General features: G+C 72.1%; 51 protein-coding genes (1 of these 51 only partly in view). 22 read left to right on the forward strand and 29 right to left on the reverse strand.

Annotation, left to right across the window (positions count from 1 at the left end; genetic code table 11):
• Positions 1-44 precede the first annotated feature (44 nt).
• Positions 45-542: a nitroreductase family deazaflavin-dependent oxidoreductase gene (locus AB0F15_RS22070; RefSeq protein WP_360273176.1), complete on the forward strand. Its 498-nt coding sequence runs from the start codon at positions 45-47 to the stop codon at positions 540-542.
• Here the strand turns inward: AB0F15_RS22070 and AB0F15_RS22075 are convergent.
• Positions 526-1,911: a wax ester/triacylglycerol synthase family O-acyltransferase gene (locus AB0F15_RS22075; protein WP_360273179.1), complete on the reverse strand. Its 1,386-nt coding sequence runs from the start codon at positions 1,909-1,911 to the stop codon at positions 526-528. The two genes, AB0F15_RS22070 and AB0F15_RS22075, sit on opposite strands and share 17 nt — an antisense overlap.
• Before the next feature lie 64 nt (positions 1,912-1,975).
• Between AB0F15_RS22075 and AB0F15_RS22080 the strand changes: the two genes are divergently transcribed.
• Positions 1,976-3,211: an alpha/beta hydrolase gene (locus AB0F15_RS22080; RefSeq protein WP_360273182.1), complete on the forward strand. Its 1,236-nt coding sequence runs from the start codon at positions 1,976-1,978 to the stop codon at positions 3,209-3,211.
• A gap of 33 nt (positions 3,212-3,244) precedes the next feature.
• Here AB0F15_RS22080 and AB0F15_RS22085 read toward each other — a convergent pair whose 3' ends face one another.
• From AB0F15_RS22085 to AB0F15_RS22095, 3 genes are all read right to left on the reverse strand, one after another.
• Positions 3,245-4,408 carry an SWIM zinc finger family protein gene (locus AB0F15_RS22085; protein WP_360273185.1) on the reverse strand — a complete coding sequence of 388 codons (1,164 nt, stop codon included), beginning with the start codon at positions 4,406-4,408 and terminating at the stop codon, positions 3,245-3,247.
• On the reverse strand, positions 4,408-7,524 hold the full coding sequence (locus AB0F15_RS22090) for an SNF2-related protein (protein WP_360273188.1): 3,117 nt from the start codon (positions 7,522-7,524) through the stop codon (positions 4,408-4,410). Before AB0F15_RS22090 ends, AB0F15_RS22085 begins: the two co-directional genes overlap by 1 nt.
• Before the next feature lie 113 nt (positions 7,525-7,637).
• Positions 7,638-9,695 (reverse strand): acyl-CoA dehydrogenase family protein, encoded by a 2,058-nt coding sequence (locus AB0F15_RS22095; protein ID WP_360273191.1) that lies wholly within the window; start codon positions 9,693-9,695, stop codon positions 7,638-7,640.
• A 225-nt stretch (positions 9,696-9,920) separates the two neighbouring features.
• On the opposite strand from AB0F15_RS22095, the gene kstR reads away from it, so the two are divergent.
• A complete protein-coding gene (kstR, locus tag AB0F15_RS22100) occupies positions 9,921-10,547 on the forward strand; it encodes a cholesterol catabolism transcriptional regulator KstR (RefSeq protein WP_360273194.1) in 627 nt (208 codons plus the stop codon).
• Between the two features lie 7 nt (positions 10,548-10,554).
• Here the strand turns inward: kstR and AB0F15_RS22105 are convergent, their stop codons facing one another.
• On the reverse strand, positions 10,555-11,385 hold the full coding sequence (locus AB0F15_RS22105; RefSeq protein WP_360273196.1) for an LLM class F420-dependent oxidoreductase: 831 nt from the start codon (positions 11,383-11,385) through the stop codon (positions 10,555-10,557).
• A gap of 76 nt (positions 11,386-11,461) precedes the next feature.
• Here AB0F15_RS22105 and AB0F15_RS22110 point away from each other — a divergent pair, with 76 nt between their 5' ends.
• Positions 11,462-12,157, forward strand: coding sequence for a class I SAM-dependent methyltransferase (locus AB0F15_RS22110; protein ID WP_360273198.1), 696 nt, complete (start codon positions 11,462-11,464; stop codon positions 12,155-12,157).
• Here AB0F15_RS22110 and icmF read toward each other — a convergent pair.
• Positions 12,154-15,387, reverse strand: a complete 3,234-nt coding sequence (gene icmF, locus AB0F15_RS22115) for a fused isobutyryl-CoA mutase/GTPase IcmF (RefSeq protein WP_360273201.1) — start codon at positions 15,385-15,387, stop codon at positions 12,154-12,156. The two genes, AB0F15_RS22110 and icmF, sit on opposite strands and share 4 nt — an antisense overlap.
• Before the next feature lie 138 nt (positions 15,388-15,525).
• On the opposite strand from icmF, the gene AB0F15_RS22120 reads away from it, so the two are divergent.
• The 4 genes from AB0F15_RS22120 to AB0F15_RS22135 all read left to right on the forward strand — a co-directional run bounded on the left by AB0F15_RS22120 (position 15,526) and on the right by AB0F15_RS22135 (position 17,584).
• The gene (locus AB0F15_RS22120) at positions 15,526-15,861 is read left to right on the forward strand and encodes a metalloregulator ArsR/SmtB family transcription factor (protein WP_360273203.1); all 336 of its coding nucleotides are present in this window, start codon (positions 15,526-15,528) and stop codon (positions 15,859-15,861) included.
• Entirely contained in the window at positions 15,854-16,294 is a 441-nt protein-coding gene (locus AB0F15_RS22125) for an SRPBCC domain-containing protein (protein WP_360273206.1), read from the forward strand. Before AB0F15_RS22120 ends, AB0F15_RS22125 begins: the two co-directional genes overlap by 8 nt.
• The gene (locus AB0F15_RS22130; RefSeq protein WP_360273209.1) at positions 16,291-16,941 is read left to right on the forward strand and encodes a DUF899 domain-containing protein; all 651 of its coding nucleotides are present in this window, start codon (positions 16,291-16,293) and stop codon (positions 16,939-16,941) included. The genes AB0F15_RS22125 and AB0F15_RS22130 overlap by 4 nt, the downstream gene beginning before the upstream one ends.
• An 82-nt stretch (positions 16,942-17,023) precedes the next feature.
• Positions 17,024-17,584 carry a dihydrofolate reductase family protein gene (locus AB0F15_RS22135; RefSeq protein WP_360273211.1) on the forward strand — a complete coding sequence of 187 codons (561 nt, stop codon included), beginning with the start codon at positions 17,024-17,026 and terminating at the stop codon, positions 17,582-17,584.
• 38 nt (positions 17,585-17,622) lie between these two features.
• Here AB0F15_RS22135 and AB0F15_RS22140 read toward each other — a convergent pair whose 3' ends face one another.
• From AB0F15_RS22140 to AB0F15_RS22155, 4 genes are read right to left on the reverse strand one after another with little or no spacing between them, the layout of a single operon-like run.
• A complete protein-coding gene (locus AB0F15_RS22140; RefSeq protein WP_013224365.1) occupies positions 17,623-18,186 on the reverse strand; it encodes an ATP/GTP-binding protein in 564 nt (187 codons plus the stop codon).
• A gap of 28 nt (positions 18,187-18,214) precedes the next feature.
• Positions 18,215-18,931: a DUF742 domain-containing protein gene (locus AB0F15_RS22145; protein ID WP_360273214.1), complete on the reverse strand. Its 717-nt coding sequence runs from the start codon at positions 18,929-18,931 to the stop codon at positions 18,215-18,217.
• Positions 18,932-18,938: 7 nt separating this feature from the next.
• Positions 18,939-19,391 carry a roadblock/LC7 domain-containing protein gene (locus AB0F15_RS22150; protein ID WP_360273216.1) on the reverse strand — a complete coding sequence of 151 codons (453 nt, stop codon included), beginning with the start codon at positions 19,389-19,391 and terminating at the stop codon, positions 18,939-18,941.
• Positions 19,388-23,371 (reverse strand): nitrate- and nitrite sensing domain-containing protein, encoded by a 3,984-nt coding sequence (locus AB0F15_RS22155; protein ID WP_360273312.1) that lies wholly within the window; start codon positions 23,369-23,371, stop codon positions 19,388-19,390. The genes AB0F15_RS22150 and AB0F15_RS22155 overlap by 4 nt, the downstream gene beginning before the upstream one ends.
• 1,031 nt (positions 23,372-24,402) lie before the next feature.
• Here AB0F15_RS22155 and AB0F15_RS22160 point away from each other — a divergent pair.
• Positions 24,403-24,843 (forward strand): DUF485 domain-containing protein, encoded by a 441-nt coding sequence (locus tag AB0F15_RS22160; protein WP_360273219.1) that lies wholly within the window; start codon positions 24,403-24,405, stop codon positions 24,841-24,843.
• Positions 24,840-26,432 (forward strand): cation acetate symporter, encoded by a 1,593-nt coding sequence (locus tag AB0F15_RS22165; RefSeq protein ID WP_360273222.1) that lies wholly within the window; start codon positions 24,840-24,842, stop codon positions 26,430-26,432. The genes AB0F15_RS22160 and AB0F15_RS22165 overlap by 4 nt, the downstream gene beginning before the upstream one ends.
• 7 nt (positions 26,433-26,439) lie before the next feature.
• On the opposite strand, the gene AB0F15_RS22170 is transcribed toward AB0F15_RS22165, so the two are convergent.
• Positions 26,440-27,000, reverse strand: coding sequence for a TetR/AcrR family transcriptional regulator (locus tag AB0F15_RS22170; RefSeq protein WP_360273224.1), 561 nt, complete (start codon positions 26,998-27,000; stop codon positions 26,440-26,442).
• 133 nt (positions 27,001-27,133) lie between these two features.
• Between AB0F15_RS22170 and AB0F15_RS22175 the strand changes: the two genes are divergently transcribed.
• Positions 27,134-28,576, forward strand: a complete 1,443-nt coding sequence (locus AB0F15_RS22175) for an MFS transporter (RefSeq protein ID WP_360273227.1) — start codon at positions 27,134-27,136, stop codon at positions 28,574-28,576.
• Here AB0F15_RS22175 and AB0F15_RS22180 read toward each other — a convergent pair.
• The 5 genes from AB0F15_RS22180 to AB0F15_RS22200 form a co-directional block, all read right to left on the reverse strand.
• A complete protein-coding gene (locus AB0F15_RS22180) occupies positions 28,554-28,898 on the reverse strand; it encodes a DUF3817 domain-containing protein (protein WP_360273229.1) in 345 nt (114 codons plus the stop codon). The genes AB0F15_RS22175 and AB0F15_RS22180 overlap by 23 nt on opposite strands.
• Positions 28,899-28,911: 13 nt before the next feature.
• Positions 28,912-29,268 carry a hypothetical protein gene (locus AB0F15_RS22185; RefSeq protein WP_360273315.1) on the reverse strand — a complete coding sequence of 119 codons (357 nt, stop codon included), beginning with the start codon at positions 29,266-29,268 and terminating at the stop codon, positions 28,912-28,914.
• Between the two features lie 248 nt (positions 29,269-29,516).
• Positions 29,517-30,431 (reverse strand): lytic murein transglycosylase, encoded by a 915-nt coding sequence (locus AB0F15_RS22190; RefSeq protein ID WP_360273232.1) that lies wholly within the window; start codon positions 30,429-30,431, stop codon positions 29,517-29,519.
• Positions 30,432-30,552: 121 nt separating this feature from the next.
• Positions 30,553-31,038: a helix-turn-helix transcriptional regulator gene (locus AB0F15_RS22195; RefSeq protein WP_360273234.1), complete on the reverse strand. Its 486-nt coding sequence runs from the start codon at positions 31,036-31,038 to the stop codon at positions 30,553-30,555.
• Positions 31,039-31,400: 362 nt separating this feature from the next.
• Entirely contained in the window at positions 31,401-31,556 is a 156-nt protein-coding gene (locus AB0F15_RS22200; protein WP_360273321.1) for a hypothetical protein, read from the reverse strand.
• Positions 31,557-31,670: 114 nt separating this feature from the next.
• Between AB0F15_RS22200 and AB0F15_RS22205 the strand changes: the two genes are divergently transcribed.
• Both AB0F15_RS22205 and AB0F15_RS22210 read left to right on the forward strand, forming a co-directional pair.
• Positions 31,671-32,444 carry a crotonase/enoyl-CoA hydratase family protein gene (locus tag AB0F15_RS22205; protein WP_360273237.1) on the forward strand — a complete coding sequence of 258 codons (774 nt, stop codon included), beginning with the start codon at positions 31,671-31,673 and terminating at the stop codon, positions 32,442-32,444.
• Between the two features lie 113 nt (positions 32,445-32,557).
• Entirely contained in the window at positions 32,558-33,088 is a 531-nt protein-coding gene (locus tag AB0F15_RS22210) for a GNAT family protein (RefSeq protein WP_360273239.1), read from the forward strand.
• On the opposite strand, the gene AB0F15_RS22215 is transcribed toward AB0F15_RS22210, so the two are convergent.
• Both AB0F15_RS22215 and AB0F15_RS22220 read right to left on the reverse strand, forming a co-directional pair.
• Positions 33,085-34,221, reverse strand: a complete 1,137-nt coding sequence (locus tag AB0F15_RS22215; RefSeq protein ID WP_360273242.1) for a CaiB/BaiF CoA-transferase family protein — start codon at positions 34,219-34,221, stop codon at positions 33,085-33,087. The two genes, AB0F15_RS22210 and AB0F15_RS22215, sit on opposite strands and share 4 nt — an antisense overlap.
• Before the next feature lie 11 nt (positions 34,222-34,232).
• Complete coding sequence (locus tag AB0F15_RS22220; protein WP_360273245.1) at positions 34,233-35,384, reverse strand: acyl-CoA dehydrogenase family protein; 1,152 nt, start codon at positions 35,382-35,384, stop codon at positions 34,233-34,235.
• A 95-nt stretch (positions 35,385-35,479) separates the two neighbouring features.
• On the opposite strand from AB0F15_RS22220, the gene AB0F15_RS22225 reads away from it, so the two are divergent.
• The 3 genes from AB0F15_RS22225 to AB0F15_RS22235 all read left to right on the forward strand — a co-directional run bounded on the left by AB0F15_RS22225 (position 35,480) and on the right by AB0F15_RS22235 (position 38,818).
• Positions 35,480-36,097, forward strand: a complete 618-nt coding sequence (locus AB0F15_RS22225) for a TetR/AcrR family transcriptional regulator (RefSeq protein ID WP_360273247.1) — start codon at positions 35,480-35,482, stop codon at positions 36,095-36,097.
• Between the two features lie 83 nt (positions 36,098-36,180).
• Complete coding sequence (locus AB0F15_RS22230; RefSeq protein ID WP_360273249.1) at positions 36,181-37,098, forward strand: hypothetical protein; 918 nt, start codon at positions 36,181-36,183, stop codon at positions 37,096-37,098.
• Between the two features lie 109 nt (positions 37,099-37,207).
• Positions 37,208-38,818, forward strand: coding sequence for a succinic semialdehyde dehydrogenase (locus AB0F15_RS22235; RefSeq protein ID WP_360273252.1), 1,611 nt, complete (start codon positions 37,208-37,210; stop codon positions 38,816-38,818).
• Between the two features lie 100 nt (positions 38,819-38,918).
• Here the strand turns inward: AB0F15_RS22235 and AB0F15_RS22240 are convergent, their stop codons facing one another.
• The 7 genes from AB0F15_RS22240 to AB0F15_RS22270 all read right to left on the reverse strand — a co-directional run bounded on the left by AB0F15_RS22240 (position 38,919) and on the right by AB0F15_RS22270 (position 47,134).
• A complete protein-coding gene (locus tag AB0F15_RS22240) occupies positions 38,919-41,942 on the reverse strand; it encodes an AAA family ATPase (protein ID WP_360273254.1) in 3,024 nt (1,007 codons plus the stop codon).
• A 186-nt stretch (positions 41,943-42,128) separates the two neighbouring features.
• Positions 42,129-42,338, reverse strand: a complete 210-nt coding sequence (locus AB0F15_RS22245) for a hypothetical protein (RefSeq protein ID WP_360273257.1) — start codon at positions 42,336-42,338, stop codon at positions 42,129-42,131.
• Positions 42,339-42,496: 158 nt separating this feature from the next.
• Positions 42,497-42,700: a DUF397 domain-containing protein gene (locus tag AB0F15_RS22250; RefSeq protein WP_285989744.1), complete on the reverse strand. Its 204-nt coding sequence runs from the start codon at positions 42,698-42,700 to the stop codon at positions 42,497-42,499.
• A gap of 12 nt (positions 42,701-42,712) precedes the next feature.
• Positions 42,713-43,612, reverse strand: coding sequence for a helix-turn-helix transcriptional regulator (locus AB0F15_RS22255; protein WP_360273261.1), 900 nt, complete (start codon positions 43,610-43,612; stop codon positions 42,713-42,715).
• Between the two features lie 348 nt (positions 43,613-43,960).
• A complete protein-coding gene (tesB, locus tag AB0F15_RS22260) occupies positions 43,961-44,857 on the reverse strand; it encodes an acyl-CoA thioesterase II (RefSeq protein ID WP_360273264.1) in 897 nt (298 codons plus the stop codon).
• A gap of 36 nt (positions 44,858-44,893) precedes the next feature.
• Complete coding sequence (gene pyk, locus AB0F15_RS22265; protein ID WP_360273267.1) at positions 44,894-46,318, reverse strand: pyruvate kinase; 1,425 nt, start codon at positions 46,316-46,318, stop codon at positions 44,894-44,896.
• Positions 46,319-46,468: 150 nt separating this feature from the next.
• Positions 46,469-47,134, reverse strand: a complete 666-nt coding sequence (locus AB0F15_RS22270; RefSeq protein ID WP_360273269.1) for a DUF2461 domain-containing protein — start codon at positions 47,132-47,134, stop codon at positions 46,469-46,471.
• 92 nt (positions 47,135-47,226) lie between these two features.
• Here AB0F15_RS22270 and AB0F15_RS22275 point away from each other — a divergent pair, with 92 nt between their 5' ends.
• Entirely contained in the window at positions 47,227-47,535 is a 309-nt protein-coding gene (locus tag AB0F15_RS22275; protein ID WP_360273318.1) for a metalloregulator ArsR/SmtB family transcription factor, read from the forward strand.
• Between the two features lie 9 nt (positions 47,536-47,544).
• Here the strand turns inward: AB0F15_RS22275 and AB0F15_RS22280 are convergent, their stop codons facing one another.
• Complete coding sequence (locus AB0F15_RS22280) at positions 47,545-47,877, reverse strand: helix-turn-helix domain-containing protein (RefSeq protein WP_360273271.1); 333 nt, start codon at positions 47,875-47,877, stop codon at positions 47,545-47,547.
• A 68-nt stretch (positions 47,878-47,945) separates the two neighbouring features.
• On the opposite strand from AB0F15_RS22280, the gene AB0F15_RS22285 reads away from it, so the two are divergent.
• The 4 genes from AB0F15_RS22285 (at position 47,946) to AB0F15_RS22300 (ending at position 51,592) form a co-directional block, all read left to right on the forward strand.
• Entirely contained in the window at positions 47,946-48,590 is a 645-nt protein-coding gene (locus AB0F15_RS22285) for a group II truncated hemoglobin (RefSeq protein ID WP_360273274.1), read from the forward strand.
• Between the two features lie 34 nt (positions 48,591-48,624).
• Positions 48,625-50,061: an aromatic amino acid ammonia-lyase gene (locus AB0F15_RS22290; RefSeq protein WP_360273277.1), complete on the forward strand. Its 1,437-nt coding sequence runs from the start codon at positions 48,625-48,627 to the stop codon at positions 50,059-50,061.
• 66 nt (positions 50,062-50,127) lie between these two features.
• Positions 50,128-50,712: an RNA polymerase sigma factor gene (locus AB0F15_RS22295; RefSeq protein ID WP_360273280.1), complete on the forward strand. Its 585-nt coding sequence runs from the start codon at positions 50,128-50,130 to the stop codon at positions 50,710-50,712.
• Positions 50,705-51,592, forward strand: a complete 888-nt coding sequence (locus AB0F15_RS22300) for a CU044_5270 family protein (protein WP_360273283.1) — start codon at positions 50,705-50,707, stop codon at positions 51,590-51,592. The genes AB0F15_RS22295 and AB0F15_RS22300 overlap by 8 nt, the downstream gene beginning before the upstream one ends.
• A 53-nt stretch (positions 51,593-51,645) precedes the next feature.
• Here AB0F15_RS22300 and AB0F15_RS22305 read toward each other — a convergent pair whose 3' ends face one another.
• Entirely contained in the window at positions 51,646-52,671 is a 1,026-nt protein-coding gene (locus AB0F15_RS22305; RefSeq protein ID WP_360273285.1) for a 6-phosphofructokinase, read from the reverse strand.
• Between the two features lie 281 nt (positions 52,672-52,952).
• Between AB0F15_RS22305 and AB0F15_RS22310 the strand changes: the two genes are divergently transcribed.
• The gene (locus AB0F15_RS22310) at positions 52,953-54,035 is read left to right on the forward strand and encodes a 3-deoxy-7-phosphoheptulonate synthase (RefSeq protein ID WP_360273288.1); all 1,083 of its coding nucleotides are present in this window, start codon (positions 52,953-52,955) and stop codon (positions 54,033-54,035) included.
• A gap of 137 nt (positions 54,036-54,172) precedes the next feature.
• Here the strand turns inward: AB0F15_RS22310 and AB0F15_RS22315 are convergent, their stop codons facing one another.
• A complete protein-coding gene (locus AB0F15_RS22315) occupies positions 54,173-54,331 on the reverse strand; it encodes a hypothetical protein (RefSeq protein WP_360273291.1) in 159 nt (52 codons plus the stop codon).
• Positions 54,332-54,737: 406 nt separating this feature from the next.
• Positions 54,738-54,884 carry the 3' end of a polyadenylate-specific 3'-exoribonuclease AS gene (locus AB0F15_RS22320; protein ID WP_360273293.1) on the reverse strand. It continues 342 nt past the right edge of the window, so the window shows 147 of its 489 coding nt (coding positions 343-489); its start codon lies beyond the right edge, outside the window; the stop codon is at positions 54,738-54,740.

The following is a 54,884-nucleotide window of genomic DNA, read 5'->3' on the forward strand; positions in this document are numbered from 1 at the left end:
GCCCTGCTCGCCGCCGTCCACTCCCTCAGCGGAAGGAACTCATGATGGGACGCTTCAGCCTGCCGGAGCAGAAACCGGGCGGCCTGGACTCGCCGGTGACGGCGAAGGTCATGAAGTACGCGGCGAAGGCGCAGGTGGCGGTCTTCCGGCTGACCGGCGGCCGCGTCGGCAGCACCTGGCGGGTCGGGGCCGGGTTCCGCAAGCCGGTGCCGACGCTGCTGCTGGAACACCGCGGCCGCAAGTCCGGGCGGCTGTTCACCACGCCGCTGCTGTACCTGCGCTCCGGCGAGGACGTCGTCATCGTCGGTTCCCAGGGCGGCCTGCCCCGGCACCCGCAGTGGTACCGCAACCTGCTGGCGCACCCGGAAACCCGCATCCACCTCAAGGGCCGCCGCGATGTCGCGGTGACGGCGCGAGTGGCCGGACCGGAGGAACGCGCCGAGCTCTGGCCGCGGCTGGTCGAGCTGTACGCGGACTTCGCGAAGTACCAGGCGTGGACCGAGCGGGAGATTCCCGTGGTGGTGCTCAGCCCGCGGCCTTGAGCAGGTCGGCGAGCGCGTCCGGGAGCGCGTCGGCGAGCGGCCACAGGTCCTTGACCAGTTCCCGCGCGCCGAGCAGTCCCACGTGCACCTTGCCCGCGTTGGACAGCACGGTGACGTTCAGCCCGGCGCCGTGGAAGACCGGGCCGAGCGGGTAGAAGCCGGTGATCCGCGCGCCGAGCAGGTACAGCGGCATCGGCGGGCCGGCCACGTTGGAGACGACCAGGTTGTGCACCACCGGGTGCTTCTCGGCCAGGCGCAGCGCCGAGTACGCGCGCACGGCGAGCCCGAACGCCGTCGCGGCCGAGAACTGCGCCCAGTCCTGCAGCATGTCGGCGTCGATGGCGTGGTGGTGGTCCTTCGACCGCCGGTTCGCCTCGGCGAGGAAGAACACCCGCGCGGCCGGGTCGGCCAGGTGCGTCGGCAGGGAGGCGAAGAACGCCGAGACCTTGTTGCTGCCGTGCTCGCGTTCGGTCCGGTCGTGCACCGAGACCGGGACGGTCGCCACCAGCGGCTCCTCCGGCAGCTCGCCGCGCGCGGCGAGGAACTCCCGCAGCGCACCGGCGACGAGCGCGAGCACGACGTCGTTCACCGTGACCCCGAAGGCGTTCTTCGCGTCCTTGATTTCGGCGAGGTCCAGCTGGGTGAAGGCGACGCTGCGGTGCCCGGTGATCGTGCCGTTCAGCGACGTCCTCGGTGCGGTGAACGGGACCGGCATCCCCTGGCCGCGCAACGCCCGGCCGAGCCACCGCGGCACCAGCCCGAGCAGGTCCGGCAGCAGCCGAGCGACCTCGGCGGGGCGCCGCACGACGTTGTCGACCCCGGAGCGGAGCAAGTCCAGCGGCGACGGCGTCCCGGCGTTGCGGTGCTCCTCGATCTCCGGCATCGGCCCGTCCGGCTCGAGCCCGGCCAGGTAGGTGATCAGGCTGGCGCCGCTCACGCCGTCGACGCTCGCGTGGTGCATCTTGAGCAGTACGGCGAGCTGCCCGTCGGCCAGGCCTTCGATGACGTACAGCTGCCACAGCGGGTGCGCGCGGTCGAGCTGCTGCCCGGCGATGTGCGCGCACAGCTCGGCCAGCTCGGCGCGGTCACCGGGGGCCGGCACGCCGATGCGGTGCACGTGGTGGTCGAGGTCGAAGTCCTCGTCCTCGATCCACACGGGATGGCCGAGGTTCCAGAGCGGGTTGTGCAGTTTGCGGCGGAACGCCGGGATCATCCGGACGCGCTCGTCGAGCTTTTCCTTCAGCTTCGCGAAGGTGCAACCGCCGGGGACGGTCGAGCCGTCGAGGACGAGCAACCCGCAGACGTGCAGGACCTGGGACGACGTCTCGAGGTAGAGGAAGCTCGCGTCGAGGCCGCTCAATCTCTGCATGGCGCCAGGGTAAGCCACTTCCGGAGAGCGGCGCGTCACCCTACTCACCGGTACCATCACGCTGGTGCAGCCGAATTTCCTGATCCGTCGCGCGGTCCAGCTCGGGCTCACCGCCAACGCGCTCCGCCCGCTGCGGGCGCGGTCCACGACGATCCCGGTGTTCTTCGCCGGCTGGCTGACCGGCGAGCTGGCGCCGCAGTTCCTGGCGCTGACGGCGGCGGACACGGCTTGGCACGTGGCCCGCCACGGCGCCGGCGACCGGTCGACGAAGGCGGGGCTGGCGATGGCGGCCGCGTCCGCCGCCGGGCTGGCCGCCCTGATCCGGACGGGCCACGGCGCCCGCGAGGAGATCGAGAAGGCCCTGACGTCGGCTTTGGGCGAGAACTACGCGGAAGAGCTGGGCCGGTCCGATCTGGGCCTGCCGTGGGGCGAGCTGGCGCTGCCGTTCCGGATGGGCGCACCGGACGTGCGGGTCGACCGCAACATCGCGTACGCCCCCGGCGGCAAGCGGTTCCTGCTGGACGTCTACCGCCCTTCTTCGCCGGTCTCCGGCGCACCGGTGTTGCTGCAGGTCCACGGGGGCGCGTGGGTGATCGGCAACAAGGAGGAGCAGGGCCGGCCGCTGATGCGCTACCTGGCTCGCCGCGGCTGGGTGTGCGTCGCGATCAACTACCCGCTGTCGCCGACGCACCGCTGGCCGGCGCACATCATCGCGGCGAAGCAGGCGCTGGCGTGGATCCGCTCTTCGATCGCTTCGTACGGCGGCGACCCGCGGTTCGTGGCGGTGACGGGCGGTTCGGCGGGCGGCCACCTGTCGGCGCTGCTGGCGTTGTCGCAGAACGACCCGGCGTTGCAGCCGTCGTTCGAAGACGCGGACACGAGCATCCAGGCCTGCGCCCCCCACTACGGGGTGTACGACTTCGCGGCGACGTCCGGCGCGCCGGCGAGCAAGTACCGGCTGGAGAGCCTGATCGCCCGCCGGGTCTTCGCCCCCGACCGGGACCCGGTGCAGCACTTGGACGACTACGTCGCGGCTTCACCCCTGGACCGGATCACTTCGGACGCGCCACCGTTCTTCGTCATCCACGGCCGCGACGACTCGCTGGTCCCGGTGCGTGAAGCGCGCGAGTTCGTCTCGCGGCTGCGGGAGAAGTCCCGGCAGCCGGTGGCGTACGCGGAACTGGCGGGAGCGCAGCACGCGTTCGACGTGTTCACGTCGGTGCGGAGCGCGCACGTGGTGCGCGGGGTGGCGCGGTTCCTCGACCACACGTACAACGCCTGGAAAGCCGAGAACCGGTAGGCCGATGCGCCCCCAGACCCGTGGATCCGATCGTCAATAAACCAGCTCCAGCGGACTCGCCGAGGGTGGGCCGTCGAGGCGCCACTCCGCTCCGGCGCGGACGAAGCGGTACCAGCGGCTGTCGCGGCCGTAGCGCAGTTGGAGGTCGCCCTGGGTCAGGCGGTTGCGCCAGGTCTGGGGCGTCCCCGGCAGGCCCGCGTCCGCCAGGACCGCTGCGGCCGCCGCCAGGGGGCCCGGTCCCGGCTGCCAGCTCTCCCGCAGTGCGGCCAAGCCGCCGCGGCCTGCTTCGCGCCACGCCTGCGCCCAGCGGGCCAGGTCTCGCGGGGCCACTCCCGCCGCCGTGGCCAGGGCGGCGGCCTCCGTGCCGGAGCGTCCGGCCGCGCGGCGGGCGAGGTCTTCCTCGAACGTCAGCTCCGCCGCCGTCACCCCGCCGACCAGCAGGTCCCGGGCCAGGGAGGCTGCGTCCGCCGCTAGGGCGGACAGCGCTGCCGCCGTCCAGCCCGTGGACGGGGGCGGGTCGAGGTCCAGGACCGCCGGAGGACCGGGAACCCGCGGTGGGGCCGGCAAAGCCGGGATCGCACCCGGCCGGCGCGCGTAGGCGGCGCGCGGCGTCAGTCCTTCGTCCGCGGGCTTCGGCAGCAGCTTCGGTTTCTCCCCGCGCGCCGGCGACCGGCGGGCCCGGAGCTCGGCCAGCACGTCCGCCCGCGGACGCCCGCGCAGCAGGAACAGCGTGAACGGGTCGCGGTCGACCTCGTCGGCGACCAGGTAGTACACCGCGGCGACGTGTTTGCACGGGTTCGCCGAGTCCGGGCACGAGCACCGCGGCCGCAGGTCGCCCGGCCCCGGCAGCAGGTCGACGCCCGCCTCGCGAGCCTGTTCGGTGAGCGCGCCGGGCAGCTCGCCGTCGAGCAGCGCCGCCGCGTGGCCGAGCTGCGTGCCGACCACGCCCAGCAACGTGTCCCACTCACCGTCGGTGAAGGCCCGCATGGTGATCGTCACCCGGTACGGCTGCGGCCGGCTGCCCCGCACCAGGGCGCGCACGGCCCCCGCACCGACGTCCAGCTCGCTGACCGTGCCCTTCCGCGCGTACGTCCGCCCGCGCGGCAACCGGTTCGGGTCCAGCTTCGCGCGCTGCTCCAGCGCCTCGACCCAGGCCCGGCCCCACCACGTCCGGCCGAAGTTCCGCCTCGGGGGCATCACCCGCTCCCGAGCCGGACGAGGTCGGCGAGGGCGTCGTCGGACAGTTCGGTGATCCAGTCCTCCCCCGCCCCGACGATCGACTCGGCCAGCCCGCGCTTCTTCTCGAGCACCTGCGCGATCCGCTCCTCGAGGGTGCCCTCGGCGATCAGCCGGTGCACCTGGACCGGCCGGTCCTGCCCGATCCGGTACGCGCGGTCGGTGGCCTGGTCCTCCACCGCCGGGTTCCACCAGCGGTCGTAGTGGATGACGTGGGTGGCCCGGGTGAGGTTGAGCCCGACCCCGCCCGCCTTGAGCGAGAGCAGGAACACCGGGATCTCGCCGGCCTGGAACCGGTCGACCATGTCCTGCCGCTTCGCCGGCGAGCTCTCGCCCGAGAGCAGTTCGGTGGGCAGGCCGCGGTCTTCGAGGCGTCGCTCCAGCAATCGGCAGAGCTGGACGTACTGGCTGAAGACGAGCACGCTCTCGCCCTCGTCGAGGATCACGTCCAGGAGTTCTTCGAACGCCGCGAGCTTGCCGGATCGGCCGGTGAGCGCGCCGTGCGGCTCCTTGAGGAACTGCGCGGGGTGGTTGCAGATCTGCTTGAGCTCGGTGAGCAACCGCAGCACCTGCCCGCGCCGCTCGATGCCTTGCTTCTCCCGGATCTCGGCCAGATTTTCCCGCACGACAGCTTCGTAGAGCGTGGTCTGCTCGGCGGTGAGCGGGACGAACCGGTCGGTTTCGGTCTTGCGCGGCAGCTCCGGGGCGATGTCCGGATCGCTCTTGCGCCGCCGCAGCAGGAACGGCCGGACGGTGGCGGCCAGCCGCTCGGTGACCGCCTTGTCGCGGTCGCGCTCGATCGGCCGCGCCACCGTGCGGCGGAATCGGTCGAGCGGACCGAGGAGGCCGGGGGTCGTCCAGTCCACAATGGACCAAAGCTCGGTCAGCCGGTTCTCGACCGGGGTGCCGGTGAGGGCGACCTTGGCCCGGGCGGGGATCTTGCGCAGCTCCTTGGCCGTCGCCGACAACGGGTTCTTGACGTGCTGCGCCTCGTCCGCCGCGATCAGCCCCCAGTCCACTTCGGACAGCGTTTCGCGGTCGCGGCGGAGCACGCCGTAGGTGGCCAGGACGACCTCGTCGGGCGCCAGGTCGTCGAGGTGGCGACGGCCGCCGTGGAACCGGCGGACGGGGATGTCCGGAGCGAAGCGGGCGAACTCGCGCTCCCAGTTGCCGAGGAGGGAGGTGGGGCAGAGGACGAGGGTGGGGCCGCCGGTGCCCGGCTGGCCTGGGAAGGCCGGGTCGCCGGTTGCCTCGCCGAGCGAAGCCGGCACAGAGCCGGGCGCCGCCTGGCCCCGGGAGGCCGGCTTCGAACCGGCCGCCGCCGGACCCGCGGAAACCAGCGCCGGGTCGGCCACCGCCTCGCCCGGGAAGGCCTGCGCGGAGTCTTCGGCTGTCTCGCCCGGAGAGGCCTGCACCGAGCCGGCCACCGCCGAACCCACTGAGGCCGACACCGAACCGGCGGTGGCCGCTTCCACCGGCAACCCGGCCGGCGCCGGGAACCCTGCACCCCGCGGATCCGGTGCAGCCTCGGCCGGAGATCCGCCCGAAGGCGAGCCGTCCCGGGGATGGCCGGCCGCCGGACCGTGGGCCGCCAGTTCGCGCCGGTGCAGGTGGAGGGCGATCAGCTGGATGGTCTTGCCGAGGCCCATGTCGTCGGCCAGGCAGGCGCCCAGCCCCAGCCCGGTCATCGTGGCCAGCCAGGCGAGGCCCGCCTGCTGGTACGGCCGCAGGGTCGCCCGCAGCCCCGGCGGCGGGGCCACCGTGGCCCCCGCCCGGTCCCGGATCCGCTCGGCCAGGCCGCCCAGCACCGGCGGTGCCGCGAACTCGACGCGTTCACCGTCCAGTTCGAGCTCGCCCGTCAGCGCCGCCGCCAGCGCCTCGCCCGCGTCGAGCTTGCGGGTGCGGCCGCGGACCCTGGCGAGCAGCTGCGGGTCGACGCGCACCCATTGGCCGCGCAGGCGGACCAGCGGCCGCTTGGCCTCGGCGAGGGCCGTCACCTCGGCCTCGGTGAGCTGCTCGCCGCCCAGGCTGAGCTGCCAGCGGAACTCCAGCAGGCTCCGCAGCGCGAACTCCGGTCCGGTGACGCTCGCCGGCGCCTGCGTCGCGCTCGCCTTCGCCTTCACTTCGCCGGCGAACAGCCCCTTCGACCAGAGCACCTCGATCCCGGCGCCGCCCAGCTCGCGCGCGCCGTCGGTGAGCAGGTCGACGACCTCGTCGTCGGACAGCGGCAGTTCCGCGGGCGCGGGCTGGGCCAGCACCCGGCCCAGCGGCGCCCAGGCCCGCGCGCCGCGGCGCAGGCCGAGCAGCAGCTGCGTCTCGACCTGGTCGCCGAGCCGGTTCAGCACCGCGTCCGGGGCATCCCACAGCGTCGCCGCCTCGACCAGCAGGCTCGGCTCCGCCATGCTGCGCACCGCCAGCACGCCGGCGAACGACTCTTCGCCCCGGCCCTCGACGCGCAGGAGCACCTGCACCCCGCGCGGTTCCCGGGCCGCCAGCTCCTCGAGCCACGCGGCGCCGTCCGGACCGAGCAGCGCCGGTTCGCGCGCCGCGAACGCGGGATCACCGGCGCCGACGGGGGCCGCCGGGCTCCGCGCCAGCAGGTCGGCGGTCGCGTCCCAGAGCGCGCGGACCAGGGAGTCCGGCGAATGGAGGCGGATCCGTTTCAGCCCGGTCAACGGCAGCGCGTACGCCTCCGGTGGCAGGGCACCGGCCAGCCCCCGCAGCAGTTCCTCGTCGGCGGCGTCGAGCGGGCCGATCCGCCAGGCCGCCGCTCCGGCCGGGGAGACGGCGGGCCGTAGCCGCCCCCGCGCGACGAGGTTGACCCCGGCGTTGACGGCGGCCGACCACGCCGCGACGGCCGGGCTGGCCTCCTCCCCCACCGCGAGCAGCCGGGGCAGCGCCCGCTCGAGCGGGATCAGCTCGGCCTCGACCTTCGTCCGCGCGAACTTGGCGCCCCTGGGCAGCACGAGCTCGATCGTGGTCCCGCCGGCCACGTCCTCGCCCCACAGGGCCAGCACCCCGTCCCGCGGGGGATCCGCGGGGAGGTAGGTGGCCTGGGTGTCTGCGCTGAACTCCACGACCGCAACGCTAGAACACGCCCCCGACAGTTTCGCCCTCGGCGGCGCGAACGGGCCGTTCGCGCCGTTGCCCGACGCAACCCACTCGGGCGCCGAGAGACTGCCGAGAGACTTCAGCCGCGGGGCAGGCCCAGCAAGCGTTCGGCGGTGAGGGAGCGCAGGACCTGGGTCGTGCCGCCCGCGATCGACAGGCAGCGGGTCAGCAGGAATTCGTGCTGGGCCCGGCCGTCCGCCACCAGGGCGCCCGAGCCGGCGAGCTCCAGCGCGAACTCCGCCACGTCCTGCCGGTGCTGCACGCCGAGCAGCTTCCGGACGCTCGACTCCGCGCCCGGGTCCTGCCCGCCGAGCCGCCGCAGCGCGGCCCGCAGGTCCAGCACGGAGCCCGCGACCCCGTCGGCCACCAGCGCGCCCAGCCGGTCCAGCGCGACGTCGTCCAGCCCCGAAGCGTCCACTGTGGACACCAAGGACTGCACGCTCTCGCCGACCGCCGAACCGCTGCCGATGGCCACCCGCTCGTTGGCCAGGGTCGTCCGGGCCAGCCGCCACCCGCCACCGGGCTCGCCGACGACGTCGGCGTCGGGCACGAAGACGTCGTCGAGGAACACCTCGTTGAACACCGCCTCGCCGGTGATTTCGCGCAGCGGCCGCGTCGTGATGCCCTCGGCGCGCAGGTCGACCAGGAAGTACGTGATGCCCTTGTGCTTGGGCACGTCCGGGTCGGTGCGGGCCAGGCAGATGCCCCAGTCGGCTTCGCGGGCGAGCGACGTCCACACCTTCTGCCCGGATAGCCGCCAGCCGCCGTCGACGCGCCGGGCCGCCGTCCGCAGCGCCGCCAGGTCGGACCCGGCACCGGGCTCGCTGAACAGCTGGCACCACGTGATCTCGCCGCGCAGGGTGGGCCGGGCGAACCGGGCACGCTGCTCGTCGCTGCCGTGCTCGAGGATCGTCGGCACCGCCCACGCGCCGATCACCAGGTCCGGGCGGCGGACCCCCGCAGCGTTCAACGCGGCGTCGATCCGCAGCTGCTCCGCGGCGTCGGCACCGCGGCCGAACGGCGCCGGCCAGTGCGGGGTCAGCAGACCCGCGTCCGCCAACGCCACCCGCTGGTCGTCCGAGGGCAGCGCGGCGATCCGCGCGACCTCGTCCCGCAGCGAAGGATCGTCACCGACGTCGACGCTCATCGTGCGTTCGCTCCCGGAGAGCGCCAGGGAAGCCGCCCGCCGCCGCCACGCCCCGCCGAGCCACTGCCGCAGGGCCACGGCCCGGCGCAGGTACAGGTGCGCGTCGTGCTCCCAGGTGAACCCGATCCCGCCGAGGACCTGGATGCAGTCCTTGGCGTTGGCGACGGCCGCGTCGAGGGCGACGACGGCCGCGCTCGCCACCGAAAGCGGGTGCCGGCCGTTCGCCGCGTCCCAGGCCAGTGCTTCGGCGGCTTCGGCGCGGCAGAGCATTTCGGCGCACAGGTGCTTGACCGCCTGGAACGCCCCGATCGGTTTGCCGAACTGCTCGCGGACCTTGGCGTACTCGACGGCGACGGTCAGGCACCTCCGCGCCACCCCGGCGGCTTCGGCGGCGGCCAAGGTCGCAGCGAGGTCGGCGACCGGCGGGAGGGTGAGGACGTCGCCGGGACGGACGCCGGAGAACCGGATGCGCGCCAGCGGGCGCGAAAAGTCGAACGCTTCCAGGGGCTCGACGGTCACCCCTTGCGTGCCGGGCGCGAGCAGGACGTGGCCGCCGTCGACCGGTACCAGCAGCCAGGTCCCGGCATCCGCGCCGGGCACCGGCCCGGTGACGCCGTCGGCGAGCGAGGGCGCGTCCAGCAGGACCGCGACCGTGGCGTCGCCCTCGGCGAGGGCCGGCAGCAGCTCCTTCGCGCCGGGGACTTCGGCGAGCAGGAGCCCGGCGAGCGCGGTGCCGAGCACCGGGCCCGGGACGAGTTCCTCCGCCGCGGCGGCGAGCCCGGCGGCGAGATCGGCGACACCGCCGTCGGCACCGCCGGCCGCCGCGGGCAGCGCGACGCCGAACAGGCCGAGCGCGGCGAAGCCGGCGGGGATTCCCGCACCGGCCCCGGTTTCCGCCGTGCGCACCGCTTCTCGGGGGTGGTGCGCCGCGGACCAGGCGTGGATCGCCTCGGCCAGTGCGGCCTGTTCCTCGGTGAGCGCGACCGGCATGGGGCCTCCTCGCGGGACGGGACTGCGTCGGCTGTTGCCCACCGGCAGGCACGGCGGGAGCGGGTCGGCTTCGGCCCGTTTCCGCCGGCTCACGGCCGGATGCGCAACACTACTCGCGAGTGTAGAACGTGTTACAGTTTTTCGGCCAGTGGGCCGATTGTTGAACGTTTCGCCAGGACAGGTACTCTACGTCATGAACTGGAACAAGTTCCGAAGGACGGGGGAATGCCGATGCCAGGCAAGACCAAGGCCCGCGGCAACGGCCTGAGCGCGATCGGCGCGGACGAACTCGGCTCGGCCGCCCAGCGCGACCGCCGCCGCCGGATCATCGACGCCACCCTCGCGCTCGCCTCGAAGGGCGGCTACGACGCCGTGCAGATGCGCGCCGTCGCCGAAAAGGCCGATGTCGCCCTCGGCACGCTGTACCGGTACTTCCCCTCGAAGATCCACCTGCTCGTCTCCGGGCTGGCCCGCGAGTTCGAGCGGGCGCAGGAGAAGCTGGAGCGCCAGGCCATCCCCGGCGAGACACCCGCCGAGCGGCTGATGTTCGTGCTCGGCCGCAACACGCGCCTGATGCAGCGCGACCCGCACCTGACCGAGGCCATGGTGCGCGCGTTCATGTTCGCCGACACCTCCGCCGCCGCCGAGGTCGAGCAGGTCGGCCTGCTGATGGAGGCCATGTTCGCCAAGGCGATGGGCATCGCCGAGCCGACCGAAGCCGACCGCGACATCTTCCACGTGATCGCGGACGTCTGGATGGCGAACCTGGTGGCGTGGGTGACCCGCCGGGCCTCGGCGGCCGACGTCGCGAACCGCCTCGAACTTTCGGTGCACCTGCTGCTTGACAAGTAGCCGCCGGTCAGCGGTGCGCGGCGGCCACCTCCGCCAGCTCGTCGAGCGCCTTGAGCGTCTCCGCTTCCGGCAGCGTGTCCAGCAGGAACGTGTACCGCTCGACGCCGGCTTCGCGGAAGCCGTCGATCACCTTCGGCGAAGTCGGTCCGCCGAAGACCGCGAACTGCACGTCTTCGCGCCCCTGCTCGGCCAGCCACCGGCGTACGCGCTGAGCCTCCTGGTACTTCGTGTAGCCCCGGAGCAGCCAGCCGTCGCCGTACTTGGCGAGCCGGTTGAGGGCCGCTTCGCTCTCGCCGCCGATGTAGATCGGCACGTGCGGCTTCTGCACCGGCTTCGGCCAGCTGAAGATCGGGTCGAGGTCGATGTGCTCCCCGTGGAACTCCGCCTGCTCCGAAGTCCAGATCTCCTTGAGCGCGGCCAGTTGCTCGTCCATCAGCGCGCCCCGCGTCTTCGGGTCGGTGCCGTGGTTGCGCATTTCCTCCCGGTTCCAGCCGACGCCGACGCCGAACAGCGCGCGGCCGTCGGAGATCAGGTCCAGCGACGCGACCTCCTTGGCCGTGTGGATCAGGTCGCGCTGGATCAGCAGCGCGATCCCGGTGCCGAGCAGCAGTTCCGACGTCGCGGTGGCCGCGGCGGTGAGCGCCACGAACGGGTCGAGCGTGCGGTAGTACACGCGGGGCAGGTCACCGCCGCCCGGGTACGGCGTCTCCCGGCTCACCGGGATGTGCGAGTGCTCGGCGAGGAACAGCGAGTCGAACCCGCGTTCCTCCAGTGCCGCGCCCAGCACGTCCGGCCGGATGCCTTCGTCGGTCACGAACGTCGAGATCCCGAATTTCATATCCAAGAACTACCACCGGGTTGACAGGGGGTGCAGGATGAAGGCATCTCATCACACGTTGAATAAGGGGGCAGTCATGGACGTACAGGACATCGACTTCGAAGAGCTGTACCAGGGCGCCACCCCGATCGGCCGCAAGATGCCGTGGGACCTCGGCGCCCCGCAGCCCGCGGTCGTCGCGCTGGCCGACGCCGGGGAGTTCACCGGCGAGGTGCTCGACATCGGCTGCGGCCTCGGCGACAACTCGGCGTTCCTCGCCTCCCGCGGCGTGCGGGTCACCGGGCTGGACGGGGCGCCGTCGGCGGTCGAAGAGGCCCGCTCACGCGCCGCGGAGAAGGGGCTGGACGTCGAGTTCGCCGTCGCGGACGCGACGAAGCTCGAAGGCTACGAAGGCCGCTTCGACACGGTCCTCGACAGCGCGCTCTACCACTGCCTGACGGAGGAGGAGCGCCGCGCGTACCTCGCGGCGCTGACCCGCGCGACCCGGCCCGGCGCGGCGTTGCACCTGTTCTGCTTCTCGGAGGACATCCCGGACGGCTTCCCGGCGCCCTACCTGATCAGCGCGGCGAACCTGCGGGAGACCGTCGGGAAGGACTGGACGATCGAGAAGCTCGAGCCGGCCGTCTACACGACGTCGATGACGGCCGAAGAGCTGCGGCAGAGCGTCCGGGTGGTGCTCGGCGAGGAGCCGGGCGGCCTGACCGGGATGGACACCGACGCCGACGGCCGGGTCCTCGTCCCGGTTTGGCAGCTGAAGGCGGTCCGGCGCTAGACGTTGCGCCGGTACTGCCCGCCGACCTCGAAGAAGGCTTCCGTGATCTGACCCAGCGAGCACACCCGCGCGGCTTCCATCAGCACCCCGAACAGGTTGCCGCCGCGGGTGGCCGCTTCGCGCAGGGTCTTCAGGGCCTGCTGGGCCTCCTCGTGGTGGCGGCGCTGGAAGTCCGCGAGGCGATCCAGCTGCGACTGCTTCTCGGCCTCCGTCGCCCGGGCCAGCTCGACCTCGACGTCGGACTCGCCCTCGTGCGGGTTGCGGAACGTGTTGACGCCGATGATCGGCAGCGAGCCGTCGTGCTTCTTGCGCTCGTACAGGATCGATTCGTCCTGGATCTTGCCGCGCTGGTAGCCCGTCTCCATCGCGCCGAGCACACCGCCGCGCTCGGAGATGCGGTCGAACTCGGCCAGCACGGCCTCCTCGACCAGGTCGGTCAGCTCGTCGATGACGAACGAGCCCTGCAGCGGGTTCTCGTTCTTCGACAGGCCCCACTCCTTGTTGATGACCATCTGGATGGCCATCGCGCGGCGCACCGAAGACTCCGACGGCGTCGTGATCGCCTCGTCGAAAGCGTTGGTGTGCAAGGAGTTCGCGTTGTCGTACAGCGCACAGAGCGCCTGCAGCGTGGTGCGGATGTCGTTGAAGCTCATCTCCTGCGCGTGCAGCGATCGCCCGGACGTCTGCACGTGGTACTTGAGCTTCTGCGACCGCTCGTTCGCGCCGTAGCGCTCGCGCATGGCCACGGCCCAGATCCGCCGCGCCACCCGGCCGAGCACCGAGTACTCGGCGTCCATGCCGTTGGAGAAGAAGAACGACAGGTTCGGCGCGAAGTCGTCGATGTCCATGCCGCGGGCCAGGTACGACTCGACGTAGGTGAAGCCGTTGGACAGCGTGAACGCCAGCTGCGAGATCGGGTTCGCCCCGGCCTCGGCGATGTGGTAGCCGGAGATCGACACCGAGTAGAAGTTCCGCACCTGGTGCTCGATGAACCACTCCTGGATGTCGGCCATCATCCGGAGGCTGAACTCGGTGGAGAAGATGCAGGTGTTCTGGCCCTGGTCCTCCTTGAGGATGTCGGCCTGGACGGTGCCGCGCACGTTCTTCAGCACCCACTCGCGCAGCTCCGCGGCTTCGGCTTCGGACGGCTCGCGGCCGTGCTCGTCGCGGAACTCCGTGAGCTTCTGGTCGATCGCCGTGTTGAGGAAGAAGGCCAGGATCGTCGGCGCCGGCCCGTTGATGGTCATCGACACCGACGTGTTCGGCGCGGTCAGGTCGAAGCCGTCGTAGAGGGCCTTCATGTCGTCGAGCGTCGCGATGGACACCCCCGACGTGCCGACCTTGCCGTAGATGTCGGGGCGCGTGTCGGGGTCGTGGCCGTAGAGCGTCACCGAGTCGAACGCCGTGGAGAGCCGCTTGGCCTCCGAGTCGGCCGACAGCAGCTTGAACCGCCGGTTGGTGCGGAACGCGTCGCCCTCGCCGGCGAACATCCGCGCCGGGTCCTCCCCCTCGCGCTTGAACGGGAAGACACCCGCGGTGTACGGGAAGTAGCCCGGCAGGTTCTCCCGGCGCAGGAACGACAGCAGCTCGCCGGACTCGGCGTACCGCGGCAGGGCGACGCGCGGGATCCGGTTGCCGGACAACGTGTCCCGCCACAGCTGCGTCCGCAGCTCCTTGTCGCGGATCTTCACGACCAGCTCGTCCTTGCGGTACTCCTCCGCCAGCGCCCGGAACCGCTCGAGGAGCTGGGTCGACTCGCCGTCCACCTCGGACCCGGCGGCGGCGAGCAGCCCGTCGAGCGCGTCGGTCGAGGCGTCCACCCCGGCCAGCTCACCGCGGGCGAGGGCCAGCGCGTCGCGCTTGCGGATCGCGGCGACCTGCTGCTCGGTCTTCGCGTGGTAGCCGCGCACGGTGTCCGAGATTTCGGCCAGGTACCGGGACCGGTTGCCGGGGATGATCGTCGAAGCGTCCGTCGAGACCTTGCCCTCGACCTGCGGCAACGTCCCCGCGGAGACGCCGAGGCCCCGCTCGGCGAGCATGCCCCGCAGGTGCTGGTACAGCGCGGTGACGCCGTCGTCGTTGAACTTCGCGGCGCTCGTGCCGTAGACCGGCATGTCCTCCGGGCCCTGCGAGAAGGCCTCGCGGTTGCGCACGAGCTGGCGGGCGACGTCCCGGCGGGCGTCCTCGGCGCCGCGGCGCTCGAACTTGTTGATCGCGACGACGTCAGCGAAGTCGAGCATGTCGATCTTCTCCAGCTGCGAGGCGGCGCCGAACTCCGGCGTCATCACGTACAGCGACTCGTCCACGAAGTCGACGATCCCGGCGTCGCCCTGGCCGATACCCGGCGTCTCGACGATCACCAGGTCGTACCCGGCGGCCTTGCAGGCCAGGATCGACTCGCGCAGCCCGGCCGGGATCTCCCCCGACGTCGTGCGCGTCGCGAGCGAGCGGAAGTACACCGGCGAGCCGTCGAGGCAGTTCATCCGGATGCGGTCGCCGAGCAGCGCGCCGCCACCCTTGCGCCGCGACGGGTCGACGGCGAGCACCGCGATCCGCAGCTTGTCCTCCTGGTCGAGGCGGAAGCGGCGGATCAGCTCGTCGGTGAGCGACGACTTGCCCGAGCCGCCGGTCCCGGTGATGCCGAGCACCGGCACCTCGCGCCGGCCCGCGGCCTCGGTGATCCCGCTCAGCAGGTCGCCGGGCAGCCGCTCCGCCTGCAGCTGGGTGATGACCCGCGACAGCGCGGCGACGTCCCCGGAAAGCACCTTGTCCAGTGCCGGCCCGTCGGCCGCGAGGTCGACGTCGCAGGCCTTGACCATGAAGTTGATCATGCCCGGCAGGCCCATCTCGTAGCCGTCCTCGGGCGAGAAGATGCGGGCGACGCCGCGCGAGTGCAGCAGCTCGATCTCCTCGCGCACGATCACCCCGCCCCCGCCGCCGAAGACCTTGATGTGGCCGGCGCCGCGCTCGCGGAGCAGTTCGACCAGGTAGGAGAAGTACTCGACGTGCCCGCCCTGGTACGCCGAGATGGCGACACCCTGGACGTCCTCGGCGATGGCCGCGGTGGCGACCTCGTCGACCGAGCGGTTGTGGCCCAGGTGGACGACCTCCGCGCCCTGCGACTGCAGGATCCGCCGCATGATGTTGATCGAGGCGTCGTGGCCGTCGAAGAGGCTCGACGCGGTGACGAACCGGACGGGGTGCCCAGGGCGGTACAGGTCGCTGCTCATCCTTCCAAAATACTTTGACTTCCTACTGTTGGAAACCCGAGGACCAGTGACGCGGCTCTCACGGCAGCCTGGAAGAACCTTGACAGCGGCCTGCTCGGCCCGGTATTTAATAGGTTCGTTAATTAACAGGGTGGTGAAATGACCGACACACTGAGCCGGACGTTCTCGGCCCTCGCCGACCCGACCCGGCGCGCCATCCTCGCGCGCCTGTCGGCGGGCGAAGCGACGGTGAACGAGCTCGCCGAACCACTCCCGATGAGCCTGCCCGCGGTGTCCCGGCACCTGAAGGTGCTGGAGGAGGCCGGGCTGATCACCCGCGGCCGCACCCGCCAGTGGCGGCCCTGCCGGCTGGAGGCCAAGCCCCTGGAAGGCGTCGCCGACTGGGTCGCGACCTACCGCCGGTTCTGGGACGGCGGGTTCGACCGCCTCGAAGAGCACCTGCGGACCTTGACCGGCGGGCCCGGCGATGCCTGACCTGACCATCACGCGCGTGTTCGACGCGCCGCGCGAGCTCGTCTTCGCCGCGTGGACCGAGCCGGACCAGCTGGCGAGCTGGCTCGGCCCGCACGGCTACACCGGCGCCGCCGTCACCCTCGCCACCCGGCCCGGCGGCGCCTGGCGGGCGTGCATCCGCTCCCCCGAAGGCGACGAGCACTGGATGCACGGCGTCTACCGCGAGATCGACGCCCCCGAACGGCTCGTGTTCACCTTCGCCTGGGACACCGAAGGCGACCTGCGCACCGAAACGCTCGTGACGATCGGCTTCGCCGACCTCGACGGCAAGACCGAGATGACCTTCGTCCAGTCGGGCTTCCCGACCGCCGCCGAACGCGACGGCCACGACGACGGCTGGACCTCCAGTTTCGAGGACCTGACCGGCTTCATCCGAGGAAAGGACGCCCGATGACCGCCACGCTGCCCGAGATCGTCTCGCCGGAGGAATGGCAGGCCGCGCGAGACGCGCTGCTCGTCAAGGAGAAGGAGCTCATGAAGGCGGCGGACCACCTCGCCGCGGAACGCCGGCGGCTGCCGATGGTGCCCTTCACCAAGCCGTACGAGTTCGAGTCGGCCGACGGCAAGAGAAGCCTGCTCGACCTGTTCGACGGCCGCCGCCAGCTGATCGTCTACCACTTCATGCTGCACCCGGGCGACAAAGCGGGCTGCCCCGGCTGTTCCCTGCTCGTGGACAACCTGCCGCACCTGGCGCACCTGCACGCCCGCGACGTCACGCTCACGGTCGTCGCGCCCGCCCCCCTGGCCGAGATCGAGCGGTACCGGACGCGCATGGGCTGGGACGTGCCCTGGGTGTCCGCGCACGGCAGCGACTTCACCGAGGACTGCGGCGTCGGCACGGGCTTCGGCGTCAGCGTGTTCCTGCGCGACGGCGACGACGTCCACCGCACCTACTTCACCACCGGACGCGGCGGCGAAATGTTCCTCGCGTCGCACCGCTACCTCGACGTCACGCCGCTCGGCCGCCAGGAAGCGTGGGAAGAGGAGAGCCGCGGCGACGACGGTCCCGGCGCCTGGTGGCGCCGCCACGACGAGTACTGAAAGATTCTTCGGCGAGCGTGTCCGGTCCGTGTCCGCGGTTCCGACCTCCTCGTGTCAGCCCCCGAAACACCAGGAGACGGAAATGCGCGAGATCGTCTACGCGGTCCACACTTCGCTCGACGGCTGCGTCGAGGGCCCGAACGGCGAATTCGACTGGCCGGTCATGGGCGTGGAGCTGTCCGGCTACTCGCGGGAGCTGTCCGCGAGCTGTGGCGAGTTCGCCTACGGGCGGAAGGTCTGGGACATGATGTCCGGGTACTGGCCGAACGCCGAGTCGATCTCGGACCACCCGCACGACATCGCCTTCGCGCCCGTGTGGCGGGAGACGCCGAAGGTCGTGTTCTCGCGGACGCTCGAGAAGGCGGATTGGAACACCCGGGTCGTCGGCGGCGACCTCGGCGACGCCGTGGCCTCCCTCAAAGCCGAACCGGGGAAGAACCTGCTGCTCATGGGCGGCGCGGACCTGGCCGCCGAGCTGACCGCGCGGGGCCTGATCGACGAGTACCAGGTGTTCGTGCACCCGGTCGTCCTCGGCGGCGGCAAGCGGCCGTTCGCCGAGGGCACCGCGCGGCTCGGCCTGGAACTGGTGGAGTCGCGCACGTTCGACGGCAGCGTCGTGCTCCTGCGCTTCCGCCGGGCGTGACCGCGCCGGGCCCGGGGGTTCCCCGGGCCCTCGGTGCCTCACCTCGCGTTGGCGGCCCGCAGGGCGATCCACTGCCGCATGGCGTACTCGACCAGCGTGATCAGCGTCTGCTTGGTCGACTCCCGGTCCCGCGCGTCGCAGCGGACGATCGGGATGTTCGGGTCGATCGACAGCGCCTCGCGGACGTCGTTGATGTCGTGCTCGAGCACGCCGTCGAACGTGTTGACGCCGACGATGTAGGGCAGGCCCCGGTCCTCGAAGAAGTCGATCGGGGCGAACGAGTCGGCCAGCCGGCGCGTGTCGGCCAGCACGACCGCGCCGATCGCGCCGCGGACCAGGTCGTCCCACATGAACCAGAACCGCTGCTGCCCGGGCGTGCCGAACAGGTAGAGGATCAGGTCCGCGTCCAGTGACACCCGGCCGAAGTCCATCGCCACCGTGGTCGTGGACTTGTTCGGCGTGTGGTCGAGGTTGTCGACGCCGACGCTGGCGTCGGTCATCATCGCCTCGGTGGTCAGCGGCACGATCTCCGACACCGATCCGACGAACGTCGTCTTGCCCGCGCCGAAACCGCCCGCCACCACGATCTTGGCGGATGTCATGGTCGGGGGCGCGGTGTCCCGCGGTGCCTTAAAGCCGACGGAGTCCACTCAAAACCCTTTCCATCAACACCAGATGTGCCTCGGCGCCGTCATTGCCCGTAATCGTCTTGTGCACCGTGACCAGCCCCGCGTCCGCCGCGTCGCTGATCAGCACCCGGGCCACGCCCAAAGGCACCCGCAGCGCCGAAACGATCTCGGCGACCGAACGGGGGGTCCGGCACTCTTCCATGATCGAAATGCACTCGATCTGCTCCGCGGCCACTTCGGGGAAGCCACCGGTGGCAGCGTAGTCCCTCGCGGAGACCAGCGTCTCCAGCTCCAGCGCGTAGTTGGCCCGGGTGCGGCCACCGGTCAGCGCGTAGGGCCGGACGATCGCCGTCAGCTCCTCCGGCGCGTACGGCTGTTCGAAGACCGTGGGCATCACGAACTCGCCGCTGGGCGGGCCCGGGTCGAACAGGCCACCCGGTCGGGGGCTGTCCCCGTCGGTACTGCCGGGCGGAGAGACTAAAGAGGTCACACGATCTCCTTGGTCGGCCGACGGCGCGGGCGCCGGCGGATCCGCGGCCGCGTGCGCACCGGCGGCCGGGGGTTGCGGGGACTCCTTGCTCTTCTTGCGCTTCCGGCGGGCACGGCCGGAATTCAGCGTGAACCCGTTGAGGACGTCGGCGAACGTGCCGTCGTCCCCTCGCCCGGCGGGGTTGCGCCCCTCGGGTGGTTCGCCGTCGAATCCGGACCCCGTGCTCATCGCGCCATCATCCCACCGGTTCGCCGATCAGCGACCCTCCGGAGCCCTGAAGCTGAGCACGCAGCTCCGGGGTGAGGATCTGGCCGACCCGGTCGACGAGCATCGTCATCTCGTAGGCGACCTGGCCGATGTCGCAGTTGGGGGCGGCGAGCACGGCAAGGCACGAGCCGTCGCTGATCGACATCAGCACCATGATGCCCAGCTCCATCTCGACGACGGTCTCGTTGACCGCGCCGGCTTCGAAGCACCGGGCCGCGCCCTGGGTGAGGCTGACCAGCCCGGAGGCGACCGCGGCGAGCTGGTCGGCCCGGTCGAGCGGGAGCCGGTTCGACGCGGTCAGCAGCAAGCCGTCCGCCGAGACGACCACGGCGTGGGCCACACCGGGCACCCGCTCCGCGAAGTCGTTCACCAGCCAGCCGAACTGGTTGTGCGTCGGCTGCGCGCTACTCGGCGAGGTCATTCACCCTCCAAGGTCTCGTGATTGGTCTCGGCCGCCTGCGCGGTGCGGTGGCGTCCGCGCTCGATGCCCTGCTGGAAGTTCCGCAGGCGGCCGCGCACGTCGTGTGCGTCCCGTTGTGGTCGGGGGGCCGTGGCCCCGGTGGACGGTCCTCCGGCGCTGCCCGGAAGCAGCTGCTCCCCGCGACGGCGCCGGGGCAATCCTGCCGAAGTGAACGTGGAGGGTGTCGACTGGGACACCGCTTGCACCGCGCGCCACCCGTCGTCGGTGCCGAAGTTCCACTCGGTCGTGGCCTCCACCGCGGTCTCTTCCCGGCGCGGGGCCGGGGTGCCGGGACGGCCGTTCCCGAGGGGCAGCTGCCCGGACTCCTGGAAGACGGACGGCTCGGGACCGCGGAGTTCCGGGCGCGGGCCGTTCGGCTGCGGCAGACCCGCGGACCGCTTCGGGAGGGCAGCCGGCTGAGGCTTGCCTCCGCCCGGCTGTGGGAGGGCAATCGGCTGAGACTTGGCACCGCCCGGCTGCGGCAGGGCAGTCGGCTGAGACTTGGCACCGCCCGGCTGCGGCAGAGCGGCAGGCCGGGAAGTGGCCTTCGATGGCTGGGCCCGCTGAGGTTTGGCATCGCCCGGCTGGGGCAGACCGGCCGGCTCCGAAGCGGTTTGGCCGGGCTCCGGCGGAACGGCGGGCTGCGAAGCGGCCTTCGACGGCTGCGGCAGAGCACTCTGCTCCGATCCCGACGGAGCCGGTGGGGAGCCGTCCGCAGGCGGCTGGGCTCCGGCCGCGAAGACATTCCCTTGCCGCCCAGGCTGCAAACCGCGCGTGGGCGCCGGGTCCTGCGGTGTCGAGGGGTGGGAGCCATCGGGCTGCGGGGTGGCTTGCGCGGCCGCCGGTTGCTCGAACGCACCCGACACCGGCTGGGCCGAACCCCGCTCCGGCGTTACCGGCGAGCCCGGAGCCTGCGGGGTGGCCTGCTGCGCGGAGCCCGGCTGCTGCGTCGGCTGCTGGGCCGGCTGTCCGACCGCTCCCGCGGCGCCCTGGGCCGTGCCCAGCCCCGGGACGATCGACGGATCCGTTCCCGCCTGCTGAGCCGCCCCGCGCTGCTGGCCCGGCTTGGGCCGCTGCCCCGCGGCCTGGCGCATCTGGCGGCGGCCGCGGGTCACGCCCTGCTGGAAGCTGCTCAGCCGGCCGCGGACCTCCGCGGGATCGCGGACCGGCAGGTCCGGGCGGGCCGGGGCCGGCTCGGGGGTGATCCCGGCCGGGGTCGCGCTGCCCGGGAGGAGCTGCTCGCCGCGGCGGCGGCGCGGGAGGCCTGCCTCGGTGAACGCCGTCGGCTCGGACTTCGTCACCGCCTGGACCGTGCGGAAGTTCTCGTCGCTCGCGAAGTCCCAGCTGCGCCGCTCCGGCGGTGTCGCCTCCGGCGGTGCCTCCTGGGATGCGGCCGGTTCCTCGCCGGCCGCCGGCTTGTCCTCGCGGAACCACGCCGACAGCATCTCGTCGAAGATCGGCGTCGTCTCCGAGCGGTCGGGGGTCGGCGGCGGGGGCGGCTCCGAGACCGCGGTCGCCTCCTGCCACCAGTCGCTGAGCGTGGTCTCGTTGGCCGTGAACAGGTCCTTGCCCGCCGGCAGGTCGTCCGCCCGCGGCGGCTGCGGGACCGGCGGCCGCTGCGGCTGCGGCTGCGGCTGCGGCAACGGCAACGGCAACGGCAACGGCAACGGCAGCACCGCGGGCACCGGCGGCAGGGCCGGGCGCTGCGGCGGGACGTCGTCGTCCTTCGCGATCGGGGCGAACAGGGCCGTGCCGGAGATCTCCAGGTCCGACGGCGGGCGCACGGCCTGGCCGCCGGACAGGCCGGCGAGGTCGCTCGCCGAGGGCCACCGCTCCTCGCCCATCGCCGGCTGCTGCGGCACCACCGGCCGCGGGCGGGCGTGGCCGTTGACCGGGCGGCGGGGCAGCTGGTGGCCCGCCGCCGGGCTCGCCGGATGCTGCTGCAGGGCGCCGATCGGGCCGGTCGCCGGGCCGTCGGTCACCGGCGTCACCAGCTCCGCCGGGACGACGACCGTGGCGCGGACGCCCACGATGTCCTTGCCGCCGTGCAGCGACACCCCGACCCGGTGCCTGCTGGCCAGCCGGCCGACGACGAACAGGCCCATGCGCCGCGACGTGACCAGGTCGACCGATCCGGCCTCGGTCAGCCGGGTGTTGGCCTCGGCGACCTCGGCCTCGTTCATGCCGATGCCCTTGTCCAGGATGTCGATGTTGAGCGAGCCGTCCTCGCCCAGCCGCGACGCCACGGTCACCGTGGTCTCCGGCGCGGAGAACGCCGTGGCGTTGTCCAGCAGCTCGGCGACCAGGCGCATCAGGTCACTCGCGGCGTAGCCCACGATCCGGGCCGGGGGCGGCGGCTGCACCTGGACCCGCTGGTACTGCTCGATCTCCGACACCGCGGCGCGGAGCATGTCGGTGGTGCCGACCGGCTTCCCGGACCGGCGGCCCGGCTCGGCACCCGACAGCACCATCAGGTTCTCGTTGTTGCGCCGCATCCGGGTGGCGAGGTGGTCGAGCTGGAACAGCGTCGCCAGCTGGTCGGCGTCCTCCTCGTCCCGCTCGAGCTGCTCGATCAGCTGCAGCTGCCGCTGCACCAGGCTCTGGCTGCGCCGCGAAAGGTTGACGAACACGCTGCCGTAGCCGGTGCGCATCGCGGCCTGCTCGGTCGCCAGCCGCAGGGCCTGGTGGTGCACCTTGTCGAAGGCGCGCGCGACCTCGCCGACCTCGTCGTTGGTCAGCACCGGGACCGGCTGCACGTCGGTGCCCTGCGCGCGGCCCTCCTGGATGTTGCGGACCGCCGCCGGCAGCGCGGTCTCGGCGACGTCGAGGGCGCTGCGGCGCAGCACTTTCAGCGAGCGCAGGAGCTGCCGGGTGATGAGGAAGACGACCGCGACGGCCAGCACCATCGCGGCGAACAGCAGCACCGCGAGCAGGCCGGCGCCGCTGCTGGACTCGTCGACCAGGTTCGCCGCCGTCTGCGACGCCGACGCGCCGAGCCGGTCGGCGACCTGGCCGATCTGCGTGCGCATCGCGGCGGAGGCGGCGTTCCAGTCCGCGGCAGGCAGCGCGCGGAACGCGTCGTCCACCGCGCCGCTCGATGCGTTCAGCACCGTCTCGACCATCCGGGCCCGGCTCTGCGCCTGCGTGCCTTCGGCGATCGCCGCGAAATCGCGCTGCAGCGTGTCGCCCGCCGCGGACCGGAAGTCGACGAGCCGGTCGGCGAGCCGCAGCTCGGCGGCGCGCAGGGTGGCGAGCTCACTCGGGGTGAGCGCGCCGCGGCCGATGCCGTAGGAGACGAGTGCCTGGCTGATCGACACCTGCTCGCCGGCGACCAGCAGCTCGTGCAGCCCGGCCGGCGTGCCGCCGAGGGTGCCGTCGCCGGCGCCCGCGGTGACCGCGGTGTCGAGGCTGATGAGCGACCCGGTGACGGCGGCGTACGCGGTGATGGCCTGGCCGGAGTCGAGCTGGCCGCCGTCGACCTGACGGCGCAGGAAGGCGACGTTGCCCAGTTGCGCGGTGGCCGCGCCCGCGGCTCCGGCCACACCGGGCTCGGCTTCGGCCGCGCGGGCCTGCTCCGCGGTGAACGGGCCGGTCGCGGCGTCCGTGGCCGTGCGCGCCGCGGCCAGTTCGGGGGTGCCGCCAACGGTGCCCTCGGTCAGCATCGCCGCGGTGATCGTGCGCTCCTGCTGGAGTGCGCCGGTGAGCGCGCGCACCCCGCCGCCGAGCGCGACGAGCCGGTCGAGCCGCTGGTAGTCGTCCGAGCGGCCGACCTGCGCGGCGATCGTCGTGCTGCCCAGCACCAGCGCGAGGACGATCGGCACGACGGTGACGGCGGAAAGCTTGACGGGCAGGCTCCAGTCGCGCCATTGCACGAGGGCGCGCCACACGGCCTTCCCCTTCGACCGCCGGGGCGCTCGGCCGAGCAGTTCCCCGACGGGCACCTGACCTTCTCCTGCAACGGTCACGTGAGTGACTCCCTGTCCGGCGTCATGGATCCGCGTCGGCGGCGCGGCGTCCCGGCTCGCAGCAGGCCGTCGGACGGCCGTGCCGTCCCCACCCTGCCGCTTTCCCGGCGCCCTCGCTCGTCCCCGGCCGCCCCGCCGTCCGCGCGCCCGTCGTCGGGCGGGCACCGCCCCGTCCCGTGCCCGGGACTGTGCTGCCCGGGACTATGCACGTGCACGTCGCAAGTTGCGGAGTGCACGGTGATCGAGATCAACTTTATCGGTGCCAATCCATCGCTGCGGTCAGCTGGGCCAAAGAATCGTACCCCCGATGCCCTTGCGGTCAATTGTGTTCCCCGTTCGGGCGCTGACCAGGGAAAAGTGCTTTCCCGGCCGGACACGGACCCGGACATTACGCCTCACCGCCGCCGAAGAGGCAATTCCGGTTACCGGAAGCGGAACCCAAGAGCCTCCGGCCGTCACCCGATTAGCCCAGGCAGGGTAGCAGTGTCCCTCGGACGATCTACACTGCGTACCACCAACGGGTGGGTCAAGTCTCAAGGTGTGCCCGATGTTGTGGCGTTCTGCGCCACCCTGCACCGACCCGGTGATTTCTTTCGAAACAGCGCGCTGACCAGTGGACCTTCACCCTCCTGCCGCCGCCGGAACACACGCATCAGCCCTATCGCCCCCGCGATTCGGCTACCTTCCGTAACCAGCAAGCAGGGATGATCCACACCGTTACCCCGTTTGTCGTAGTTCCCTCCGGCCTTGACAACGTGCCGTCACAATTCTTTTCAGCATTACGGACGTTCCGCGCATCCCTTGTCGCCGATCGCCCTTTCGACGCCGCCCGACGTGTTCGACAGGAAAACGAATACCGTCCGGGCGGACCGACCGGACGGTCCGGCCACCTTCGGCATGGGCCGGACGGCCTAGTTACGATGTGCCCTCGCAGTCCGCAAGGGCGGTCCGGCGCCCTGCCCGCAGGCGCCCGGGCCCGCCGCCACGGAGGCTCTGCCGGAGGCACCATGTACGACGTAGCGCGGCCCGCGCCGGGCAACGCCCTCGAGGAGACGAGCCGGATACCGGTCCTGCCCGCCGGGGACCACCACCCCGCCGGGGTCCGGCCCGGCACGCCCGCCGCCCGCACCGGCCCCGACTACCCCGCGATCCAGGCCAGCCCCGAGTTCGTCTCGCTGCGCCGCCGGTTCCGGGGGTTCGTCTTCCCGATGAGCTTCGCCTTTTTCGCCTGGTACATGACTTACGTGCTGCTGGCCGCCTACGCGCACGACTTCATGAGCCGCAAGGTGTTCGGCCAGGTCAACGTGGCCATCCTGCTCGGCCTCGGCCAGTTCGCCAGCACCGCGCTGGTCACCTGGCTGTACCTGCGCTACGCGCGCCGCCGGCTCGATCCGCAGGTCGCCGCGCTCCGGGCCCGCGCCGGCCTGGTGGAAGAGCAGCGCCGATGACCACGCTCGCCGCCGGTGGGGTGGCTGCCAGCGATCCGATCGTGAACACCGTCGTGTTCGCCCTGTTCGTGGCGATCACGCTGTACGTCGTCTACCGGGCCGGCAGCCGGACCTCTTCGACGTCGGACTACTACGCCGCGGGCAGCGCTTTCACCGGCCGCCAGAACGGCATCGCGCTTTCCGGCGACTTCCTGTCTGCGGCGTCGTTCCTCGGCATCGCGGGCGCGATCGCCGTCCACGGGTACGACGGCTTCCTCTACTCGATCGGCTTCCTGGTCGCCTGGCTGGTCGACCTGCTGCTGATCGCCGAGCTGCTGCGCAACACCGGCCGGTTCACGATGGGCGACGTGATCAGCTTCCGGATGAACCAGCGCCCGGTGCGGGCCGCGGCGGCGACGTCGACCCTGGTGATCTCCCTGTTCTACATGCTGGCGCAGATGGCGGGCGCCGGCGGCCTGGTCGCCCTGCTGCTCAACATCCACACCCGGCTCGGGCAGGCGCTGGTGATCGGCGTGGTCGGCCTGGTCATGGTGCTCTACGTCCTGGTCGGCGGGATGAAGGGCACCACGTGGGTGCAGATCATCAAGGCGGGTGTGCTGATGCTGGCCGTGGTGCTGATGGCGGTGTTCCTGTTCGGCAAGTACGGCTTCAGCTTCTCGAACCTGCTTTCGGCCGCGACGGAGAAGAGCCCGCTGGGCGAGCACCTCCTGGAACCGGGCGGCTCCTACGGCAAGGACAACACCACCAAGCTCGACTTCGTGTCGCTCGCGCTGGCCCTGGTCCTCGGCCTGTCCTCGCTGCCCCACCTGCTGATGCGCTTCTACACGGTGCCGAACTCCTTCGAGGCGCGCCGCTCGGTCGTCTGGGCCACCGTGTGCATGCTCATCTTCTACGTGTGCACGCTGGTGATCGGCTTCGGCGCGGCCGCGCTGGTCGGCGCGGACGAGATCAAGGCCGCGCCGGGCGGGGAGAACTCGGCGGCGCCGCTGCTGGCACTGCACATCGGCGGAACGCTGCTGCTGGGCGTGATCGCCGCGGTGGCGTTCGCGACGATCCTCGCGGTGGTCGCCGGGCTGACGATCACCGCGTCGGCCTCGTTCGCCCACGACGTCTACGCGAACATCTTCAAGCGCGGCAAGGCCGAACCGGCGGACGAGGTCCGGGTGGCACGGCTGACCGCGATCGTGGTGGGTGCGCTGGCGATCGTCGGCGGCGTGCTGGCGAACGGGCAGAACGTCGCGTTCCTGGTGGCACTGGCGTTCGCGGTGGCGGCGTCGGCGAACCTGTCCACGCTGCTGTACTCGTTGTTCTGGAAGCGGTTCAACACCACCGGCACGCTGTGGGGCATGTACGGCGGCCTGATCGCGTGCCTGCTGCTGGTGCTCTTCTCGCCGGTCGTCTCGGGTGCCCCGGACGCGATCCTCAAGAGCGTCGACTTCGCCTGGTTCCCGCTGAAGAACCCGGGCCTGGTCTCGATCCCGTTCTCGTTCGTGTGCGGGTTCGTCGGAACGCTGGCGGGCAAGCCGAAGGCGGACGCGGAGAAGCAGGCGGAGATGGAGGTCCGCGCGATGACCGGCATCGGAAGCTGAGCCGCCGTCAGGCGCGCAGGCCGTCCAGGATCACGTTCAGCACGCGCTTGCCGTCCTCCGGGCTGCAGTTGCGCACCGCCATGCCGGCGCCGTGCCCGAGGCGCAGGACGTCCGCGGCGACGACGTCCGGCCGGAGCAGCCCGGCGTCCTGCCCCGCTTCGACGAGCACACCCGTCGCTTCGCGAAGCCGCTTCTGGCAGTACTGGAAGGTCTCCGAGCCGGCGTCGATCGACTCCTTGAGGATCATCGCCAGCTTGTACCGCTCGACCACCCAGGTCACCTGGGCGAGCAGCCAGGCTTCGAGGGCTTCCCACGGGGGCAGCTCGTCGTGCAGCACGAACGCGCGATCGGCGAGCACCTCGATCTCGTCGCGGTAGACCGCTTCGAAGAGCTTCTCCCGGGTCGGGAAGTGCCGGTACAGGGTGCCCGCGCCGACGCCGGCCTTCTTCGCGACGTCGTCCAGCGGCACGTCGGCGCCGTGCGCGGTGAAGAGGTCCTTCGCCGTCGCGACGATGCGTTCGTAGTTGCGCCGCGCGTCCGCGCGCATCGGACGGTCCGTGCCCGGCATCCCGGCCTCCTCGCCACGTAACCGGAGAGATTCTCCGAATTCACTTGCGCATCCGGAGACACTCTCCATATTATCGGATCACACCAAGCGGAGAAAGTCTCCGCTTCTCTCGTGCTCCTTGGGGGAGTATTCCTTGTCGCAGCAGACGATCGACCGCGCGCCCGCGCCGGCGCGCCCCCACCGCAGCGGGCTGGTCCTCGCGATCATCCTCACCTGCCAGCTCATGCTCGTCCTCGACGCGACCGTGATGAACGTCGCGCTCCCACGCATCCAGTCCGACCTGGGGTTTTCCGCCACCGGCCTGTCCTGGGTGATGACGGCCTACAGCCTCGCCTTCGGCGGCCTGCTGCTGCTCGGCGGCCGGGCGGGCGACCTGTTCGGACGGCGGCGGATGTTCGTCGCGGGCATCACCGTGTTCACGCTCGCCTCGCTGGCCGGCGGCCTCGCCGGTTCCGCCACGCTGCTCATCACCGCCCGCGTCCTGCAGGGCATCGGCGCCGCCATGGCGGGTCCGAGCACCCTGGCGCTGGTCACGACGACGTTCACCGAGGCCAAGGCCCGCGTCCGCGCACTGGCACTGTTCTCCGCGATGTCCAGCGGCGGCTTCGCGATCGGCCTGATCGTCGGCGGGCTGCTCACCGAGTGGATCTCGTGGCGCGCCGCGCTGTTCATCAACGTGCCGTTCGGCGTCGCGATCGCCCTGCTCGCCCCGCGGTTCGTGGCCGAACCGGAACGCCGCCGGGCGCACCTGGACCTGCCCGGCGCGGTCACCGGCACCCTCGGCGTCGGCGCGCTCGTGTTCGCCTTCACCCACGCCGCGTCCGGCGGCTGGGGCAACGCGGTGACGCTCGGCTCGCTCGCCGCCGGCCTGGCGCTGCTCGCCGGCTTCGTCGTCATCGAAGCCCGCACGGCGCTGCCGCTGGTCCCGCTGCGGCTGTTCGCCGACCGCAACCGCAGCGCGGCCTACGTCAACTTCTTCCTCGCGCCGATGGCGATGATGTCGATGTTCTTCTTCCTCACCCAGTTCATGCAGGACATCCGCCACTTCGCCGCGCTGGCCACCGGGTTCGCCTTCCTCCCGATGGCGGTGCTGATCTTCGGCATCAGCAGGCTCGTGCCGCGGCTGCTCCCCCGCTACGGCCCGAAGCCGCTGGCCGTGACCGGCTCGGTGCTGATGGTCACCGGCGTCACCTGGCTCGCGCTGCTCACCACGGACAGCCCGTACTTCCCGGCGTTGCTGGGGCCGCTGCTGCTGATGGGACTGGGCGGCGGCCTGGCGTTCGCGCCGCTGAACGTGATCGTGATGGCCACCGTGCCCGCCGGGGACGCGGGTGCCGCGGGCGGCGTGCTGCAGACGATGCAGCAGGTCGGCAGCACCCTGGGGCTGGCCATTCTGGTCACGGTGTTCGGCTCGGTGACCCGCTCGGGGGCCGCGGCGGGCACGACCGGGCCGCAGCTCGTGGTCGACGGCATGACGGCGGCGTTCGCCACGGCCGCGGTCATCGCGGCCGGCACCGTCCTGGTGGCGCTGACCTTCCGCCGTCAGGCCGCGGCTACAGCTTCTGCCCGGCCTTGACCTTGTGCGTCACCCGGCGCTCGACGAGGAACGAGACGAACGGGACGCAGCCGGCCAGCAGCACGAGCACGGTGCCCTTGATCGACCAGCGGGCCTTGATCGCCAGGTCGATGGTCAGCACCAGGTAGATCATGTACAGCACGCCGTGGATCGGCGAGTAGACCGCCGACGGCGTCGGGTTGCCGAATGCGTACCGCAGCACCATCACGAAGCACAGGCCGAGCAGGCCGACACCGGTGACGTAGGCGGCGGTGCGGAACCGGACGAGGGGGCCGGCGAGCGGCACCGCGGTCTGGTGGGCGCCTTCGGTGCTGGTGGTCATCGGGTCGTGGTCCTCACTCTGCGGCCTGCTGGTCGCGGGCGTGCAGCTCGCGCAGGTAACGGTTGTAGGCGGCCAGCTCTTCGTCCTCGTCCGTCCGCGGCGCCTCCGCGGCGCCGGGACGGGGACGGGGGGCGGGCACCTCGGCGACGCGGGTCTCCGGCGCGGGCTCCCGCGGCTCGGCGGCCGCCTTCAGCCGCAGCTGCCGGATCCGCCAGAACATGAAGGCCGGGAAGAGACCGAACAGCGGCCACTGCAGGACGTAGCCGAGGTTCTGGAAGGTGCCGTTGGCCGACGTGAAGCGGTCCCACTGCCACCAGGCGAGGCCGCAGCAGACGAGCAGGCTCACCAGGCAGGTCGCGACGATCGCGATCCGCCGTCCCCAGGGGGAAGCCGCCGGTGGCGGGGAAGCTGGCACGCTTCGACGCTAGCACTGGACGGCTGAGGAACAACGCGCGGTCGCCGGGCGAGGTGGCCGGGCTCTCAGCGTTGTCCCCAGCCCGGGCTGATTGTGGACAGTTCGGTCGCCGAGTGCCGTTTTCCGGCTGTCCGCCGGTGGTCGCCGATAGACTGGATCCGGGGTCAGCCCCCAGGGACGGGTGGGGCGACGAAAGTGGCCGATCAGCTCTGTTTGCGCACCGACTGCGCCGCCTTGGCGTAGCCATCCGCCAAGCCGAACACCTTCTGCGCGTACTCCGTCGAGTTGTTGTACGACAGGATCCCCGCCCACCACCCCGACGGGCTCGCCATGTCGCGGCCGCCCGCGCACAGGTAGCGGGCCGCCGCCAGAGCCGCGTCGTCGATCTGCTGGGGGTCGCCGAGACCGTCGCCGTTGCCGTCGGACGCCCACTTGCGCCACGTGCCCGGGATGAACTGCATCGGGCCGACCGCCCGGTCGACTCCGGCGTCGCCGTCGTAGCGGCCGCCGTCGGTGTCGCCGATCGCCTGGACGCCGGCGGAACCGTCGAGCGGGACGCCCACGATCGGCTTGGACGGGCGCCCGTCCGCGCCGAGCACCGCGCCGGCGTACTGGCCGTGGTTGGACTCGATGCGGCCGATGCCGGCCAGCGTCGCCCACGAGATCTTGCAGTTCGGCTGGTCCGCGCGCATCGCCAGCTCGGCGTTGCCGTAGGCCGACAGCGCCCGCGCCGGGACGCCGGTGACCGCGGCGACCTGGCTCGCCCACTGCGCGAGCGTCGCCGGGCCGGTGCTGCGCGAGCGGGCCTGCTGCGGGCTCGTCTGCTGCTCGGCCCCGCCCGCCACCGCACCGCCGGCCGGAGCGACCGACCCCGGGCGAACGTCGGCCGCCTTGACCTGCAGGGCGGGGATTTCGGTGGTCGTCGGGCTCGCCTCCGGCGTCGCGGCGCGGGTGACGAGCCAGATCCCGCCGCCGGCCACGGCCAGCACGGCGAGGACCACGATCAGCCGGGTGAGCACGGCCACGCCCGGAGAGCGCGGTGCCGGTGCGGCGGGGGCGGCTTCACCGGCACGGGGGCCGGTCGGGTCGTCCTCGGTCTTTCCGGTCCTGGTGCGCACGAAACTCCGGTCCTCCAGCGTGGTCGACGAAAGGTCAACGAGCCCGCGCAGGTTAGCGTTACGCGGGTCGTCCCGATCGTCTCACCACACCGGGTCACCCGGCCGAGTGGAAACCGGCTCGTCAGGCAGACTTCTGCTGACGCGCGAGCCGGGCCACGCACCAGGCCGGGGCGCTGCCGCGGCGCAGGTGCTGCAGGACGGTCATCGGGCCGAGCCGCCTGCTCAGGTCGGACGGCGCGAGGCCGGCCGCCCGGTAGTCGAGGGCCCGCTGGTCGAGCGGGCTGAGGCCGGCGTCCCACCACTCCTCGGCCTCGGCGACGCCGCCGACCATCTGCCACCAGCCCGCGGCGGCGGTGAGGAGTTCTTCGGGCACCCCCGGCAGCCGGCGGCGCATGGCATCGAGGTAGCCGGGGTCGGCCGACTCGACCGGGACGAACCGCGACGGTCCGGACCGGGCGCGCTGGCCGGGGATGCCCGGGGCGGCCTGCGGTGGCGCATCGGCCAGCCACTCGGACGCGATCCGGTCGACCTCCTGCTCCTCGGGGGTCTGCTCGCGCTCGGCGGCCCACTGCCGGATCAACGCGTCCACTCCGGGATCTCCGGTCATCCCTGCCTCCTATGTAGGTCCCCGACGGACAGGGCCTGACGCCTGTCCCACGCGGTGGTGCCGCACGCACCAACCTGCACCTTGCTGAGAGGAAAATGCCTGCGTACCGGGGCTCTCCGAGGGGAGTGGCGAACCACCTGATCACGCAATGTGAGCACCGTAGGGCCGGGGTGGTCTCCTTCGCCAGACCCCGGGTGCCACGAATTCGCCGACCTGCGCGTTTTCGACCGCAATCCACCCGGATGGTCGAGCGTTGCAGTCCGAAATCCGGGATCGGTGACGCAGGGTGATTTACCGTCCGTTAACACGCAGAGTAGCCACCGGTACCGCCCGTGGCGGTACCGGCACGGAGAAGGGCGAGGTCAGGAGAAGAGCGCCCGGAAGAACGTGACGATCGCTTCGGCGCCGTCCTTCAGCCAGCCGAGCACGCGGTGCACGAAGTCGGCCGACTGCTGGGGCTGGGTGATCAGGAGGAACAGCACGAGCGCGACCACGCCCACGATGAGAATCTTCTTCATGCCACCCGACATGCGCTTCCTCCCCGGCTCGCCGTCCCCGTCCTGGGAGTGGCCATCCCAATACTGTAGGGAAGGCGTGCGCGGAAGACACCTCGATCGACCCCAGGAGCGGCGATGTCCCGGAACGTCCAGGTGCAGCGCGACGGCGCGGTGACGACGATCACCCTCGACCGCCCGGCGGCGCGCAACGCCGTCGACGGGCCGACCGCGGCCGAACTGGCCGACGCCTTCCGCGCCTTCGACAGCGATCCGGACGCGGCGGTCGCGGTGCTGACCGGGGCCGGTGGCGCGTTCTGCGCCGGCGCCGACCTCAAGGCGATCGGCACCGGCCGGATGAACCGGACACACCCGGACGGGGACGGCCCGATGGGCCCCACCCGGCTGGTCCTCGGCAAACCGGTGATCGCGGCGGTGCACGGGCCGGCCGTCGCGGGCGGCCTCGAGCTGGCGCTGTGGTGCGACCTGCGGGTCGCGGACACCACGGCGGTGTTCGGCGTCTTCTGCCGCCGCTGGGGCGTCCCGCTGATCGACGGCGGGACGGTGCGGCTGCCGCGCCTGATCGGCCAGTCGCGGGCGCTGGACCTGATCCTCACCGGACGGCCGGTCGAGGCCGCCGAGGCCCTCGAGATCGGCTTGGCCAACCGCCTGGTGCCGGCGGGCGAGGCGGTGACGGCGGCGCAGGAGCTGGCCCGGCAGCTCGCGGCGTTCCCGCAGGCGTGCCTGCGCGGCGACCGGCTGTCGGCGCTGACGCAGTGGGGCGAGTCCGAAGAGGACGCGCTGGCGGCGGAGTTCGCCGCGGCGATGGGCACCGGCGTCCTGGCGGCGGAGGCGGTCGACGGCGCGGCCCGCTTCGCGAACGGCGAAGGCCGGCACGGCGGTTTCTCCTGACGGGAGCGGCGCGGCCCGGCTCCTGATGGCGTGGGGTGACCGGGCGTGGCTCGACCGGGCGATCCGCCGCTCGGCTGCCCCGTTTCCGGTCAAGCGGCCGATAAGGTCTCCGGATGGACGACGATGGTTCCAGAGTCGAGCTCCGGCCGGTGGCCGAGGCCGATCTCGAGCTTCTCGAACGGCTGACCAACGACCCCGTCGCGGCGGGCGAGCACCAGTGGTTCGGCTGGCACGACCCCGGTTACCTGCGCCGCCGCTGGCTGGAGACCGGGATGCTCGGCACCGACGGCGGCATGCTCGTGCCGACGCTCGGCGGCCGCGTGCTCGGGCTGCTCTCCTGGCACCGCACCCGCACCGGGCCGGCGTCGTTCTGCTGGAACGTGGGCCTGGTGCTCGTCCAGGAAGCGCGCGGCCACGGCTACGGCACCGAAGCCCAGCGCCTGCTCGTCACCTACCTGTTCGCGCACACGCAGCTGAACCGCGTCGAAGCGACGACCGAGGTCGGCAACCGCGCCGAACAGCGCTCGCTCGAGAAAGCCGGCTTCACGCGCGAAGGCGTCCTTCGCGGCTACGACTTCCGGGACGGCGAGTGGCGCGACCACGTCATCTACTCGGTCGTGCGCCCCGACCTCGCGAAGAACTAGGCGATCACCCCGGCTTCACGCAGCTCCCCTAGGTTCGTGACGCCCAGTTCGGCGAGCACGGCCTCGGTGTCGGAACCTCTGGTGCGCGGGGCTTCCGGGGTGTCCGGCGGGGTCCGGTCGAACCGCGGCGCCGGCGCCGGCTGGACCATGCCGCCGATCTCCACGAACGTGCCGCGGGCCGCGTTGTGCGGGTGCGACGCCGCTTCCGCGGGCGACAGCACCGGGGTCAGGCACGCGTCCGTGCCTTCGGCGCGCGCGACGAGCTCGTCCCGGGTGTGCCGGACGATCGCGCCCGCGACGATTTCCCGCAGCTTCGGCCACTGCGCCTTGTCGACGTGCAACGGCAGCTCGGCCGGGTCCAGGTCCAGGACCTTGACCAGGTCGCCCCAGAACCGCATCTCGATCGCGCCGACGGCGACGTACTTGCCGTCCGCGGTTTCGTAGGTGTCGTAGAACGGGGCACCGCCGTCGAGCATGTTTTCGCCGCGCTCGTCCGACCAGAGGCCGGCCGCCTTGATGCCGTGGAGGCTGGTGGTGAGCAGCGCGGCGCCGTCGACCATCGACGCGTCGACGACCTGGCCGCGGCCCGAGGTGTTCCGTTCGTGCAGTGCGGCCAGGATGCCCATCGCGAGCAGCAGCCCGCCGCCGCCGAAGTCGCCGACGAGGTTCAGCGGTGGCACCGGCCGTTCGCCCGCGCGCCCGATCGGTTCGAGCGCGCCGGCGACGGCGATGTAGTTGATGTCGTGCCCGGCGGCCTTGGCCAGGGGGCCGTCCTGGCCCCAGCCGGTCATCCGGCCGTAGACCAGCCAGGGGTTGCGGGCGTGCACGACGTCGGGCCCGAGCCCGATCCGCTCGGCGACACCCGGCCGGAAGCCCTCGATGAGGACGTCGGCGGTGTCGCACAGCTTCAGCACCAGCTCCACGCCTTCGGGCGTCTTGGTGTTGATGCCGGCGGACCGCCGCCCGCGGGCGAGCGGGTCGGTCCCGAGGCCGATGACGTCCTCCCCCGGCTGCGCGCGGTCGACGCGGACGACGTCGGCACCGAGGTCGGCGAGGATCATCGCGGCGAACGGGCCGGGCGCGAGGCCCGCGAGTTCGACCACCTTCAGGCCGCTGAGCGGACCTGCCTTCATGTCGGGTCCCTTCAGAGCGAGCGGGAGATGATTTCCTTCATGATCTCGCTGGTGCCACCGAAGATCCGGGAGATCCGGACGTCGGCCCAGGCGCGCGCGATCGGGTACTCGGTCATGTAGCCGTAGCCGCCGAACAGCTGCACGCAGTCGTCGATCACCTTGTTGACGCGCTCGGTGGTCCACAGCTTCGCCATCGCCGCACCCTGGACGTCGAGCTCGCCCTTGAGGTGCCGTTCGATGCACTGGTCGAGGAAGGCCCGCGCGACGGCGGTTTCCGTGGCCGCCTCGGCGAGGGTGAACTTGGTGTTCTGGAAGGAGAAGATCGGCCGGCCGAACGCCGTGCGCTCCTTGGTGTACGCCAGCGTCAGGTCGACCGCGGCCTCCAGCCCGGCCACCGCGGTGACGGCGATGATCAGCCGTTCCTGGGGCAGCTGCAGCATGAGCTGAACGAAGCCCTGGCCCTCGGCGTCGCCGAGCAGGTTGCCGGCCGGCACGCGGACGTCGTCGAAGAACAGCTCGGCGGTGTCCTGACCCTTCATCCCGACCTTGTCGAGGATCCGGCCGCGGCGGAAGCCGGGGGTGTCGGTCTCGACCACGATCAGCGAGACGCCCTGTGCGCCCGCGTCGGGGTCGGTCTTGCACGCGACGACGACGAGGTCGGCGTGGAACCCGTTGGTGATGAAGGTCTTCGCGCCGTTGAGCACGTAGTGGTCGCCGTCGCGGACCGCCCGGGTCTTGATGCCCTGCAGGTCGGAGCCGGTACCGGGCTCGGTCATCGCGATCGCGCCGACCAGCTCGCCGCTCGCCAGCTTCGGCAGCCACGCGCGCTTCTTCTCCTCCGAAGCGTAGGCGAGCAGGTAGTGCGCGACGATTCCATTGTGGACGGTGACGCCCCACGCGCTGTCGCCGGCGCGGGCCTGCTCTTCGTAGAGGACGGCTTCGTGGGCGAAGGTGCCGCCGCCCCCGCCGTACTCCTCGGGGATGGACAGGCACAGCAGGCCGACCTCGCCCGCCTTGGTCCACAGTTCGCGGTCGACCTTCTTCTCGGCCGCCCAGCGTTCCTGGTGCGGGACGGCTTCCTTCTGCAGGAACGACCGCGCGAGTTCGCGGAGGTCCTCGAGCTCGGTCGTGTTCCACGAGCTCTTCGGCAGTTGCAGTGGCACGGGACCCCTCCTGCTGGAAAACATGACGGTCAGCATGTAAGTTCTGAGCGGAATGTACCTCCGGACCGGCCCGTACGTAAAGCAGGGAGGCCGCGGTGACCGAGTCGACGCACCGGACCCAGGCGCAGCGGCGCGAACAGACGCGCGCGGCACTGCTCGACGCCACCATCGACTGCCTGGTCGAGGTCGGCTACGCGCGCACGTCGGTCCAGGAGATCTGCGCCCGCGCGGGCGTGTCGAAGGGCGCGGTGCAGCACCACTTCACGGCGAAGGCCGAGCTGATGGCGGCCGCGGTCGAGCACCTGACGACGAAGCTGCGGCGCCGGCTCGCGGAGTCGCTGGACGAGCTGCCCCGCGGCGGCAGCGGCGTCGCCGCGGCGATCGACCTCCTGTGGGCCGGCTACTCCGGCACGCTTTCGACCGCCGTCACCGAGCTGTGGGTCGCCGCCCGCACCGACGCCGAGCTGCGCGCGGCCATCCGCCCGGTCGACCGCGCGCTCGGCCGGGCCACGCTCGAGCACGTCACCCAGGTCGCCGGCGAACTCCCGCCGGAACGCGCGGAGATGCTGTTCTGGCTCACCGTGCACCTCACCCGCGGTCTGGCGCTGGACGCCGAGCTCGGCGGCGACCCCACCCGGCGCCGCCGGCTCCTGGACGAGTGGAAGCGCATCGCCGTCCTGCTCTACGCGGACGCCACCACTGCGCCGAGTTGACCAGCGCGGCGCCACAAGGGTGCTTTGCCCCTTATCCCGCAGCCGGATTCGTGGTCCAATCCCCCCGAACGAGGGGAGTTTCGATGACCGCCGCCCCGTATCCGCACCCTTACGGCCCGCCACCCGCGCAGCCGCCGGCCGATCCGGGCGCCTTGTTCCGGCTGATCGCCGGAATCCTCGGCGTCCTCGCCGCGGCGCTGGTGATCGCCGGGTCGTTCCTGCCGCAGACGTCGTTCGAGCAGGTCGTGGACGGCAAGACGGAGAGCAGCCAGACGATCAGCGCCTGGTCGCGCTCGTTCTCCGTCGAGCCCGGTGACGAGGCGAAGAAGTTCTACGACAACACCCACGTCGCGCGGTACGGCATCCCGCTCACCACCGCCGCGGTGGTGCTGCTGGCCGGAGCCGGGCTGGCGCTCGCCGGTACGCGCCGCTCGACCGGCCCCGGCGTGCGCTCGGGTGCCCGGACGGCCTTGGTGGCGGGTGCCGCCGGGGTGACCGCGGCGGTGTGGATGCTGGGCATGGACGTCTCGGCGACCCTGAGCTACGAGTCCGACGAAGGGACGATCCGGTCGCACTACGCGACGGGGGCGGGGTTCTGGCTGCTGCTCGGCGGCGGGATCGTCGCCCTGCTGGCGCTGGTGCTCGCGGTACTGGCCGGGCGGCGCGCGCCCGCCGCGGCCCCGGGCGGGCCGCCGGGGCCGTACCAGCAGCCGTCGCGGCCGTACCCGATGCCGCCGGCCCAGTTCGCGCAGCCGTACCAGGGTTATCCGGCGTCACAGCCGTTCCCCGCCCAGGCGCCGCCGCAGACCGGCCCGCAGCGCCCGCCGTACGACGGTCCGGCGTCGCAGCCGTTCCCGGCGCAGCAGCCCGGCGATCCCTACGGCGGCGTCACGCAGGCCCAGCAGCACCCGGTACAGCAGCACCCGGCCCAGCCTCCGGCCCAGCAGGAACCGACCGAGCCGAACTACCAGCTGCCGCCGCTGCACCCGCCCAATACATGAATCTGATTCACATCAGACTGGACATCTGACGTACCGACGGTATGGTGTACTCGTCGGTAACCCCTGCGCGGCGTCGCGCGGACTCCGGACGCCGCGGAACGGAGACGTCATGACCAGCACGACCCCCGCGAACGCCCTCGAAGACACCCCGTTGCCGCCGACCGTCGGTGGCATCGCCGGGGCGCCGGGCTCGGCGCGGGCGGCCGAGCTCGTCGCCCGCGTGGCGGGCGGCGCGGACTCGGCGCCGATCCGGATGCGCGCGCCCTTCACCGGGCAGCCGATCGCGACCCTGCCGCAGGCCACCGACGCCGACGTCCGCGCGGTGTTCGACGACGCGCGGACGGCGCAGCGGGCGTGGGCGGACCGCTCCCCCGCCGAGCGCGCCCGCGTCCTCACCCGCCTGCACGACCTGGTGCTCGCCCGGCAGGACGAGGTGCTCGACCTGGTCCAGGTCGAAGCGGGCAAGGCCCGGCTCGACGCGTTCGACGAGGTCAGCGCGACCGCGCTGGTGGCGGCCTACTACGGCAGGCACGCCGCGAAGATCCTCGCCCCGCGCCGCATCGCCGGTGTGATCCCCGGGTTGACCCGCGCCGGCGAGATCCGTCACCCGAAGGGCGTCGTCGGGATCATCTCGCCGTGGAACTACCCCCTCGCCCTGACGGCGATGGACGTCCTGCCGGCACTGGCCGCGGGCAACGCCGTGGTGCAGAAGCCGGACAACCAGACCGCGCTTTCGGCGCTGTGGCTGCACGAGCTGGCCGAGGAGGCCGGGCTGCCCGCCGGGACCTGGCAGATCGTCCTCGGCCGCGGCTCGAAGATCGGCACCGCGCTGGTCGAGGAGTCGGACTACCTGTGCTTCACCGGTTCGACGCCGACCGGCAAGGAGCTGGCCGGCCAGGTGGCGAAGCGGCTGACGTCCTATTCGCTCGAGCTCGGCGGCAAGAACCCGATGGTCGTGCTGCCCGACGCCGACGTCGCGAAGGCCGCGACGGGCGCGGTGACGGCGTGCTTCTCCTCCGCCGGGCAGCTGTGCGTGTCGGTCGAGCGGATCTACGTCCACGAGGACATCCGCGAGGAGTTCACCCGCGCGTTCGTGGCGCGGACCGCGGCCCTGCGTCTCGGCGGCGCGCTCGACTACCACGCCCAGATGGGCTCGCTGACGTCGGAAGAGCAGCTCGCGGCGGTGTCGGCGCACGTCGAGGACGCCCGCGCGAAGGGCGCGTCGGTGCTCACCGGCGGCCGTCCCCGGCCCGACCTCGGCCCGCTGTTCTACGAGCCGACCGTGCTGGCGGACGTCACCCCGGACATGCTGCCGTTCGCGGAGGAGACGTTCGGGCCGGTCGTGTCGATCTACGGCTACACCGACGTCACCGACGCCATCCAGCGGGCCAACGACACGCCGTTCGGGCTCAACGCCAGCGTCTGGTCCCGCAACGGCCGTGCGGGCTGGGAGGTCGCGGCCCGGCTCAAGGCCGGGACGGTCAACGTCAACGAGGGCTACGCGGCGACGTTCGGCAGCGTCGGCGTGCCGATGGGCGGGATGAAGGACTCCGGCGTCGGCCGCCGCAACGGCGCCGAAGGCCTGCTGAAGTACACGGAGTCCCAGTCGATCGCCCTGCAGCGCGGCTTCGCCCTCCGGCCGCCGCGCGCAATCCCGGGTTCGCTGTGGTCCCGCGGCATGACATTCGGCCTGAAGGCCCTCCGCCGCCTCCCCCGTTGACCCGTAACTCGCGTGATCCGGGCCGGATTTCGCGTGATTGAAGCCGTAACGGCTGTGATCACGCGAGTTCCGGCTTCAATCACGCGAGTTACGGGCCTGATCACGCGGGTTCGGCGGTGGGGGCCGTCAGCAGGCCGCGGTCGTAGGCGATGGCGACCGCTTCCGCGCGGCGGCTCGCGCCGAGTTTCGCCATCACGCGGGACAGGTGGACGCTCACCGTCTTTTCGCTGATGTACAGCTCTTCGCCGACCTGGCGGTTCGTGCGGCCCAGTGCCACGCGCTCGAGGACGTCGCGCTCGCGCTCGGTCAGCGGGTTGGTGACCGACCGGGCCGGGGCGGCGGGTTCGGCGCCCACCAGCTCGACGCGGGCGCGGTGCGCCAGGTCCCGGACGGCGTCGCGCAGCGGGATCGCGCCGAGGCGGAGCGCCACCTCGTGGGCCGCTTCGAGGGACGCGCCGGCGTCGCCGTCCGCCGCCAGCAGGGCTTCGGCCTCGTGCCAGCGGCAGATCGCCTGCTCGTACACGGCGCCGTAGCCGAACGCCGCCGCCGCGACCGCCCACTTTTCCGCGTCGCCCCGGCCGGTCAGGCCGGTCGCCGCCGCCTCCAGCCGGGCCAGCCACGCCCGGCCCTCCGGCCCGAGCTCCCCCGAGCGGGGTTGCCCGACGACCGAGCACATCCGGCCGTGCGCCAGCAGCCGCTCGCCCGCGGCCACCGCCGCGTCCGCCGCCACCGAGTCGCCGTGGACCCGCGCGCCGGCGGCCTGCGCGGCCGCCGCTGTCACGCCGAGCGCGGCCACCCGGATGCCGGCCAGCAGTGCGGGTTCGATGCGTTCCAGCCAGCCGACGAGGTCTTCGGCCCGGCGCACCGCCTCGGCGTGCTCGCCGCGCCAGTACGCCAGCTCGATGCCCGCACTCCCGGCCGACAGCGGGATCTGCATGTCCGCCGTCCAGTGCTGCCGCAGCCCGCCGAGCAGCTTCGCGGCTTCGTCGAACCGGCCGCGGGCGACGACGAACAGCGACCAGATGGCCAGGATCCGCGCGGCGACCGCGCTGGACACCCCGCGCCCGGCCCGCCCGGCGCTCTCTTCCGGCCAGTCACCCATCAGGTAGCGCAGGATCAGCTGGCGCGCCCGCAGCTCGAGCCCGTAGACGCTCCAGCTCAGCCCGGCTTCTTCGGCACGGGCGACGCCCCGCTCGGCGTGCGCCAGTGCTTCGGCGAACTCGCCGTGGTCGTCGTGGCTCAACGTCAGGAAGTAGGTCGCGCGGATCTCGGTGTTGCAGGCGCCCACGTCACGTGCCTTGCGTTCGGCCTGCCGCAGCCGCTCCCGGGCCTCGGCGGCGTCGCCCCGCGAATCGGCGAGCGTGCCCAGGGTGACCAGCGCCGACGCCTCCGCCCCCGTCGCGCCCACGGCCTGCGCGTCGGCGACCGCGCTGAGCGCGCTCTCGAGCGCCGCCTCGGGCTGGTCGAGGATCCGGAGGAACCCGGCCCGGCTGGCCAGCACCCAGGCGCGCGCCGAGCTGGGATCGGTGTGCTGCACCAGGTCCCAGGCCCGGTCGATGGCGGCGACCGCCTCGTCCAGGGTGCCTTCCAGCGCGAGCAGCACGTCCGCCAGCCGCCGCCACACCTTCGCGGCCCGGTCGTTCGGCACGTCGGCGGTCAGCGCCTGGGTGGCGGAGCGGGCGAACGCGGCGGCCCGCTCGGGCTCGCCGGACGTGCCCGCGAAATACGACGCTTCGTACAGCAGCTTCAGCTCGTCGAACCCGGCCGGCCGGTCCGACGGCGCGACCGCGTCCCAGATGGACAGTGCCTGCTCGACGTGCTGCAGCGCGGACCCGGGCGCTCCCAGCTTCTCGGCCTCGTCCATCGCGCGCAGCAACGCCGGCAGCGCGGTGGCCAGGTCGCTGCTCTGCATCGAGTGGTAGGCCAGCTTCGCGTCGTGCCCGCGGCCCTGGGGTCGCGCCTTGATCCGCGCCGCGTACGCCGCGTGCGTGCGCGACCGCTCTCCCGGCAGCAGGTCGCCGTACACCGCTTCCTGCAGCAGGGCGTGCCGGAAGGTGTAGGAGCCGTCGGACACCACCACCAGCACGTGGTGCTGGACGGCTTCGCGCAGGGCCTCGTCGAGCTCCAGCTCCCCCAGTCCGGAGACCTCGGCGAGGGCGGCGTGCATGACCGGTTCGTTGGCCACCGAGATCACCCGCGCCACCCGGCGGGCGTCCGGCGAGAGCCGCTCGAGCCGGGACAGCAGCACTTCGGCCAGCCCGGCGGGCAGGTCGTTGCACTCGGTCTTGGTGGCGAGCAGCTCCTCGGCGAAGAACGGGTTGCCCTCGGAGCGGGTGACGATGTCGGCCACGACGTCCGACGGCAGCGGCTCGTCGGCCAGCGCCTCGACGAACTTGCGGGCGTCGACCGCGCCGAAGGGGTGCAGGTCGACGCGCTCGACCGTGGCGAGCCGGACCAGCTCCGCGAGGACGCCACGCAGCGGGTGCCGCCGGTGGACGTCCTCCTCGCGGTAGCTGCCCACGACCAGCAGCCGCTGCGCCCGCAGCCTGCTGAGCAGGAAGGACAGCAGGTTGCGGGTCGAGGCGTCGGCCCAGTGGAGGTCCTCGAGCAGGATCACCACCGGGCGCGACTCCGCGACTTCGGTCAGCACCCCCAGCACCGCATCGAACAACTGCAGCTGACCGAGGTCCTGCTCCGGCCGGGGACGCACCATGGCTTCCCGGTCGTTGGAGGTCATCGGCTGGTGTTCGGCCGCCCGGGGCTCCTCGAAGCCCGGCCCCTGCGGCAGCAGCCGCCCGAGCGCGGGCCGGGCCCGCACCGCGGCGGCGACCGCCGGGTCCGTCGCGCTGCCCAGCGGGGCGAGCGCCTCGGCGAACGGAAGATAAGGAAGACCGCCCTCGCGGACGTCGATGCAGCGGCCGGTGAGCACCAGCCCACCGCACTTCTCGACGTGTTCGCCGAGTGCGGTCAGCAGCCGGGTCTTGCCGACCCCGGCGTCCCCCGAGAGCAGCACCGCGCCGGCTTCGCCCCGTTCGGCCCGGGCGAAGGCGGCGCGGAGCCGCCGCATCTCGTGGGTACGGGCGACGAGCGGGATTCCGGAGCCGAGTCGGGGCACGAGGAGCATTGTTGCCTACCTCCCCGACAGTTTTGCGGGGGTCCGGGTGGCGAAGCTCCCGGCCTGGGGCGAAGCCCCAGATGTCACCGACAGTTTTGCGGGGGTCCGGGTGGCGAAGCCCCCGGCCTGGGGCGAAGCCCCAGATGTCCCCGACAGTTTCCGACCGCTTATCGCCTTCGGCACCATCACCGTCCCTTACCGGGCGGTCTTGGCGGCGCCGGCGGCCTCCCGCGCGGCTTCGCGGCGCTCCTGCGCCGGGACGTCGACGTCGGTGTGGGCGGCCCGCAGGTGGCGGACGACGCGGCGGGCGCGGGCGGCCCAGACGCTGCGCCCGGCCTTCCGCAGTTCCTCGGCCCGGTACGCCGCTTCGGCTCGGACCGCGTCCAGCAGCAGATCGCTGTGCATTTGATTCCCCTGTCCCTGGGTTCTCCGGTTGGTAGGACTCAGGTTCGTCCTGAGGGGACACCCCGGGCATCGGGTGATCACGTGGGCCTGGGCGCGAAAAGACCCCTTACTCCCGGCCGAGCCCAGCTCGGCGGGGGTAAGGGGTCTCTTCGAGCGCCTCAGTCGTGCGCCGGGCCGCCGGTCCGCACCGCGGCCAGCAGCCCCCGCCAGCCGGATGCGGGCAGGCGGAAGGCACCCCCTTCGGGGTCCTTCGAGTCGCGCACCGCGGCACCGCCGGCCACGAACGCCACCTCGACGCAGTCGTTGCCGCCGCCGCTGTGGCTGCTCTTGCGCCACCGCGCCCCGGAGAGTTCTGCTTCCATGGTCCCCACTCCTTACTGTCTCGCTTCCGGATGGTGCACCCGGGCCGGTACGGCCGCCTGTTCGGCGAACCGACCGGCCGCCTCGGCGATCAGCTCCACCGAGTCGTCCGGCTTCAGTGCGGCCGCGCGCAGATGGTCGAACATCAGCCCGTAGCGCCGGACGTCTGTGGGTTCCTCCAGGTAGAGGCCGCTGGACGTGCTGTCGTCGACGTAGACGACGTCCGGGTCGGCCTGCTCGGGGAAGCCCATGATGAGGAACGGGCCTTCCATGCCGGGGTGCGCGCCGGCGCCGAACGGCACGACCTGGACGGTCACGTTCGGCTTTTCGGCGACGGCGACCATCCGGTAGAGCTGCTCGGCCATCACTTCGGGGCCGTCGACCACGCGGCGCAGCACGGCTTCGTCCATCACCGCCCAGTACTCCGGCGGTGGTGTGTCGGACAGCAGCTCCTGGCGGGCCATCCGGGCGGCGACGCGGCGGCGGATCTCGGCGTCGTCGGCGTCCGGTCGCAGCGCGCGGATCACCGCGCGGGCGTACCGCTCGGTCTGCAGCAGCCCGGGTACCAGCAGCGCCTGGAACGCGCACAGCGAGCTGGCGTCGGCCTCGAGCCCGACGAAGGTGCCGGTGAAGACCTCGTTGTACGCGTGCCACCAGCCGCGCTTGCGGGCTTCCCTGGCCAGCTGGACGAGCGCCTCCTGCTCGTCGCCGGTGATCCCGTAGAGGGCCAGCATGTCCCGGGCGTCACGCGGGGTGACGCCGACGTGGCCGGTCTCGATGCGGCTGATCTTCGAGGCGGAGCACTCGAGCTTCTCGCCCACCTCGTCGATGGTGAGGTCCGCGGCCTCGCGGAGCCGGCGCAGCTCGCCCGAGAGTCTCCGCCGGCGAACCGTGGGGCTCTGTCCCCTTGCCATCGCGGCACCTCCGGATGTCGACTTGCTTCCCGTATCCAACCAGCCGGGCGCGGACTCGGTGGAGCATGGACACGAGATGATTCCGGCACCGATCTGCAATTTGCAAAATGCTCCTGCAGCCTCGCACCCTGCACTGCGTCGGGTACTCGGCGGTCGGCCTGCCGTGGCTTCGACCGGCCTCTGAGCAGGGTAGACGATGATCGGGCGGAGTGCCGAGCGATCATCGGGCGAAGGGGCCGGGGCCGTCCCCCGATCGGCCCCGGGACCCCTCACCGGGGTCGAATGCCCTTTTCCGGCGACGGATATTCGGGCTATTCGTCGCCCGTGAGGGTGATTTCCCGGCGAACCTCACAAGACGCGCAGGAGTCCTTCTTGGACGACCGTCGCGATGAGCGTGCCGTCCGCGGCGAAGAACCGGCCGGTGGCCAGACCACGGGCGCCGGACGCCGTCGGCGAGGCGCTGTCGTAGAGGAACCACTCGTCGGCGCGGAACGGCCGGTGGAACCACAGCGCGTGGTCGAGGCTGGCGCCGAGCACCTTGTCGGTGTCCCAGTAGACGCCGTGGCGGGCGAGCACCGAGTCGAGCAGGGTCATGTCCGAGGCGTAGGTGAGCACGCAGACGTGCAGCAGCTGATCGTCGGGCAGCTTCCCGTCGGCGCGCATCCACACCTGGTTGCGCGCGGGCCGCTCACCGGTCTCGCGGGTGACCCACGGCGGCTCGTTGACGTACCGCAGGTCGATCGGCCGCGGCCGGGCGTGCGCACCGATCTCGTACCCCTCGGCGCGCTCCACCAGCGTCGGCAGCGTCTCCGGTGCCGGGACGCCCTCCGGCATGACCTCGGCGTGCTCGATCCCCGGTTCGTCCTTCTGGAACGACGCCGAGAGCGAGAAGATCGCCTTGCCGTGCTGGATCGCCACGACCCGGCGGGTGGTGAACGACCGGCCGTCCCGGATCCGGTCGACCTCGTACACGATCGGCACGCTGGGGTCGCCGCCGCGGATGAAGTACGCGTGCAGCGAGTGGACCCGGCGTTCTTCGGGGACCGTGCGCCCGGCCGCGACCAGCGCCTGGCCGGCGACCTGCCCGCCGAACACCCGCACCGGCGAGTGGGCGGGCGAGACGCCGCGGAAGATGTTCTCTTCGATCTTCTCCAGGTCGAGCAGCGCGATCAGGCGGTCGAGCACCGGCTGGCCGCCACCCGGGACCTCCAGTGCAGTGGCGGCCGTCCTGGCCAATTCAGTCATGCCCGGAGCTTAAGTGCATACCAAGCGGTCGGTCTCTCAAGCGTGGTCGTCTTCACCGAGGCGGTGCACGTGGATCAGGTTCGTCGAGCCCACGGTGCCCGGGGGCGAACCGGCGACGATGACGACCAGGTCGCCCTTCTGGTACTTGCCCATGTCGAGCATCGCGTGGTCGACCTGCTGGATCATCTGGTCGGTGGACTCCACCCGCGGCACGATGTGGGTGTTGGTGCCCCAGGTCATCGACAGCTGGCTGCGGACGCAGTCCTCGGGCGTGAACGCCAGCAGCGGCAGCCGCGTGTGCAGCCGCGCCAGTCGGCGGACGGTGTCACCGGACTGCGTGAACGCGACCAGCGCCTTGGCGTTGAGCCGCTCGCCGATGTCGCGGGCGGCGTAGGAGATCACGCCGCGCTTGGTGCGGGGAACGTGCGTCAGCGGCGGCACGATCGGCGAGTCGGTCTCGACCGCCTCGATGATCCGGCCCATCGTCTCCACGACCTCGATCGCGTACCGGCCGACCGAGGTCTCGCCGGACAGCATCAGCGCGTCGGCGCCGTCGAGCACCGCGTTCGCGACGTCGGAGGCCTCGGCGCGGGTCGGGCGGGAGTTGTTGATCATCGACTCGAGCATCTGCGTCGCGACGATGACCGGCTTCGCGTTCTCGCGGCAGATCTGGATGGCGCGTTTCTGCACCAGCGGGACCTGCTCCAGCGGCAGCTCGACGCCGAGGTCGCCGCGGGCGACCATCACCGCGTCGAAGGCCAGCACGATGGCTTCGAGGTTGTAGACGGCTTCGGGCTTCTCGATCTTGGCGACGACCGGCAGCCTGCCCTTGCCGACCCGGTCCATCACCTGGTGGACCAGGTCGATGTCGGCCGGGGAACGGACGAAGGACAGGGCGATGAAGTCGACGCCCAGTTCGAGCGCGAATTCGAGGTCTTCGATGTCCTTTTCGGACATCGCGGGCACGGAGACGTCCATGCCGGGCAGCGACACGCCCTTGTTGTTGCTGACGGGGCCGCCCTCGGTGACCTCGCAGACCACGTCCGGGCCCTCGACGCCCTTGACCACCAGGCCGACCTTGCCGTCGTCGACGAGCAGGCGGTCACCGGGCTTGGCGTCCTTCGCCAGGCCCTTGTAGGTGGTCGAGACCCGGTCGTGGGTCCCGGCGACGTCCTCGACCGTGATCCGGACGATGTCGCCGTTGTGCCACTCGACCGGTCCGCCGGCGAACGTGCCCAGGCGGATCTTCGGGCCCTGCAGGTCGGCGAGGATGCCGACGGCCCGGCCGCTCGCGGCGGCGGCTTCCCGGATCAGGTCGTAGACCTGCTTGTGGTCGCCGTGGCTGCCGTGGCTGAAGTTCATCCTCGCCACGTCCATGCCCGCGTCCACCAGCGCCCGCATCTTCTCGGGGGTCGCAGTGGCGGGGCCCAGGGTACAAACGATCTTCGCGCGTCGGCTCACGTCCGCATAGCGTAGTCCCTCTTCGCGCGTTCGTCTGTACCGATACCGAATGTTCAAGAAACTGTTCAGATGCCTGCCTGCTCAGGTTCCTTCGGGGTCCGGGTGGCGGAGCCCCCGGCCCGGGGCGAAGCCCCGGATGTCACCGTCACGCTAACGACGCGGCCGTTCACTCGGACCGACCCGGTCGCGGGCCCACTCGTTGAACTCGCGCAGCTGCCGCCAGGCCTTGCGGACCCGCTCGAGGGCACCCCGCTCGTGCAGGACGTCGTCGGGCTCCCAGCCGCGCACGGCGTACACCGAGCGGTGGCGCAGCAGGTCGAGGCGCGGGTGGCCGTCGGCGAACCCGCGGGGCTTCGACTTCAGCCGGTCGCCCTTGACCTCCCAGCCGGTGCGCTCCAGCTTGGCGAGGATCTTCCGCAGCGCTTCGCCGTGCAGCTCCGTGTCGACGGCCGTCCGGAACCGGGCGAGCTGGTCGGGCTGGAGGTGGAAGCAGCCGCCGCCGACGCGCAGGCCGTCCGGGCCGACCTCGACGTAGTAGGCGCCCCCGCCGCGGCCCTGTTCGATCACGGCGCCGCAGTGGGTCTTGTACGGCGTCTTGTCCTTGGCGAAGCGGACATCGCGGTACGGGCGGAACACCTTGGGCTCCCCGAAGCCGTCGGAGAACTCGGGCGCCAGCTCGGCGAGCAGCGCCTCCATCGGGGCCCGGACATCGGTCTTGTAGGTCTCGACGTGGTCGTCCCAGTAAGGCTTGGAGTTGTCCTCCACGAGGCCGTCGAAGAAGTCGACGGCGTACTCGCCGAATCCGCTGAACTTCACGCCCGCGACGATATCCGGGGGCCGCGGCGAGCCGCGCCGGCGCCGCTCATTCCTTGACAGGAATATGCCCGGCCACGCACATTCGAAGGGTGATGGAGACCTTCGACGTGCTGGCCGAACCCCGGCGCCGGATCATCCTCGACCTGCTCCGGGACGGCGAGCGCTCGGTGGGCGAGCTGGTCGGCGAGCTGAACCTGAGCCAGCCCGCGGTGTCGAAGCACCTGCGGGTGCTGCGGGAGGCCGGGCTCGTCACGGTGCGGGTCGCGGCGCAACGGCGGTGTTACGCCCTGCGCCCGGAACCCCTGCTCGAGATCGACGCCTGGCTGGCGCCCTACCGCCGGTTCTGGGCGGACCGGCTGGACGCCCTGGAGCGCCGCCTGGAAGAGACGGACCCCGGCTGAGCCATCGGGTCACGGCGCGCCGAACGCGATGCCCCGCTCCGCCGCGCGGCGCTCGCCCCACTCGTGGAGTTCCGTCAGCGCCGGGCGCAGCTCCTCCCCCACCGCGGTGAGGTGGTACTCGACGTGCGGGACCCGGCCGTCAAACTCCTCGCGGCGGACGAGGCCGTCCGCCGCCAGCTCGCGCAGCTGCTGGGTCAGCATCTTCTCGCTCACCCCCGGCATCCGGCGCCGCAGCTCGCCGTAGCGATGCGCGCCCTCCTTCAGGTGCGCGAGGATCACCGGCTTCCACTTGCCGCCGATCAGGTCGACGGCCAGCTCGACCGCGCAGTGGTAGCGCTTCATCCCGTTCTCCCTACGCACCGGAAAGTACGTGGTTGCCCGGCCGGGCCGCCCCTGGTTGCCTGGACCGGGTGATCGTCGACTACGTCCGCTACACCGTGCCAGAAACCGCGAGCGCGGACTTCGAAAAAGCCGCCGCGGGGCACGCGATCGAGCGCGGCCCCGGGCGGTACCTCGTCAAGATCCCGGGCGGGGCGCCGTTCTCCGGCATCGAAGGCTTCACGCCCGACGCCGAACCCGAACGCTACGAAACCACCACCCCCACGCTCTACGACTGGGCAGGCGGCCACGAAGCACTCGTGAAGCTGATGACGATCTTCTACGGCCACGTGCTGGAAGATCCGCTGCTCGAGCCGGTCTTCCGCCACATGGACCCGCACCACGCCGAGTACGTCGCCCGCTGGCTCGGCGAGGTCTTCGGAGGCCCGGCCGGCTATTCGGATGCGCACGGCGGGCACGCCCACATGATCGGCCGCCACCTCGGCCGCGGGATCACCGAGCCGCAACGCCGCCGGTGGGTGGGCCTGCTGCTCGACGCCGCCGACGAGGCCGGCCTGCCGGACGACCCGGAGTTCCGGGCCGCGTTCGCCGGGTACCTCGAGTGGGGCAGCCGCCTGGCGGTGGTGTTCTCCGCGCCCGGCGCCGAGCCGAACCTCCACGAGCCGGTCCCGCACTGGGACTGGGCGATGCCGCCGTGGCAGCCACCGGCCTCCTAGCCGCATAGTGAGGGCAGCCGGAAGGAGGCTGCCCTTGATCCGGGTGGACGGCCGCACCCTGCGGTGCGCGGACGTCGTGACCGCGGCGCGCACCGAGGGCCCGCTGGGCATCGACGTCTCGATCGCCGCGCTGCGGGCGGCCCGGCACGCGTGGCAGCTCGCCGGGGAGCTGAGCACGCGGCGGGTGGTCTACGGCCGGACCACCGGCGTCGGGGCCAACAAGGACGATCCGGTCGAGAGCTCCACGGAACACGGGCAGCGGCTCCTGCGCAGCCACGCCGGCGGCAGCGGCGACCCGATGCCGCCCGGCCAGGTGCGGGCGACGCTGCTGATCCGGCTCAACCAGCTCCTCGCCGGGCACTCCGGGATCAGCCCGGAGCTGATCGACGCGCTGGCCGCGGCGGTCCGCACCGGTGCGGTGCCGCTGGTGCACCGGCTCGGCGCCATCGGCACCGGCGACCTGGCGCCGCTGGCCGAGGTGGCGCTGGCGCTCACCGGCGAGCGGCCGTGGATCACCGGGGACGTCCCGCCGGTGCCGGTGCGGGCGGGGGACGCGCTGGCGTTCATGAGCAGCAATGCCGCCACCCTGGCCGAAGCGACCCTCGCGGCGATGCGGCTGGACACGCTGACCCGCGCGAGCCACGCCGTCGCGGCGCTGACGTACGTCGCGCTCGACGGCAACCCCGAGGCGTACGCGACGCCGGTGCACGAAGCGCGGCCGCACGCGGGGCAGGTCGCGTGCGCGGCCGAGATGCGGCGGCTGCTGGGCATGCACCAGACGCCCAAGCCGGGGCGGCGGATCCAGGACCCGTTCGGGCTGCGGGCGTTCCCGCAGGTGCAGGGCCCGGCGCTGGACGCGATCCGCTACCTGCGGGACGTGCTCGCGGTGGAGATCAACGCGGGCACGGAGAACCCGATGATCTCGACGGCGCACGGCGACGCGTACCACCACGCGCACTTCCACACCGCGTACGTGTCGACGGCGCTGGACCAGGCCCGGGCGACCGTGCACCAGGTGGCGGAGCTGTCGGTGGCGCGGCTCGGCGACCTGGTGGAGCCGGAGTTCACCGGGCTGCGACCGTTCCTGGCGGCCGGGCCGCCGGGCAGCTCCGGCGTGATGATCCTGGAGTACGTGGCGCACGACGCGCTGACGGAGCTGCGCCAGGCGGCGCTCCCGGCCACGCTCGGCACGGCGGTGGTGTCCCGCGGCATCGAGGACCACGCGAGCTTCTCGACCCAGGCGGCCCGGGCGACGACCGCGGCGTGCTCGGCCTACCAGCAGGTGCTGGCGTGCGAGCTGGTGGCGGCGGTCCGCGCGCTGCGGATGCGGGACGCGGACCTGGTGGACCTGCCGGTGCGCGACGCTTTCGACACCGCGGCCGCGGTGCTGGACGACAGCGTCGACGACCGGCCGCTCACCGGCGACATCGCCGCGGCCGGCGGAGTCCTGGAGCAGCTGGCCCGCATCTAACGTGAACTCGATTCGCCCGTTCCGCCAACAACGGGAGCAGATGGCCTCACGACAGGCAGGCGGTTCATGAGTTCACCAGGTGAAGCCGGGGACGACGCGGACGTCATCACCGCATCGCTGGAGCACCCGGAGCGGTTCGCGGTGGTCTTCGACCGCCACGCGCCGCACATCCATCGCTACCTCGCCCGGCGGCTCGGCGGCCAGGTCGCCGACGACCTGATGGGCGAGACGTTCCTGATCGCGTTCGGCGGACGCGCCCGCTACGACCCGGCGTTCCCGAGCGCCCGGCCGTGGCTCTACGGCATCGCGACGAACCTCGTCGGCCAGCGCCGTCGAGAAGAGGCCCGCGAGTACCGGCTGCGGGCCGCCCTCGGCCCGCCCGCCGAGCAGGACTGCCATGCGGACCGGGTCGCCGAGCGGGTGACCGCGCAGGCGAAGACCGGACGGCTGGCCGGCGCACTGGCCGGGCTGGCCCGGCGGGACCGCGACGTCCTGCTGCTGATCGCCTGGGAAGGGCTGGCCTACGAGGAGGTCGCGGCGGCGCTGGGGATCCCGGTCGGCACCGTCCGCTCGCGCTTGAACCGGGCCCGCAGGAAGCTCCGTGCGGATCTGGGATCCGCGCTCGCCGAGGAGGTTTCGAACCATGGATGATCTGCAGCTGCTTCGCGACTTCACCGGACCGGCCGTGCTTCCGGCGAGCGGTGAACTGGCCAGGAAGCGGGCGGAGCTGATCGCGGCGACGACCGCGCGACGACCGGCCCGGCGCCGGCCCGGGGTGTGGGCCGGCCTCACCGCGGCCGGGCTCGCCGCGGCCGCCGCTGCCGCCGTCGTGCTCACCCCGGCGGAAGACGTCGTCCGGCCCGGCCCGGTTTCACCGGCTCCCTCGGTGACCGATCCGGTGCGGATCCTGCGCACCGCGGCCGCGAAGGCCCGCGCGCTGCCGGACCTCGTCCCGCGATCGGACCAGTTCGTCTACACCAGGACCCGGCTCGCCAACGGCCTGGAGAACGAAACGTGGGCGTCGGTGGACGGAACCCACGACGGGCTGGCGTTCCTGTACGGCCACGAAGCTTCGCTGGCGGGCTGCCGCGACGGGAAGCGCGTGCAGAAGGAGAGCCGCGGGCGGACGGTGACGAACCGGTGCGTGCCGCACCCCGCCGCCCCCGCGGACCTGCCCACGGACGCCGACGCCATGCTCGCCTACCTCCACCAGAGCACGTATGGCGAAGGGGACACGCTGCTCGACCTCGGCAACGAGATCGTCACGCTGGCCGAGGGCTACCTGCGGCCGGCGGCCAGGGCCGCGCTCTACGAGGCCGTGGCGAAGGTGCCCGGCCTGGTCGTCCGCACCGACGCGAAGGACGGCACCGGGCGGGCCGTCCTCGGCATCACCTGGGACAGCACGACCGAGCACGGGATCGGCAACCAGGACTACTTCCTGTTCGACCCGGTCACCTTCGCCTACCTCGGCGTCGGGACCGGTGTGGTGGTGAGCCAGGGCATCGTCGACGCCGTGCGGCAGCGGCCCTGAACGCGCGAAGAGCCGCCCCGGGTGTATCCCGGAGCGGCCCTTCGACGGCAGACTCAGCCGAAGAAGACTTCGGCTTCCTGGTAGCGCTCGGCCGGGACCGTCTTCAGCTCGGCCGTCGCCTCGGACAGCTTCACGCGGACGATGTCCGTGCCCTTGAGGGCGACCATGACGCCGAAGTCGCCGTCCGCGACCGCGTCGACCGCGTTGAGGCCGAACCGGGTGGCCAGGACGCGGTCGTAGGCCGTCGGGGTGCCGCCGCGCTGGACGTGGCCCAGCACGACCGCCCGGGACTCCTTGCCCGTGCGGTGGGCGATCTCGTCGGCCAGCCAGGTGCCGATGCCGCCGAGGCGGACGTGCCCGAAGGCGTCCTTCTCGCCGGTCAGCAGCTTCTCCTCGCCGCCCTCGGGCAGCGCGCCCTCGGCGACGACGATGATCGGCGCGTACTCCTTCTCGAAGCGGCGCTCGACCCAGGAGACGACCTGGTCGACGTTGAAGTGCCGCTCCGGCACCAGGATCACGCTGGCGCCACCGGCGAGGCCGGAGTGCAGCGCGATCCAGCCGGCGTGCCGGCCCATGACCTCGACGACCAGCGCGCGGTGGTGCGACTCGGCCGTGGTGTGCAGCCGGTCGATCGCCTCGGTCGCGATGGAGACCGCGGTGTCGAAGCCGAACGTGTAGTCCGTGGCGCCCAGGTCGTTGTCGATCGTCTTGGGCACGCCCACGACGCCGATGCCGTCGTCGGTGAGCCGCTTCGCGACGCCGAGGGTGTCCTCGCCGCCGATCGCGATCAGCGCGTCCACGCCTTGATCGGCGAGGACCTGCTTGATCTTGTCGACCCCGCCGTCGACCTTGTACGGGTTGGTGCGCGAGGACCGCAGGATGGTGCCACCGCGGGTGAGGATGTCTTCGACGTCGTTCAGGCCCAGCGGGCGGCTGTCGCCGGTCAGCGGGCCGTTCCAGCCGTTGCGGAAGCCCACGAAGTCCCAGCCGTGCACCTCGATGCCCTTGCGCACCACCGCGCGGATCACCGCGTTGAGCCCCGGGCAGTCGCCGCCGCCGGTCAGCACACCGACACGCATGAGAAGCCTCCGTCTGTTCTCGGGAGATGACAGTCACATTTCGTCGTCCGCCAGCGTAGCGGCTCTCCTCTTGATCGGTGCAGCCCCTACCACCTGCCGGATCGGTCCGTGTCCGGCCTGTGCTACGTTGACGCCCGTGCAGCGCTATTTCTGGTTTACGAAGCCGGCCCCGGGTGGGCACGGCGGCGTGAACCTGCGCTGACCTCCACCCCCGAGCCGGATTCCCAACCGGCTCGGCGAGTCCCCCGCGGGTCGGTGTCCACCAGGAAGGACCCCCCGCTATGACGCTCTCGGCCGGCCCCGCCACCATCGGTGACCTCGACGCCGCGCGCACCACGTCGATCAGTCCGCTCATTTCGCCCGCGCTGCTGCGCGAAGACCATCCGGTCGACGCCGCCGTCGCCAAGGTCGTGCGGCAGGGCCGCGCCGAGACGGTCGACATCCTCGAAGGCCGGGACGACCGGCTGCTCGTCGTGGTCGGCCCGTGCTCGGTGCACGACCCCGCCGCCGCCCTCGACTACGCCGCCCGGCTGGCCGCGAAGGCCGAGGAGCTGCGCGGCGAACTGCACATCGTGATGCGCGTGTACTTCGAAAAGCCGCGTACCACACTGGGCTGGAAGGGCCTGATCAACGACCCGGACCTCGACGGCACCTTCGCCGTCAACAAGGGCCTGCGGCTGGCCCGGAAGCTGCTGCTCGACGTCTCCGCGCTCGGGCTGCCGGTGGGCTGCGAGTTCCTCGACCCGATCACGCCGCAGTTCATCGCCGACATCGTCACGTGGGGCTCGATCGGCGCGCGGACGGCGGCCAGCCAGGTGCACCGGCAGCTGTGCAGCGCGCTGTCGATGCCGGTGGGCATCAAGAACTCGACCGAGGGCGACGTCCAGGTGGCGGTCGACGCGACCCGCGCGGCCGCGGCGAGCCACGTGTTCCCGGGCATCAACACCGACGGCCTCGCGGCGCTGCTGACGACCTCGGGCAACCCGGACTGCCACGTGATCCTGCGAGGCCACAACGCCGGCCCCAACTACGACGCCGCAACGGTGACGGACACCTTGGCCCGGCTGGCGAAGGCCGGGCTGCCGGAGCGCGTGATCATCGACGCGAGCCACGGCAACAGCGGCAAGGACATCGCGCGGCAGGCCGCGGTGGTGCGCGAGCTGGCCACGCGGATCGGCGACGGCGAGCGCGGGATCTCCGGGCTGATGATGGAGAGCTTCCTCGCGGCCGGGCGGCAGGACCTGGATCTGGGGCACCCGGAACAGCTGACGTACGGGCAGTCGATCACGGACGCCTGCCTGGCGTGGGAGGACACGGCACCGCTGCTGGACGAGCTGGCCTCGGCGGTGCGGGCACGCCGCTGAGCTCGGACGCCGCCGCACTTCGGGGTGGCGTTTCGGGGTGGCGTTTCGGGGTGGCGTTTCGGGGTGGCGTTTCGGGCACGCCGGAACGCCACCTCGGGTGCGGCAGACACCGCAGCCACGACCGGCCGGGTCGGACATCACGGCTTGCGCCGGAGGAATGCCCTGATGACCTCGGCGAAGTCCCGGAGTCCTTCAGCGCTGCCGGTCTTGCGGACGATGTACACGCACACAGCCATGGCTGTGATGAAGCACAGGGTGAAGACGGCGCCGACGGCCGTCAGGGAGCTCCCCAGCATGAGGCGCGACTCCTGTCAAAACGCTGCGAGCGCCCTCTCGGCGCTCGCGTTGAACCCAGTCGGGCTGCACGACGGCTCCTTGGTCGACCTGTCCGGGTCCAGATGCGTTGCTGACGAGGGGAAGACTATCCACGGCCCACGCGCTAGGTCGGGAACGACACGGCGCCGCGCTTGACGGGGTTCCGGCGGGTGCGCCACGGAGAGGTCCCCGCCCTGGGGTCCCCCGGATTTCACGTTACCGGGGGGCACCGACAGTTTCGGGGCGCGCGGACCGGCGACCGACGTCGCGAATGACTCATTGGGGATGTCCCACGTCTCGAATGAGTCATTCGCGGCATTGCATCAGCGGCTCGGCGGCGCAGCGGGGTCGGCGGCGCCAGCGGCGCAGCAGCAACGCCAGCGAGGGTCAGCGGCGCGGGAAGTAGTTCTCGATGACGTCCCAGCGGGCCAGGTTGTGCTTCGCGTCCGCCAGTGCGTCGTGCTGGTCGGTCGGCGCCGCCGGGAGCTTCGGCTTCCCGGCGTCCTCCCAGCGCTGACGGAGGTCCCGGGTGAA

The organism is Amycolatopsis sp. NPDC026612, assembly GCF_040638285.1.
GTDB lineage: Bacteria > Actinomycetota > Actinomycetes > Mycobacteriales > Pseudonocardiaceae > Amycolatopsis.

Bases quoted from the DNA above. Each gene is read 5' to 3' on its own strand.
- AB0F15_RS22295 (WP_360273280.1), top strand. From the start codon at position 50,128: ATGAGTTCACCAGGTGAAGCCGGGGACGACGCGGACGTCATCACCGCA.
- AB0F15_RS22085 (WP_360273185.1), bottom strand. From the start codon at position 4,408: ATGCCCCCGAGGCGGAACTTCGGCCGGACGTGGTGGGGCCGGGCCTGG.
- AB0F15_RS22210 (WP_360273239.1), top strand. From the start codon at position 32,558: ATGGACGACGATGGTTCCAGAGTCGAGCTCCGGCCGGTGGCCGAGGCC.
- AB0F15_RS22170 (WP_360273224.1), bottom strand. From the start codon at position 27,000: ATGCCGGGCACGGACCGTCCGATGCGCGCGGACGCGCGGCGCAACTAC.
- AB0F15_RS22075 (WP_360273179.1), bottom strand. From the start codon at position 1,911: ATGCAGAGATTGAGCGGCCTCGACGCGAGCTTCCTCTACCTCGAGACG.
- AB0F15_RS22120 (WP_360273203.1), top strand. From the start codon at position 15,526: ATGACCGACACACTGAGCCGGACGTTCTCGGCCCTCGCCGACCCGACC.
- AB0F15_RS22200 (WP_360273321.1), bottom strand. From the start codon at position 31,556: ATGAAGAAGATTCTCATCGTGGGCGTGGTCGCGCTCGTGCTGTTCCTC.
- AB0F15_RS22105 (WP_360273196.1), bottom strand. From the start codon at position 11,385: ATGAAATTCGGGATCTCGACGTTCGTGACCGACGAAGGCATCCGGCCG.
- AB0F15_RS22150 (WP_360273216.1), bottom strand. From the start codon at position 19,391: ATGACCTCGCCGAGTAGCGCGCAGCCGACGCACAACCAGTTCGGCTGG.
- AB0F15_RS22070 (WP_360273176.1), top strand. From the start codon at position 45: ATGGGACGCTTCAGCCTGCCGGAGCAGAAACCGGGCGGCCTGGACTCG.
- AB0F15_RS22145 (WP_360273214.1), bottom strand. From the start codon at position 18,931: ATGAGCACGGGGTCCGGATTCGACGGCGAACCACCCGAGGGGCGCAAC.
- tesB (WP_360273264.1), bottom strand. From the start codon at position 44,857: ATGACTGAATTGGCCAGGACGGCCGCCACTGCACTGGAGGTCCCGGGT.
- AB0F15_RS22310 (WP_360273288.1), top strand. From the start codon at position 52,953: ATGACGCTCTCGGCCGGCCCCGCCACCATCGGTGACCTCGACGCCGCG.
- AB0F15_RS22275 (WP_360273318.1), top strand. From the start codon at position 47,227: ATGGAGACCTTCGACGTGCTGGCCGAACCCCGGCGCCGGATCATCCTC.
- icmF (WP_360273201.1), bottom strand. From the start codon at position 15,387: ATGAGCAGCGACCTGTACCGCCCTGGGCACCCCGTCCGGTTCGTCACC.
- AB0F15_RS22195 (WP_360273234.1), bottom strand. From the start codon at position 31,038: ATGACCGGAGATCCCGGAGTGGACGCGTTGATCCGGCAGTGGGCCGCC.
- AB0F15_RS22160 (WP_360273219.1), top strand. From the start codon at position 24,403: ATGTACGACGTAGCGCGGCCCGCGCCGGGCAACGCCCTCGAGGAGACG.
- AB0F15_RS22215 (WP_360273242.1), bottom strand. From the start codon at position 34,221: ATGAAGGCAGGTCCGCTCAGCGGCCTGAAGGTGGTCGAACTCGCGGGC.
- AB0F15_RS22240 (WP_360273254.1), bottom strand. From the start codon at position 41,942: ATGCTCCTCGTGCCCCGACTCGGCTCCGGAATCCCGCTCGTCGCCCGT.
- AB0F15_RS22250 (WP_285989744.1), bottom strand. From the start codon at position 42,700: ATGGAAGCAGAACTCTCCGGGGCGCGGTGGCGCAAGAGCAGCCACAGC.
- AB0F15_RS22130 (WP_360273209.1), top strand. From the start codon at position 16,291: ATGACCGCCACGCTGCCCGAGATCGTCTCGCCGGAGGAATGGCAGGCC.
- AB0F15_RS22205 (WP_360273237.1), top strand. From the start codon at position 31,671: ATGTCCCGGAACGTCCAGGTGCAGCGCGACGGCGCGGTGACGACGATC.
- AB0F15_RS22245 (WP_360273257.1), bottom strand. From the start codon at position 42,338: ATGCACAGCGATCTGCTGCTGGACGCGGTCCGAGCCGAAGCGGCGTAC.
- AB0F15_RS22230 (WP_360273249.1), top strand. From the start codon at position 36,181: ATGACCGCCGCCCCGTATCCGCACCCTTACGGCCCGCCACCCGCGCAG.
- AB0F15_RS22315 (WP_360273291.1), bottom strand. From the start codon at position 54,331: ATGCTGGGGAGCTCCCTGACGGCCGTCGGCGCCGTCTTCACCCTGTGC.
- AB0F15_RS22255 (WP_360273261.1), bottom strand. From the start codon at position 43,612: ATGGCAAGGGGACAGAGCCCCACGGTTCGCCGGCGGAGACTCTCGGGC.
- AB0F15_RS22235 (WP_360273252.1), top strand. From the start codon at position 37,208: ATGACCAGCACGACCCCCGCGAACGCCCTCGAAGACACCCCGTTGCCG.
- AB0F15_RS22165 (WP_360273222.1), top strand. From the start codon at position 24,840: ATGACCACGCTCGCCGCCGGTGGGGTGGCTGCCAGCGATCCGATCGTG.
- AB0F15_RS22305 (WP_360273285.1), bottom strand. From the start codon at position 52,671: ATGCGTGTCGGTGTGCTGACCGGCGGCGGCGACTGCCCGGGGCTCAAC.
- AB0F15_RS22180 (WP_360273229.1), bottom strand. From the start codon at position 28,898: ATGACCACCAGCACCGAAGGCGCCCACCAGACCGCGGTGCCGCTCGCC.
- AB0F15_RS22280 (WP_360273271.1), bottom strand. From the start codon at position 47,877: ATGAAGCGCTACCACTGCGCGGTCGAGCTGGCCGTCGACCTGATCGGC.
- AB0F15_RS22125 (WP_360273206.1), top strand. From the start codon at position 15,854: ATGCCTGACCTGACCATCACGCGCGTGTTCGACGCGCCGCGCGAGCTC.
- AB0F15_RS22095 (WP_360273191.1), bottom strand. From the start codon at position 9,695: ATGCCGGTCGCGCTCACCGAGGAACAGGCCGCACTGGCCGAGGCGATC.
- AB0F15_RS22135 (WP_360273211.1), top strand. From the start codon at position 17,024: ATGCGCGAGATCGTCTACGCGGTCCACACTTCGCTCGACGGCTGCGTC.
- AB0F15_RS22140 (WP_013224365.1), bottom strand. From the start codon at position 18,186: ATGACATCCGCCAAGATCGTGGTGGCGGGCGGTTTCGGCGCGGGCAAG.
- AB0F15_RS22110 (WP_360273198.1), top strand. From the start codon at position 11,462: ATGGACGTACAGGACATCGACTTCGAAGAGCTGTACCAGGGCGCCACC.
- AB0F15_RS22300 (WP_360273283.1), top strand. From the start codon at position 50,705: ATGGATGATCTGCAGCTGCTTCGCGACTTCACCGGACCGGCCGTGCTT.
- kstR (WP_360273194.1), top strand. From the start codon at position 9,921: ATGCCGATGCCAGGCAAGACCAAGGCCCGCGGCAACGGCCTGAGCGCG.